The organism is Streptomyces sp. NPDC054813 (assembly GCF_053611365.1).
The window spans coordinates 199271-253376 of the sequence record NZ_JBSHAF010000011.1; the positions used below are offsets into that span (position 1 = coordinate 199271).

The following is a 54106-nucleotide window of genomic DNA, read 5'->3' on the forward strand; positions in this document are numbered from 1 at the left end:
ACCTCGACACCGGCGTCTTCGCCGACCAGGAGTGACCGGAGGCAGCGAAGGCGCGAGGTCAGCCGGCGCTGAGTACGGAGTCGTCCTGGGGACGGGCGCCGGGGAGCTGGTGGCGGGCGGCGACGAGGGCGATGTCGACGTCCCGGGTGCCGGTCGAGACGCACAGGGTGTAGGCGATGTCGTCCATCCGCCGCTGTGCGGCCGGGCTGCCGTTCTCGGCCTGCAGCACGCGCAGCGTCTCGTACTGCACGACCAGGTCCTTCAACACCGCGGGGTGAGCCATCAGCACCAGAGGTCTCCATTCACGTGAGCCTGCGACACGCGATGCGATTACCCCCGGCCCACCCGCCTATGCGACGGGCTGTGCGGCGACCTGAACGAGCACTGCGACCGGCACGGCTTCCACGGCGGCGACGCCCTCGTCCTGACCACGCTTCCAGGGCGGGAGTCCCGTGCGGTCCGCGGGTTCGTCGAGGAGCCGGCCCGGTCATGGCTCCGTGCGGCGGTCGCGGGGCGCGTCCGCCCTCGGTCACAGCGGTACGCCGTGCACCTCGCCACTCGCGGTCGCCGCGTACACGGCCTCCTGCGAGGGGGCACAGACCACGGCGAGCACCTGGCCACGCATGTCGAAACTCTGCAGCGAGGTGCCCTCGAGCCCGTCGACGACATGCAGGCGCCCCTGCCACCCGCCCCACACCACGACGGTTGCGGTGGCACACAGCGCGAAGACCTCGTCCCCTCCCGGGCCGGCGCTCCGCCACCTCTCCGCTCCCGTGGCGAGGTCACGGGCGTGCACCACTCCGGCCGTGTCGCCGACGACCACCGCGTCACCCACCCGCACCGGCGCGGCGACGACCGGCGCCCCCAGCCGTACCCGCCAGCGCAGCGCGCCGTCGGAAGCCGCCACGCAGTACAGCGCGCCCCGCGTGTCGGCGAGGTACACCGCGTCCTTCTCCGGCAGCGGCATCGCCCGCACCGGCGCCTGCAGGGCGACCGGCGCCGCCCAGGCCACCCTGCCGTCCTCGTCGTCGAGGGCGTGCAACTGCCGTCCGTGATCGATGAGCGCGTACACCCGCTGCCGGCCGGCGGCCAGCGCGGTGGCGCCCGGCAGCGGCTCGCCCTGCCACCACACGAGACGGGTGTCGGCGTCGAAGTGGTGAACCCTTCCCCCGGCGTCGCCGAGCAGAACATTGCGGCCGTGCAGCAGCGCCGGAGCCAGGACCCGGCCGCCCGGCTCCGGCACCGACCAGCGACGCGTCCGGGACACGGTGTCCCAGGCCTCCAGGCGTCCGGCGGCGTCCTGGACGAGGATCGCGCGCTCTCCCGCGCACAGCCGCAACGGCGGCCGGAATCCGACATCGGTGCGCTCCATCGCGCCCGTCCCCGGGTGCAGCCAGTGCAGCCGGCCCGCTCCGTCGGCGGTGGCCACGGTGTCGTCCCCGACGGCCGCGAGGGCGTGCGCCCACTCCCCCACCCGTCTGCTCCAGCTGCGGCGGCCCGGCCGGAACGGCACGGTGAGGTCGGCCTCGTTGTCCGCGCCACGCAGGAACTCCGTCAGCAGGGCGCGGTGCGTGTCCAGGGCCCGCCGGACACCGGCCGGCAGCGTGAAAGCGCCGGGCTCGCCGAGCGCCGAGCGCAGTTCGCCGAGCGAGGGCCGGTCGCCGGCGCGTTCGGCGAGACAGGCGCCGACCGTCTGCGCCGCCTGGTCCCGCGGAAGCCCGGACAGATCCGCCGGCCGCCCGGCGGCGGTGCGCGGTCCCGGGTAGGGCGCGTGTCCGGTCAGCACGTACAGCAGGACCGCCGCGATCCCGAAGACGTCGGTGGCCGCGTCCGTCTCGGCCAGGCCCTCCAGCTGCTCCGGCGCGCAGTAATGAGGATTACCGAAGGCCTGGTCGAGGGGCCGGGTCAGCTGCTGGCCGCGGATCCGGGTCAGGCCGAAGTCGATGATCCACGGCCCGTCCGCCGTCAGCAGGACGTTCCCGGGATGCAGATCGCGATGCCACACCCCCTGGTCGTGCGCCGCGAGCAAGGTGTCGACCAGGTCGGCTCCCACCGCGTAACCGGTCTCGGCCGGCAGCGCTCCGCCGTGCACCGCCATCACCCGGTACAGGGAGGGCCCGGGGATGAACCGTGTGGCGATGGCGGGCGGCCTGCCGGCGTCGAACTCGGAGGACAGCAGTTCGGGGATACGGGCGCCGGCCCCCCGCAGGAGCGCCTTGCTCTCCTGACGGAAGCGCTGCACGTGCAGGGCGTTGCCGGAGTACTCCTGCTTGAGCAGTTTCACGGCCGCCAGCGTGTACGGGTCGCCGCCCGGGTCCACGGCGTGGTCGACCGCCCGTCTGCCCAGGTAGATGTGGCCGAAGCCGCCGGTGGCCAGCCGGCCCAGCAGCCGGAACCCCGCGGCCTCGGCGGGGTCGGACCGCTCCAGGGCGACGATCGGGGCGGGGCCCGGATGCGGGACCGCGGGCGCGGAAGGGTTCACCTGCGCTCCCGTCACCGGTCGGACGTGTGGGAGAAGCCGATCCCGCACAGGACGGTCGACTTGCCGAGTTCGCACTGCCCGCTGTCGGCGAGGCGGGGGGCGTTGGCACGTACGGGTTCCCGCACACACTCCACGGCCAGCACCGTGCGCCCGGCCGGGCCCCGTCCGCGGACCCTGACCCGGGCGCGTACCTGTGCGACCTCGATGTCCTTCGCGAACAGCCGCCCGTCCAGCGGATGGTGGACCCGGTCGCCCGAGCGCAGGTCCGTGATGACGAGCGTCCCGGACAGCGGGTGGTTGCGCCGCCGGTACGCCGTCCACCCCGCCAGCACTCCGCCGAGCACCAGCACGAGCAGCACCGGGTACAGCCACACGGGCGGTTCGCCGGGCACCTGGCCGTGCAGCCGCACCCGCGCCGTGGCGGGGGCGGCGAGCCGGAACCCGGGGTAGCCCAGTGCCCCGTGGACCGTTGGCGTCCACGACGACGTCACCTCGGCGGAGACGGCCAGTCCCGTCTCGAAGGGCTTGGTGGAAGGGGCGAGGGCGGGCCGGGGGTCCTGACGCCAGAGCAGGGTGAGGTGGTAGGTCCGCCGCGCACCCGGTTCGAGGGTGACGGCCTCGTCCGGCAGTCCGACGGAGCTCACGGACGGGCCGCCCCCGTCGGTCCGGGCGCGCAGCCGGACCCTCAGCGGCACGTGGTGGGCGGTGGAGGTGACGGTGAGCCGTACCGTCTGCCGCCGTGCGCCTTCGCGGTCGCCGGTGCCGAGGTCGAGCGCGTCGGAGCCGGTGCCGGTGCCGGCGGTGTCGTCGGTCAGGGACAGCCGCACCCCCGCGCCGGCGTCGTCGCGCAGGGTGCGGACCGCCTTGTCGGTCCGGACCCGGTCCTTGGCGCTGTTCAGCTGTGTCCCCAGGGCGGCCGCCCCGACCGGGAGGATGCGCGGCGTCGCGACGACCGCGCCCAGGATGTCGGAGACGTGCGTATCGTCGGCGAGCGGCAGTCCGTAGCCGACCACCGTGCGGTCCTCGCCCAGCGTGCGGTAGCGCTCGCCGAGCCTGCGCCAGCTCGGCGAGCCCAGCTTGGCGTATGCGCTGTCGGGGGCGTTGATCGCGCCGTCGGTGAGCAGCAGCACCGCCGCCACCGGCGTACGGCTGTCGCGCAGCTGGTCGGCGGCGGTCTCCAGGGCGCTGCCGGGGTCGCTCGCGGTCTCCGTGGCCCGCGCGGGCAGGTCGTCGACCGCGTCCCGCGCGCCCGCAGCCGGGCCCAGCGGGTGGACGACGCCGACGGAGCGCCCGAAGGAGACCAGCGCCACCTGGTCCGAGGGCCCGAGTCCCGCGAGGAACGTCCGCAGCCGTTTCCTCACGGTGTCGTACTGGGTGGCGCCGTCGGGGCCGCGGTCCTCCATCGAGGAGGAGGTGTCGACGAGGACGACGTACGAGGCGGGCACGTCGTCGACGTGCAGGGAACGGCAGATGTCGTCGGGGGACGGCGCCGCGGGCCGGTCGTCGGCCCGGGGCGCCGAGGCGCCGAGGAACATCGCGGCGGTGAGGAACAGGGCCGTGGCACTCGCGCGTACGCGCGGCGCGGACGGAGCGGATGTGATCATGACGTGCCAACTCTTCCTGGGCATGGCCCGGTCGAGACTCGCGGGTGGTGAACACCCCCGGCGCGGAGGGTGGTTCGCGTACGGACGTGGTCGGTGGTCGGATCGCTCAGCGGCGGGTGAAGTGCAGCGTTCTGAGCACCTGCCGGCGACGCCGGGCCTCCTCGCGCAGCTGCTCGTTGCGGCGGATGGTGTCCGTGGCCCGCTCCTCCTCGTCCAGCAGGTGGGCCTCGGCTGCCTCGAAGTACGCGCTCCACAGCCGCTCGCCGAGCCGCTCCCACAACTCCTGCTCCAGCAAGGCCCGTTGCTCTGGTCCGGCCGGGTCGCCCTGTTCCCGGTAGGCCTCCCGGTAGGCGTCCAGCAGCTCCAGCACCGCCGTCCCGGGGCGCGCCCGGCGGTCCGCCCAGGCGGCCAGAGGGCCGCAGAGCTGGGCTCGGGTCGCACCGGCGCGCTGCGCCGAGCGCAGCCTCCTGCCGAACTCCTCGGCGCCCAGAGCCCCGTCCCGGGCCACTTCGCCCAGTGCGTACAGGCGCAGTGTGCCGCTGATCTGCGGTACGGACTGCGCCAGCCGCTCCAGCCAGGCGGTCTCCTCGCCCTGCGCACGCCAGCCGGGCGCCGCCATCAGGTCGGAGACGGACTCGGCGGTGATGCGGCGCAGTGCGGGGTCCGTCGGCTCCTGCACCAGGCGTTCGGTCACGGCCCGGGCCGCCGCTCCCGGGCGCCGTCCGGTGGCGGGGTCGAAGCGCAGCAGACAGCGCAGCAGGGTCTTCGCGGCGGTCTTGCGCCGATGCTGGGACAGCGCGTCCAGGTCGCGTTTCAGCGTGTCGGCATAGGGGTTCAACTCCCGTCTGGACAGCGCCTCGGCGTCCCGCGGCAGCGCGCTCGGAGCCTCACCGGCCAGCGTGCACAGCAGGTCCCAGCGGGCTCGGGAGGCCAGGCCGAGGGCGGCGCGCGGTCCGGCGGCCAGGGTGGCCCGCAGCAACCCCTCCTGTCCGGTGCGCGCACCGCGCAGGCGCAGGACGCGGCCCGGCCCGCTCGACCCCAGCGCGTCGCTCAGATCGTCGAAGAAGGACGAGGTCAGCAGGGTGTCGCCGCGTCCGCAGGCGACGGCCAGGCTCAGCAGCCGCGCGGCCTCGTCGGGATGCTTGGCGGCCCGCCATGCGGACTGCGGCTGCCAGACGACGGTCTCCGGCCGCAACAGGTCGTACAGCAGAGCCAGTTCGTCACGGGCGCCGCTGTCGAGCCACTCCAGCCAGCGGCGGACCGACCCGGCGGGCTCCGGGGTGCCGGCCGCGCCGTCCAGCAGGATCCAGGTCAGCTCGGGCCGGGCGGCCACCGCGCCACGCGCGAGGGGCATGGTGCCGGGAGTGAACGGCTCCAACGACGGCAGCAGGTTCAAGGTGGCCGTGATGTCGATGTCCTCGTCGGGTCCGTCGGCCGGGTCCACGAGGTAGGCGAGGGCCTGGTCGACGACTTCGAGGTTGGTGCCCGCCACGCGGGTGGCCCGCAGGAGGCTGCTGACCTTCTCCTGCACGGACGCAAGGCGCTGGGCGTGCAGGTCCTCGCGCAGCCGCTTCAGGAGCGAGGCCGCCACCTGGGGATCGTTCAGGTACGGAGGCAGCAACGACAGGTCGGTGGAGGTCCCGGAGAGCTTCGCCCGGGCCATCATGCTGGCGGTCCTGCGGTTGGTGCGCGGATCCCGCAGGAAGCCGTCGACCACGTCGTCGGCCACCGGCCCGCCGCGCAACACCTCCGCCTCGACCTGGAGTTCGTGGTCCATGGCGCACAGCAGCCGATGCGCCTGCTGTGCCGTCGGCAGGCCCGCGTGAGCACTGTCGGGCAGGGCCGTGCAGCGGGCCAGATGGTCCAGGACCGTGTGGCCGCCCCGGGACTCCCAGGCGTGGATCAGCAGGTCGTGGTAGTGGCGCGCCACGGAGGACAGCCGCTCGATGCCCACTGCGCCGCCCCAGGGCACACAGGGCCGTCCGGGGGCGGAGCGCCCCCACGACAGTCCGATGCGGTGGTTGGCGCCGGAGGAGGTGGCGGTGGCGGCCGACAGATACGCGCGCAGGCCGTACGGCAGCATGGCGGCGATGTTGTCCAGCAGTCGCAGCCGTTCCAGCGGGTCGTCCTCCGGTGCGCCGGTCACCACCACCGGCCCGTCCAGCAGCAGGGCGGCGACCGCCGCGTGCCAGTGCAGCAGGGAGTCGCTGGCCGAGACGAACTCCTCGTCGAAGCCGTTCATCAGGTGTTCGTCGGTGGACAGCGGCAGGCGTACGGGGCCGTGGAGCGCGCCGGACTCGCCACCCGCGGCGATCCTGGAGAGCCCGGTCCGGCCGGCCAGGGCGGCGCGGGCCAGAGAGCTCCAGCCGAGACCGTGGTCGGCCGCCTCCTCGTAGGGGACCCAGAAGTGGGTGACGTGGTTGATCGGCCGGCTGTGGACGTCGGCCGTCTCGGTCCGGTCGAGGACGAAGACCCCGAGGGACAGCCGGTTGTCCGGGTTCGTGCCCGGGCCGACCGTGACCCACGGCAGCCGGTCGGCGGGCGAGGGTGTGCCCGGAGACCAGTGCTGGATCGCCTTGGTGTAGTAGCTGCTCCACTGCGGCGGCCAGGCCGCCATCACATGGAAACCCTGCGGGCTGTGGGGGCGCTTGCCCCAGACCGCCCAGCCCGCGCTCAGCCCGGCACCGTCGGACGACATGGGCGCACCTCCCTCTCTCGCTCGGGACGTCATCGCTGCCGGGACAGGCCGCGCAGGAACAGGAAGGGCTCCATGACGTTGACCGGCCGGGGCGGGGCCACGAACCGGACCTTGTCGTCGACGGCGTTGACCAGCGAGGGGTTGTCGAAGTCGAAGCCCCGGTCCGGATCGACCCAGAAGCCGACGGCGCTGCACACGAAGTAGCCGACGCGCCCGGGCACGAAGTAGCGGCCGATCTGGTTCCTGATCTCGCCCAGGCTGCCGTGCGGGAAGCGGTCGCACAGGTCGTCGAAGAGCCGTTTGGCGTCGACGGCCTCGGGCTGGCCGGTGCGCGGGTTGAGCCGTACGTTGCCGTGCTCGCAGGCGAACCGGAACACGTCGTCGTCGTCGAACTTGGCCAGGCAGACGGCGATGCTGTGCGGCAGCCGGTGCCCGTCGCGGTGCCCGCGGATGGCGATCTCGGTCGCCACCCCGTCCAGGACCTCGGTGAAGAAGTCGGCGCTCTGCCGCTCGTCCTCGTCCACGGGCCCGTTCTCGCCGTTGACGCGCCACTCGCGGGCCGCGTCGAGGACGTACACCATGGCCCGTGAGTCGGCCAGGTCGGTGACCAGCCGCGGCCCCATGAGGGCACCCATCTCCGAGCGCAGGTCGAAGGCCTCACCGGGCATGTCCCGCAGGGAGACCCGGAATTCGAGCACGTCCGTCCCGGGCTGCCCGCCGCGGCGCCACCGCCGCCTGCCACCGGACCTGCCGGCGTAGGGAGTTCCGCCGACGTCCCCGACCAGCGTCAGCCGGACGGGCAGTTGCTCGTCCTGGGTGGCGCTGGGAAAGACGCGTTCGCGGTAGAAAGTGTGGGCGAGATCGCTGAGGTACTGCTTGGAGGCGTGGTCCTCGGGAAACACGTTCCACGAGCCGTACGCGGGGTCCATCAGCGCTCGGGTGAGCGCGGCCAGCAGGGTCGACTTGCCGCTGCCCATGCCGCCCCACAGGGTGATGGTGGACGCGACCGTGTCGGTCCCGTCGGCGGGCGGGGCCGGGACGGCGGACTCCTCGGACTCCTCGGTGGTCTCGGGCCACTTCGCCGGCGGCTCCTTGCCCGGCCCCGGCCGGGTGCGGGGCAGCGGTGGTGTCCGTTCTTCCACGCCCTCGGCCACCCGCGCGTCCTCCTGCACGGGGAACGTCATCGGCGGGGTGGGCGAGGGTGCGGGGCCGGGCAGGGCGAGATGCTGTTCGAAGGCGGCATAGGGGTTCTTGCGGCCGCTGTCGGCGCGGCTGCGCCCCGCCTGCTGCGGTTCGGATTCGGTGGTGTCGTCTCGGTCGTTCATGTTCCCCCTGGGTCGGCGGCCTCCGCACGGCGCGGAAGCCGGTGAGCGGCGCCCGACGTCGTGTCAGGGCGCCTGGGGCGGCACGTACGGCAGCCAGCGCTCCGGTCGGCCCGCCGCCAGCGCGAGCCCCGGAAGCCCGGCGTCGCCCGTCCCGGCGCGGGTGTCGAGCAACAGGCCCGTCACCACCCGCTCCGGGTCCTCGTGTGCGTCGAAACAGCCCTGGGCGCCGATGTGGGCCCAGGCCTGGCGGGCCCAGCGGGCCACCAGCGGTTCGCCGTCGTCGTCCATCCAGTCCGGCTCGTCCACCAGGGCCAGGCAACTGAGCTGCTGCTCGTGGCGCAGCCGGGCCAGCGCGGCTACCCAGTCCAGCCGGTCGGGGCAGACCCGCACGGGGGCCCGTCGGCGCACCGCCTGCGGTTGCCGGCTGTGCGGATGCGGCGGGCGCGACCCGACGACGATCAGGCCGCGCAGGCTGCCGGGACGCCACCGGCCCTGCCAGGAGTGCAGTTCGTGCGGGACGTGTTCGAGGCCGGTGGCGAAGTCGTGGTGCAGCGGGCTGGGCTCCCACTCCTCCAGGATCCGCAGCGCCGAGGTGACGGGGCAGAATCCGGTCCGGTAGTGGAGGGGGCTGGTGTCGCCGGGGCCGGCCAGCGGCATGTGGTCCCGGTAGCCGATGAGCGCGACCCGCAGCGACTCCGGGTGGCGGGTGCCGTCCCGCACGGCCTCGACGACGGCCTTCGCCCGGCGGACTCGGGCGGCCAGCTGGGCCGCGCCCTGCCGACGCCGGACCGCGGTCTCCACGGCCAGGACCAGGTCGAGGGGGATCGGGGGTGCGAGTCTGCGCGGCAGTCTGTCGACGAGCGTGGTCCAGGCGGTGGACTCGGGCCGGTGACCGCCCTCGTACAGGAGCCGGACCCGGCCGGGCCCGTCGAGCCGGTAGCGCAGCGTCGCCTGTCCCGTTGCCGGGAGCACCAGCCGGTCGGCCCGGACGGCATGCCAGTCGGCGGGGGCGTCCTCGACCGGTCCCGTGACGACGACGGCTCCGGCATGCGGCTGTTCCCCGCCGTCGGAGTGGGCCTGCACCTGTACCTCGGCGAGCTGCTCCGCGGGCCCCCGTCCCGGCACAGGCGCCGTGCTGCCCGCCCAGAACAGCGGCTGCCGCACCACCTGCACCGCTCCGGTGGACGGCTGGACGCGCGCGGCGGCGAACCACAGGGTCCGGCGCAGTGGGGTCGGGGCGAGCAGGTCGTCGGGGCCGTCCGGCCAGCCGGCCGGGAGACGCAGCCACAGCAGGGCCGTGGGCGGAGCGAGCCGTTCGACGGCCTGCTCCAGGCAGGTCCAGCCGGCCGCGCGCACGGCCACGACGAGCGGTATGTCCCCGGCCAGGGGTTCGGGCAGCCGTCGCCGGGCCCGTGCCAGCGTCTGGCCCAGGGTCCGGTCGAATTCCTCGGCCGTGGGCTTTCCGGACGCCAGCTCGAAAAGTCGTCGTATTCGGCCGGCGGAGCGATCTCCCGCGCCGGCCGGGAGGGTGTCCCATTCCGCTTCGAAAAGAACGTCGCTGCTCGGAAAGGCATCACCCGTGTCACCCGTTACCCGGCTGATCCGGATTCTCTCGCAGCCGCATTCCACGAAAGTCGCCTCAGCGATTTCCCCGCCGGCGAGTGCGGTGGCGAGCCACCCCCGTCCCGCCGGAAAGAGGTGCCACCGCTCCTGTTCGCGGATTTTCCGCAGCGCCGCCCGCCATCGCTCGGGCGAGTGGCGGGCGACCTCGGGCAGGTGACCCCTGACCGTCTGTTCGATCTGCTCAAACACCTGCTCGGAACCCGGTTCGACCGTGGCCACCTCGGGTGTGCCCAGTGCGTGCACCACACGGGCGGCGGCTGTCAGGATGTCGTCACGGTCAAACACCCCGTTGTCTTGCTGCGCTCTCACGTGCCCCCCAGGGAAGGACGGACCGCGGTACACGGATTGCCCTGCCCTCACATAAATCGAACGAATGACGCCCCACCGGATCGGGAAGAGCGCACAAATGCACGAATACGCGATGATGCGATTTGTGTGACGGTCGTGAAGATACACGAAATTCCGCCACCGATGGAGGTATCGGTGATTTTCCCGAACGGGTATCGCAGGGGTATCGGACGGAAAGCGGAGGGACATCGGACGGGAAACGATCGAGTCGCCGATCAGCGTCTCGGGTCTTCGACGGGAACCCCGGTGCAGCCGTGTCAGCCCTGGCAGCCGCATCCCGATGCGGCCTTGGCTTCGGCAACCGTGGCCGAGGGGTCGGCGGCCCGCTCGTCCGAGGTGCAGCACGCGGAGACACCGCAGCACGTACCTGCTGCCGGAGCGGGACCGCTCTCCTCGGCGACGCCGAAGGGCTTGACCGCGCGGACGATGGCGGAGTGCATGCCGTCGGCGACCGGGTGCGTCGGGGTGATCTCGATGTCCGTGAGGCCGGCGGCGGCCAGGCCCTCGCGGTACTCGGCGAAGGACAGGGCGCCGGCGATGCACCCGACATGGTCCCCGCGCTCGGCCCGCTGTCCGACGGTGAGGAGGTCGTCGGCGACGACGTCGGAGACGCCGATACGGCCGCCGGGCTTCAGGACGCGGAAGATCTCGGCGAAGACGGCGGGCTTGTCGACGGACAGGTTGATCACGCAGTTGGAGATGACGACGTCGATGGTGTTCGCGGGCAGCGGGACGGCCTCGATGGTGCCCTTGAGGAACTCGACGTTGGTCGCGCCCGATTTCCTCGCGTTGTCGAGCGCCAGGGCGAGCATCTCCTCGGTCATGTCCAGCCCGTACGCCTTGCCGGTGGGGCCGACGCGGCGGGCGGAGAGCAGGACGTCGATACCGCCGCCGGAACCGAGGTCCAGGACGCGTTCCCCTTCGCGGAGTTCGGCCACGACGGTGGGGTTGCCGCAGCCGAGGGACGCGGCGACCGCCGCGGCGGGCAAGGTCTCGCGCTCGTCGTCGGTGTAGAGAGTGGAGCCGAAGTTCTCGTCGACCTCGACCGGGTCGGGCCCGCAACAGGCGGCGCCGCCCTCGGTGACCTTCACGGCCGCGGCGGCATACCGCTGCCGGACTGTTTCGCGCAGGTCGGTGGACTGCTCGCTCATGGCGTCACTCCTGGGTGAGACGGGGCATCGCGATGCCCCGGAACGGCCTGTATTGACGTTCATTGATGCAACCTTGCGGCTTGGATCGAAAAACGTCAACATAGAGGCATGTCGAAACAAGAGCTTGAGGTGCTGGGCCAGGACACGGCCTGCTGCCCGGGGCTGACCGCCGCGCCGCTGGACGAGGAACAGGCGGCCGAGCTGGCGAAGGTGTTCAAGGCCCTCGGAGATCCGGTCCGGCTCCGCCTGCTGTCGATGATCGCCTCGCGCGGGGAGGGCGGCGAGGTGTGCGTGTGTGAGCTGACCCCGGCCTTCGACCTGTCCCAGCCGACGATCTCCCACCACCTCAAGCTGCTGCGGCAGGCCGGACTCATCGACTGCGAGCGCCGCGGCACCTGGGTCTACTACTGGGTGCTGCCACCGGCCCTCGACCGGCTCGCCACGTTCCTCACGACTCCGACAACCGCCAAGGCGCCGGCGTGAGCGCCTCTCTGGGGCGCCGCGCCCTGGCCGAGGCCGTCGGCGCCGCCGCGCTGGTCACGGTCGTGGTCGGTTCGGGCATCCAGGCCACCGAACTGTCACACGACGTCGGCGTCCAGCTGCTCGCCAACTCCCTGGCCACCGTCTTCGGCCTCGGCGTCCTCATCGCGTTGCTCGGCCCGGTCTCAGGCGCTCACTTCAACCCCGTGGTCACGCTCGCGGCCTGGTTCACCGGCCGGCGTGCGGGCGAGGGACTCGGCGGGCGGGACGTCGCCGCGTATGTACCCGCCCAGATCGCGGGAGCGATCGCGGGTGCGGTCCTGGCCGACGCCATGTTCGGCAGGCCGCTGGTGCACTGGTCGACGCACGACCGCTCGGCGGGCCATCTGCTGCTGGGCGAGATCGTGGCCACCGCAGGCCTCGTCCTCCTGGTCTTCGGCCTGGCCCGAGTCGGCCGCGACCGCTTCGCCCCGGTGGCGGTGGCGTCGTACATCGGCGCCGCGTACTGGTTCACGTCGTCGACGTCGTTCGCGAACCCGGCGGTGACGATCGGCCGGGCCTTCACCGACACCTTCGCCGGCATCGCACCCGGCTCGGTCGCCCCGTTCATGGCCGCGCAGGTCGGCGGCACGGCACTCGGACTGGCGCTCGTGACAGCGCTCTTCGGCCGCCCGGCCCCCACCCGGCCACAAACGCCCTCGGTTCATGGCGAGCCCGAACTCGCCGCTCCCACCCTCCCCTGACCCACCACCCGAAAGCCGCCACCACCATGACCAGCACTCCCGCCGGCGACCGGCCCTCCGTCCTCTTCGTCTGTGTCCACAACGCGGGCCGCTCCCAGATGGCCGCCGCCTTCCTCACGCACCTCGCCGCAGACGCCGTGGAGGTCCGCTCAGCCGGCTCGGCCCCGGCGGACACGGTCAACCCCGCCGTCGTCGAGGCGATGAACGAGGTGGGCATCGACGTCTCCGCCGAGACCCCCAAGATCCTGACCACGGAGGCCGTCCGGGCATCGGACGTGGTGATCACGATGGGGTGCGGCGACACATGCCCCGTCTTCCCCGGCAAGACCTACCTGGACTGGAAGTTGGACGACCCGGCCGGGCAGGGCGTCGAGGCCGTACGTCCCATCCGCGACGAGATCGAGAACCGCATCCGCGGCCTGCTCACCGACCTCGGCGTGGAGTCCGGTGCTTGACGGTGGCCACGCCGTACCGGTCGGACGTGAGCACTCACGCGGACCCTTCGGCCTCGTGAGGCGCGGGGCCGCGGCACCCGCCCCGACCCGGCGCGTCCTCGGCGCGGGCTCAGTCGAGGGCGGCGAGATGGTCGGCGTCGCCGCCTCGCCACTCGATGAGGAAGATGGTGGCGTCGTCGCTCGTGGTGCCGCCACGTTCCTGTTTCAGGGCGTGGGAGAGGCCTCGCACCACCGCCCGGACCTCGGTGCGTTCGCGGAGGATCCGGTCGGTCCACTCGACGAGCTGCTCCTCACCGAACTGTTCCCCGCCGGCCTTGTGCTCCTCGATCAGGCCGTCGGTGAAGCACAGCAGCCGGTCCCCGGGGCGCAGTATCCGCTCGGTGACCACCGGCTCCTCGCCACCGAAGCCGACCGGCAACGTGGTCGGGCTCTCCAGCCGGTCCACCACGGCGCGGTCCCGGATCAGGAACGGCGCCGGGTGACCGGCGTTGACCCAACGCAGCCGGCCTGTGCCGATGTTCAGAACCATCATCTGCGCGGTGACGAAGTGGTCGGGGCCGAACTGCTCGTTGATGGCCCGGTCCATGAACGCGTACACCTGGGACAGCTCCGTGTCGGACCGTCGGGTGTGGCGATAGGCGCCGATGGCCACCGTCGCCATCGTCGCGGCATCCAGCCCGTGGCCCATCGCGTCGATCATGGCCACGTGAAGGGTGTCGCCGTTGAGGGCGTAGTCGAAGCTGTCTCCGGCCACGTCGTAGGCGGGCTCCAGGATTCCGGCCACCTCGACCTGGGGAACGGTCATCGACAGCGGGGGCAGCAGCGACCACTGGATCTCCGCGGCCACGCTCATCGGGGCACTGCGGCGGGCCTGGAAGAACAGGTCGGTGTAGGCGTCCTTGGTGACGATCATGTCCGCGACCAGACCGGCGAGTCTGCGGAGCAGTCGCCGGTCGTCGTCATCGACCCTGTCCAGGGTGACGGCCATCGCCCCGATCTGGTCGCTGCCGTCCAGCAGCGGCAGATACATCCGCACACTGCCGTCCTTTGGCACCTCCACCGTTCTGCGGCTCAGGAACGCCTCGCCGGCGGGCGAGTCGTCGACCGACTCGGGGCCGCCGACCCTCAGCCTCCGGCCCGGCAACGGCACCAGCAGCACCTGTTCGTAGTCCTGCAGGAGGATGGAGACGTCCCGCCCCCCGACCCTGGCCACCTCCTCCGCGACGAGCGGTGCGATCAACTCCGGCGGCATCTCGTGGGCCCGGTCCAGCAGCACACCCAGCAGCCGTTCGCCGAACCCCTCCGACCGGTCCACCCCGATCCCGCCCGGCTTGTGCCCACCGTCCGTCATCGCTGCTTGCTTCCCTTCACCCCGGGGCGCGATCTGCCCGGGGAACTCATGGGGCGGCCGCGTCCATGCGGTCTTCGCCGGGCGGCCCGGTGCCCCCGCCGCGCGGTCTTCGCCGGGCGGCCCGGTGCCCCGGCCTCGTCGCACCGCGGCGGGTGCGGGGCGGTGACGGCCGGAACGGCGTCGGCGCCTTCGACACCCGACCACGTGTCCCGACTCACGCTCACGGCGCCCAGACGCAACGCACACCCCGCCCCTCTCGGATCCATCCGGCAGTCAGCGGCGATCGGCGTGGCACGACGCTGTCGACCGGCCCAGGCTTCCATCGCCGACCGGTCCGACGAGCCGATTACGCCATGAGCGGCATGTCGGCCCCCAACTGCCCGTCTCCGCAAGACGCCGGAGCGACGGGGACATGACCACGCCGACCGGTGTACGAGCCGACCGGTGAACGGGCCGACCCCGGGACACCGGTCTGGTCGAACCGGGCCGACGGTGGCTCTGGCCTGCTGGTCGGTGGTGACCACGTAGATCGCTCCCACCGAACCCGAAACCCGCGCCCCGCCTGCTTCCGATGGCGCGTCCGCCGCCCCCCAACGACCCCGGCGTCTACACACCGGGGTCGCCCTTCCAGGCCGGTCGCACGTGAGAGTGTGCCGACCCGCTTTCACCCTATGCCTGATGCGCATTTCGGGCATCAGGAGTTTCGTGCTCCGCTCGGGTCTCTGGGATTGGCACGTATGACCAGGCCCCTTCCCCGGCGATACACCGGCCGCCGGAGCGACGGTCCGTTCGGCTTGTCCGAGGAGTAGGCTCGAATTACCGAGGATATTTCGCGCACCGGCTACCACGCTCGTGTCGTTTTCGGCGATCGAATAGGCCGGGCCGATCACGGTCGGCCCGGGGCAGGGTTCGCGTCATGACTGCGGCCATTTCCTTCTCGCCGACACTCGAAGACCGGTTGTCGTCGTCCGCACCATCTCCGTCGTCAGCTTCCTCTCCGTCTTCCTCCTCGTCCCCGCTCCGCCTGTCGCTGGCTCCCGTCGGTCCCGCACCGGCTCTCCTGGACGGCGCCTGGTGGCCCCGCTCCCGTGACCTCGGGGCGGAACTCCCCACCCTGACCGCCGTGCTGGATCCGCTGTGGGGGCGGATCACCCGGGTCACGGTGAATCCCACCCACTGGCCGGTCGTTCCACGCAAGGTGCCCGTCGCCGGGCATGTGGTCAACGTGGGCTGGTTCCTGGCCGAGCAGGACCCGCACGAACTGCTGCTGCTCTCCTACGGCGTGGGCCGATGGAACCTGCTGGTGATACCGCCGGGGACGGACCAGGCGTCGGCCGCCTGGCTGATGGCCGCCGCGAGCGACCCACTGGGCACGTCGACCGCGAGCCGGTTGATGGAGGAGGCGGCGCGTCTGCGGACGGTGTCCGAGGCCGACCGGGCCGTGGAGGCGGTCTGGGACTCCGAGGGCGGACACAGGGCCCGTGGTCCGGCCGGTCACGCCACCTCGAAAGTCGACTGTCCGGACCGCTCGTCGCGCTGACCGCCCGGCCGGGGCCGCTCACCCGTGACCGACAACGCCATCCGGCCGGTCTGTGCACGGAGTCCTCCCGGGCGCGGCCCGGTGAGGAGTACCGGGACGCGGGAGACCTTTCCACGGCGGCCGACCGGCGCCATCAGACCTCCACGGCGGCCGACCGGCGCCATCAGACAGCCTGGGTTCGCCGAGTCGCTGGGTAGGGTCGGGGCGTGGACCTCAGCAGCAGGCAGCCGGGCGACGCGTCCGCCGGTGAAGCCGGGGGTGAGCCGTCGCCGCGTGCGGTGCGGGCGCTGTGGTGGGGGTCGGCCGGTCTGGTGCTCGCCGTGCTCGGTACCTCGGTGTTCGTCGCCGGCGGGGATCGCGGATGGCGACCGCTCGTGGCCGCGGCCCTGGTTCTTGCGCAGGTCTGTGCTCTGAGGTGGCAGGTGCGCGCCCCGGTCGCCGTACTGGCCGCGAACACGGCGACGGGGCTCGCGGTGTGGACGCTGCTGCCCGCGGTGTCCCTGACGGGTGCACTGCTCGCGGCCCAGGTCACGTTGTGCGTGCTGTCGGCCACCAGGCCGCGCCGGGCGTCGGTGTGGGCGCTCGCGGCGATGTGCCTGCCGGCGCCACTGGCGTTCCGGGCGGGCGGTGGCCCCACGGGCATGACGGTCTATCTGCTGGCGGTGGTCCTCGCGTGGACAGCGGGGCAGTGGCGCCGGGCGCAACAGGCACGGAGAACGGCGGAGATGCGCCGGGCCGTGGTCGAGGAACGGGCGCGGATGGCGCGCGAGGTGCACGACGTGGTGGCGCACACGCTGTCCGTGATGGTCGTACAGGCGGGCGCCGCGGACGACGTGTTCACGCAACGGCCCGACCAGGCCCGTCAGGCGCTGCGTGCCATCGAGACGGGCGCCCGCTCGGCACTCGGGGAACTGCGGCTCCTGCTGCGAGCGTTCGGGCCCGACACGCAGGACGACGAGGCTGGGGAGCAGCGGAGGCCGGGCCCCTCGCTCGCGCGCCTGGACGAGCTGGCCGACACCGTGCGCGCGACCGGGATGACCGTGAACGTGCACCGCGAGGGCGTCCTCGACGGGCTGCCGGCCACGGTGGACCTGGCGGCGTACCGGATCGTCCAGGAGGCCCTCACCAACACGCTGCGCCACGCGGTCGGTGCCGACGAGGTGAGCGTGGGCGTGACGGTCGACGGGGAGTGCGTGAAGGTCACAGTGGTCGACAACGGACGTGCTTCCCAGGGGAGTTCGGGCTCGGCGGGCGAGGGACGCGGTCTGGTGGGGATGAAGGAGCGGGCGCGGCTCGTGGGTGGCAGCCTGCGCGCCGGTCCGCAGCCCGGGGTCGGGTTCGAGGTGGCGGCGCGGCTGCCGGTGGAGGGCGTGTCATGACGTTGCGTGTGGTGGTGGCCGACGACCAGGCCCTGGTCCGTACCGGATTCCGCATGATCATCGATGCCCGGGACGACCTGGAGGTGGTCGGTGAGGCGTCCGACGGCCGGGAGGCGGTGCGGCTGACCCGGGAACTGGCACCTGACGTGGTGCTGATGGACGTACGCATGCCCGTGCTGGACGGCATCGAGGCGACCCGGCGGATCGTGGCGGACGGCAGTCGCGCCCGGGTGCTCGTGCTGACCACCTGGGACCTGGACGCGCACGTGGTCGCCGCCCTGCGGGCCGGGGCGAGCGGTTTCCTGCTGAAGGACATGCGCCCCGGCGAACTCGTCGACGCGATCCGCGTCACCGCGCGCGGTGACGCCCTGCTGGCGCCGACCGTGCTGGGCCGCGTCCTCGACCGGTTCCTGAGCACCGCGCCCGACCAGGCGCCACCGCCCTCGTTGCGGGACCTCTCCGGCCGCGAGCGCGAGGTGCTCACCCTGATCGGGCAGGCGTTGTCCAACGCGGAGATCGCCGAGCGGCTGCGCCTGTCGGAGGCCACCGTCAAGAACCATGTCACCGCGGTACTGCGCAAACTGGGCCTGCGCGACCGCGTCCAGGCCGTCGTCGCCGCCTACGACCACTGCCTCGTGCGGCCGCGCCGCCCCTGACGGCAGGCCTCCTCCTCAAGGAGGAGGCCGGGCCGCGGTCCTCCCGCGTTCCCAGTGCCGTTCCGTTCCCGCGGCCGATCCAGGGCCGGGGTGCCCGGCCCTAGCGTCGAAGGGTGAACGACGACCTGGCCTGCCTCATGTATCTGCTCGCCCACGACGACGCGGCCGAAGGCCCCTTCGACCGTTCCCGCACCCGGTTGCTGGTGCGTGCCGCCGCCCTCGTCGACCTCGCGTCGCGCGGCCGGCTGGGAGAGAACGGCGGCACGGTCACCGTGTCCGGCACGGAACCGACCGGTGACCCGGTCCTGGACGGCGTACTGCGCGATGCCATCGCCGGGCACGGCTGGAAGCGTCTGGTACGCCGCCACCGCAAGCAGACCCTGATCCGGGTGGAGGACCGGCTCGCCGCGGCGGGAGTTCTCACCGTGAAGGCGCCCCGCACCCGCTTCGGCAACCGGCGCCTGACCGTGAGCGACCCCGCCGTGCCCGCCGCACTCCGAGCCCGCGTATCCGCGGCGCTGCACGGTGACCGCCCCGTGCGGGAGCTCCCCGCCGCCGACGCCGCGCTGCTGGCACTGGCCGCCGCGGGCGGTATCCGCTCGGTGGTCTCACGACAGGACCACAAGACCTTCCGGGCCCGTATCGACAGCTGCACCGGGTTGCTGGCCGCGCTCGCGCCGGGCCTGGAGAAAACGGTACGCACACTGCCGATGACCATGATCGCCGCGCAGGGCGGCATGGGCGGCGGCTGACCGAACGGGGAAACGATGACCATGCACCGCGTCCTGACCACCCTGGGCTGCGCCCTCACCGCCGTCCTCGCGACGGCCTGGTCCGCAGCGCCACCGCCCCAGCCCGCCCGGCCCGCCGCCACGACGGTACGTATCCACGACGGCCTGGTACGGGGCACCGCCCACGACGGCTACCGCACCTTCGAGGGCATTCCCTACGCCGCGCCCCCGGTCGGCACACTGCGCTGGGCACCGCCCCGCCCCGCGGCCCCCTGGCCCGGGGTACGGGACGCGACCCGGCCCGCGAGTGCCTGCCCGCAGCCGGCCGGCGAGGTGCCCGGCGGCAGTACCTCCGAGGACTGCCTCCACCTGAACGTCACGACGGCCGACAGCGCGGGACCGGCAGGCCCCCGGCCGGTGATCGTGTGGCTGCACGGCGGCGGCTTCACCACCGGAGCGGGCAATTCCTACGACGCCCACCGCATGGCCGCGCGAGGCGACGTCGTGGTCGTCACCGTCGACTACCGGCTCGGCGCCCTCGGTTTCCTCGCCCACGGCGGGCTGCCCGGCTCCGGCACCTTCGGCCTGGCCGACCAGCAGGCGGCGCTGCGCTGGGTCCGCTCCGAGATCGGCGCCTTCGGGGGGAACGCGCACAACGTGACGCTGGCCGGTGAGTCGGCGGGCGGCTACAGCGTCTGCGCCCAGCTCGCCTCACCCGGCGCCGCGGACCTCTTCGACCGGGCGATCATCGAGAGCGGCCCGTGCACCGGCAGCCCTGACCGCCCGTTCGCGCCGTCCGCCGTCCCCCTGCCCACGGCGCGTGCCACGGGTGCGAGCCTCGCGGCGAAGGTCGGCTGCGGATCCGCCCGCGACGTGATGGCCTGCCTCCGGCGCGTGACCGTCCCCCGCCTGCTCGCGGCCCAGGACGCCGATCAGCAACCCGCCTACGCCACGCCGCTGTTGCCCAGCGACCCCGCGGCAACGATCACCGCCGGCCGCTTCCACCACGTCCCCGTACTCATCGGCGACAACCACGACGAGGGCAACGGCTGGGCCGCCGGGATCATCCAGGCCGGCAACCCCGTCACCCCCGGCACCTGGCCCGACGTCGTGTCCGCCTTCTTCCCCTCCCCGGGGCAGGCCAAGGCCGTCGTCCGCGAATACCCGGTGCACCGCACCGACGGAGGCCCGGTGTTCGGCGCGGTCATCGGCGACGCGAACTTCGCCTGCCCGACGGCGCGCACCGACGCCCTGCTCACCGCTCACGTACCCACCTGGCGCTACGAGTTCGCCGACGAGCACGCCCCGCCGCTCACCTCCGGCACGCCACCGTTCCCGCTCGGCGCACCGCACGCGAGCGAACTGCCGTACCTCTTCGACCTGGGCGGCCGCCCCCGTGACCTGACCGCGGCACAGCACCGGCTGGCCGACACCATGATCGACTACTGGACCCGCTTCGCCCGCACCGCCGACCCCAACGGCCCCTCGTCGCCGCACTGGCCCCGGCGGACCGTGCTCTCCCTCGCACCGGAGCAGATCGTCCCCACCCACACGGCGGAGGTCCGCCACCACTGCGCGTTCTGGAACGCCCACGGGTGACTGCCACGAGGGCACACCACCCCGGCCGACAACCAATCCCCAGGCCACTGACCTGGGGCTGCCCTCTCCCTGGAATGGTCGACGGGGCCTGATCGCGGCCCTGTCGACCGTGGTTGGCGCGGTCCCTGGGTGGGGCCTGATCACGAACAACCGCTATGCGGGATTGCACTGTTACCTGTGTGTAAATGCGGATAATGGTTCACACTGGTCTTCCGGCTGAAGGAAGGTGCGCCCTTGTCGGACGGCGTCAGTGAACTTGTGGACAAGTTTGTCAGGTACTTCTGCTGCGACCCGAAAACGGCAGTTCACGGCCCGTACGAGCCACCCAGGGGCGGGGAATTCGCCCTGAGTCGCGAGGAGCTGATCCCTGAGCAGCTCTTCCGCTACCGGCTTGTCGACACCGAGGGCCGACCGGTGGACGTCCAGATCTATGTGGGTATCACGGGCGTGGGCGGGCTGCTGTGGGAGCAGGAAGTGCGCGTCCTGCTGCGGGTCGGCGCGACGGGGCAGCCCGGCCTGCCGCGGATCCTGGACGGCGGCTTCCGCTCTCCGGAAGAGACGAGCGACGCGATCGGCGGCAGTACTCTGCGCGGCGTGGCGGTGGTTGTCACCCGCGGCAGCCGCAACACCCTGGCCGACCCCGAGGCGGTCGCCTACATGCACCGCAATCCCAAGCTGTCCTTACGTCAGTTCCTGCTGCTGGCCGAGGCATTGGCGACCCTGCACGGCCTCGGCGCCTACCACCGCAACCTGTGGCCCGGCACGATCGGCGCCACCGACCAGGACCCGCCGGACATGTGGCTGGCGCGCTTCGAGATGAGCGCGCTGATGGCGAATCTGGTCCAGAACTCGATGATCGACGCCCATGGTGAAGGACAGAAACTGCGCGGACTGTACCTGTCGCAGCCGCCCCGCGCGCTGGCCTTCGCCCCCAAGGAGCGACTGGACTTTCTCTTTCCGGACGACGGACACTCGCCCGTCGCGGAGGACGAACGCGTCGACGTCTACGCCCTGGCGGCCGTGGTCTGGGAATGGTTCTTTGGTCCGATGCCCCCCGAACTGCTGCCTCTGCAGGGCGAGTTGTCGCACAGCACACCACAGCGGCTGGCGGAGCTAAATGCCCATCTCATCGCCAGGCTCAGGACTGAGCGGGAGCTGCCACCCCAACTCACCGGCCTGCTTGAGCGGATGCTCTGCTGGGACCGCCCGCGTGAGCGTCCCACGGCATACGAGGTTGTCGAGGAACTGCACCGGGAGTACGAACGCATCGTCGTCACCTGGGACGAGCGAGTCAGCAGCCGGCCGTATCTGATCGGTTACATGCCGGAGGAGTCCAAGCTCACCATCTACGCGTGGGGCTGGCTGGGGCACAGCCCCGAGACCGAGACCGGCCGCCTGGAGCTCGCCGGGCTGATCCAACGGGATCTGAAAGGCGCCAGGCTGCTGCGCTCCCCGCACGGCGCGGTCCCCTTCGTGGTGGGCGGCGAACGTGACCAGCGCGCTCGCGCCGAGGCGAAACATGTGCTGGTCGGCAGTAGGGCGCTGTGGTTCTGCACCTACTACCGGCCGCGCCTCGGGTGGGGCGGACTGGGTCCGGAACTCGACGAGGTGCTGCTGATCAAATACGTGGTGCGCCGCGACCAGCACTCCGTCCGCACACGGCTGCAGCCCTTGCTGGACCAGCCGCTGCGCCGGGAACTACCCGAACTGGAAGCGGTTCCGACCGACATGGACACCGGCGAGTTCGACCGGGTGCGCGAGGACCGCCCCTCATGGCGGCCGCTCGTCGAGGCGGTGGGCTCGGCGCGCCAGGCCCCTGACCACGAGCGGCAGTACGAGGCGGCGATCGACTGGCTGCTGGAGTACCAGGGCGCGGAACTGCTCGCACGTACCTACGCCTGCGAAGGCCCGGAGGACTCGCCGCGCACGGTCACCGTCAGCCTGGACGAGGATCGCGACCAGGGGTGGGTCAACGAGTCGGCGCTGCTGACCAAGTACGCGGACATGGGGTTCCGCCCCTCGTTGGGTGACTTCTTCGGTTCTCTGGAGGGCGACCACGGCATGCCGGCCGCCGTGGAGATCGTCCCCGACGAGCGGGGGCGGCCCGGACCGTCCCGGTACGCCGCCCGCGCGCTGGTCAAGGACAGGGGCGGCCCGGACCGGGTGGTCCTGGAACTCACGGAGGACTCGCCCCCGGTGCCCGAAACGGGGTGGATCAGGCCGCTGGACGACCGGGGCAGCCGTATCGCCCTGGAACGCCAGGTGGACGGCCGTCTGGAGATGATGAACAACCCGGCGCTCCTCGATCAGCTGCGTTCGCCGAGGTCGCTCCGGCTGCTGCCCTACCGCTGGCGGCGGGCGGGCGAGCGGCTGAGCGGGGACGACGGCAAGAAGGCGGTGCAGCAGCTTCTCACCCAAGAGCCCTTCTTCGCTCTCCAGGGCCCGCCCGGTACCGGCAAGACGACGGTCGCGGCTGAGGCCATCGCGCACTATCTGCGGGTCTATCCCGGGCACCGGGTGTTGGTGTCGGCCCAGTCCAACTTCGCACTGGACAACCTGGCCGAGCGGGTTCTGCGCCGGCTGGACGCCCTCGACGATCTCGGCGAGTCCACGCACCGCTGGGAGGGGGTGGCGCTCCGGGTGGCCTCTCCCAAGGCGCCCGTGGACCCGGTGCTGGAGCCGTGGCGGGAGAACCGGCTGGCAGAGGAGCGCGCCGACTGGATTCGGCGCAACCTGCCGCGCCGCTTGAAAGGGGTGGGCGACGACGCGCGGGGCGTACTGGAGGAGTGGCGGCGGATGCTGGAGGAGAACGCCACCGACAGCGTGCTGCCGGAGCTGGGCGACCGGCTGCGCCGGACGGCCAACCTCGTCTTCGCCACCTGCGCGATGGCCACCGCGGAGAACGTCACACCCGTCGGAGTGCGCAGCACCATGGACTGGGTGGTCGTCGAGGAGGCGGCCAAGGCGTGGCCGACCGAGCTCGCCATGCCGCTGTGCCGCGGACGGCGCTGGACCCTGATCGGCGACCACAAACAGCTTCCGGCGCACCGCCGCGAGGACGTCCTGCGCTTCCTGGAGAGCTGCGTCGACGACCCGGACGAGGAGTTCCAACGGATCGGCGCCAACCACGACGCCTACGTCCGGGCCTTCGACCTGTTCCGCTCGTTGTTCGAGCCGCCCGGTGAGCTGCCCGGGCAGGGAGCGGACAGCGCGAATGATGCGAACAGGACGAGGAGTACGAGCAACAAGGACAAGCGCGGGAGACCGCTGCTGACGCTGCACACGCAGTACCGGATGCGGGACGAGATCAGCCAGGTCGTCAGTCGTGTCTTCTACCCGGCGCCCGGCGGCAGACGGCTGCCGGACGGCCTGCCGCCGGGACTGCTGACCACCGGGCAGGAGGTCGCCCCGGTGAACCTGACCGCGCCCGAGGCCCTGGCCGGGCGCTCGCTGGTGTGGCTGGACACCCACGGCGAACCGGACTGCCAGGGCGTGCCCCGCTGGTTCAACCACGGTGAGGCACGGGTCGTGCAGGAACTCGTCGAGGCCATGCGCCCGGCTCCCGTACCGCTGGGCGCCGGCGAGCCCGGGACTACGCTGGCGGTTCTCAGCCCCTACCGGCAGCAGAACCGACAGCTGGCCAAGCGTGGACTGGAGCGCTACCTGTCCACCGTGCACGCCTTCCAAGGCCGGGAGGCCGACATCGTCGTGGTGTCCCTCGTACGCGACAGGCGACCGCCCGGCACCGAAACCCAGCCGTGGCTGGGACTGGGGCATCTGACCGGGGCCGACCTGATCAATGTGATGCTCTCCCGGGCCCGTCAACTCCTCGTCCTGGTCGGGGATTTTGAGCATTTCGCGGCGTTCCGTCCGCGGTCGACGGAGGACGAACCGGAGGTGGTGCCCCGGCCCGTCCCGGAGACGCCGCCCCGGCCCGTCCCGGCCGCCCGGCCTGCCCCTGCACCGGTGCCCAAGCCGGGCCCGATGCCTGCCCGCGGGGGTGCCGGAGAGCACGACCACGACGAGGCCCAGGTCCAGGAGGGGCGCCGCAGGGCCCAGCGGCCGATGACCGACGTCGGTTTCTGGCACCAGGTCTGCCGGGCGGTGGAACTGTACGGTTCCCGGATTCCGGTCGCCGACCTCACCGGCCTCAGGCGCTCCGGCGTGGCGGTCGGCCCGCCGGTCGACCCGGCAGCCGCCTCAGCAGTCCGCCCGGTGGAGCCGTGATGAGGACAAGCCCCGGCAGCAGAGCTGTCATCTACGTCCCCTGCGACACCTTTCTGGTCCACGTCAGCGCCGGCCTCGGGGACGTCCTCTCGCCGATCGAGATGACAGCCCTGCGGCTCATCGACGCGCTGGAGCGGGACCGGGCCGGCATGCCCGGCATCACCTCGGTGGAGCAGCTCGTGGAACTCCTCGGCCTCGGACACCGGGTCACCCTGGAGCTTCTCCACGACGTGTGGCGCAAGGGCTATGTGCGGCTGGACTTCACCAGCGGCGGAGTCCTGGTCAGCGAGGAGGTCCGCACCAGGATCGTGGCGAACACCCTGCACGAGCTGCCCGGCGCCGAGACGCTCGACTACGACTGCGAGGTGATGATCGACCGGCTGACCGGTCTGGTCCAGCCGCGCCGGGGGAACCTCGCCCCGGGCTCGGGCCGGCTGGCCGTGGAACCGCCGATCGACGACACCACGCCGGCCCAGGTGCCCCGGGCCGAGTTGATCCCGGCACTGGAGCGTGACCTGCACCGGCGCTTCACCGAGCGGGACGCGGACGGCCCCGACGCGGGTGCCGGGGCCGTCCACGCACGGCAGGGCAACGGCCGTCCGCCCCGGGTGCTCTCCTACCGGACCCCCACGAACGACGCCCAGATCACCGAACGGCGCTGGATCGCGCTGGACGTCCTCGTCCACGAGGACCCCGACACGGGCCGGCTCCAGGTCGTCGTCGCCGACCGGGCCTACCCCGCCTCCCGGCACCAGCTCGCCGGGGAGCGGCTCACCCAGCTCGCCGCCGACAACGCGTCCACCCCGTTCGTCCGCGCGCTGCGCTCCGTGGCCGGACAGGACCTCATCGACCCGCCTCCGCTGGAGCGGCTGCTCATCCGCTTGCACGAACGCGCCGACCGGGCCTTCTCCGTCCCCGCCGCCACCCGGTCCGCCCGTCACCTCGAACTCGGCGACGAGGCCCGGACCGTGTGCGCGGCGCTCGACAACCGGACCGCCAGCGAGGTACGCGCCGTCACCGTCGCCGACGAGGAGCATGAGGCCCGGATCGCCGAGCTGATAGGGCAGAGCCGGACCCAACTGGTGATCGCCGCGCCGAAGATCACGGTCACCGGCTGGCGGCGCTGGGAGCCGGCACTGCGCCGGGCGCTCGACGCCCGGGTCACGGTGGCGTTGCTGTGGGGCGAGCAGCCCACCGCCAAGCTGCCGAGCCCGGTCCACAACGCCCTGGTCAGCCTGGTACGCCGGTACGGCCCAGGTCGGCTGCTGTATCCGCAGGTGGCCCCCTGTCCCGAGACGAACGTGGTGATCCAGGACGACCGGGCCGCGCTGATCAGTGACCGCGACATCATGGGGCATCCCGCCTCCCACACCCTCGGGCTCCTGCTGACCGCCCCGGACGAGGACAGCCACACCGTCGTCTTCGGCCGGCTGCTCTCCTGGGCGGCCGGCATCGTCCCCACGGCGAGGATGAGCCGGCTGCTCAGGACGACGAGTGACGCCTTCGGTACCGGACAGCCGGTGCTCCCGGAGGCGCTCGGCTTCCCGGAGGCACCCCCGGAGGAGGCCGACGCCTCCGAAAGGGCCGTACGGGCATGGTCCGACGGCTGGATCGCGTACGCCCGGGCACTGGCAGAGACGGCGGCGAGCCGCGAACTCCCGGCCGCCCGCGTCGTGGACACCGACGCGCACGTCGATCTGCTGTGGCGGGCACTGCGTTCGGCCCGGCGCCGGCTCGTCATCAGCAGTGACCGGCCACCGTCCGTCGACGACCGGTTCGTGACGCTGCTGGCAGGCAGACTCCAGGAGGGGGTGTGGGTGACCCTCGGGCTGGCGGTGCCGCCCGGCCAGGAGCCCGCCGAACTGGTGCGGCTGGCGGCCGAGTACCCGGGCCGGCTGCGACTGGTGCCCGCGCGCGGCCGGATCCTGGTCCACGACGACGAGGTCCTGGTGGGCGGCAAGGACCTGCTGGGCGAGGGCGGACGCGGCGCCTGGCGCGGCCGCCCCCGGCCCGCGCCGGGGATCGTGCTCACCGGTGCCCGGGCCGCCGCCGGACTGGCCGCCGCGGTCGGCGAACCACCCGAGGTCGCCGCACTCGTCCGCCGGCAGGAGACGGCCCCTGCCGCGTCCGGTGGCGCGGATCCTCGCGTCGTCTACGCCCGGCAGCGCATCGTCACGAACTGGCGGCCGGACGCGGAAGGCGCGGCGCTGCTGCGGACCGAGCTCGGCCAGTCGCAGGATCCCTGGGCCGTACTGGAGGACCTCGACCGGACTACCGAACCGGACCTGGTCACCGCCGCCGCGGCCTGCTGCCTGCTGCACCACACGGCCGCCGCACCTTCCGCAACCAGCGCACACTGGCGGCTGAGGCTGGTCCGGCTGTGCTGGGGCCGGGGCGACTACACGCGCGCCGCGCTCCTGAGGCGGTCCGTCGCCGACCCGGACGCCCGGCCGCGGCTGCCCCTGGCCGCCATCGCCGCCGCTCGCGGAGGACGGCGGCTGGGCATGCATCTGCTGGAGGTCGCGGTTGGCACCGACCTCGACTCCGACGAGCAGGCGGCGCTTCTGCTGGTCGCCGTGGAAGAGGTGCTGCGCACCGGCGACGACCTCGCACGGGACGTCGTGGTGGACCTGGCCGCCGGGCTCGGGGCACCCTGGGAGGAACTCGGCACCGCGGTACACCGCTGTCACCAGGAGCTCTACGGCCTTCCCGCGGGCCCGCAGATCCGCCGGGCACTCAGTGACGAACGGCACCAGGAGGCAAGGGACGCGCAGTGGCTGGCGTTGGAACAGGCGCTGCTGGTGGCCGACCGACCGCCGGTGAACATCAAGCCGGCCATCCGGACCCACCATGTGCTCTTCCGTGACGACCGGCTCTTCGGCCGGATACGGGCCCTGGTGTCCGGCCGTGACACGGACGGCCTGGGCGCCCTGCTGGCGAAGGAGACCGGCGCCGGCCGCCGCCACGGTGACGGGCGGGCCGTGGCGGCGGACCTGGTGGACGATGTCTGGCGAGGGGTGAGCCACGTACGTGACGAGCCGCTGACCGGCCCGCCCAGGGAGAACTACCTGTCCAAACTCGGCGAGGTACTGGACCTCGCATGGCTGGCCGCCGCCGCCGACACCGGCCCGGAACCCGGTGAGCAGCGGGCTCACGGCCCCCACGACCCCCTGGACGCCGTACGGGAGTTGGGGCGCGTCATGGTGGATCTGCACGGCCGGACCCAGGCGGCCGTAGCGGAACTGACCCAGCCGGAGCGCGAGTTGTGCGGCACCGTCCTGGACGGCCTGGACGACCTGTACCGGCTGGGAGCGGCACAGAGGGCGGCGGCGGACGAGGTGGGGCAGCACTGATGGAACCGACCGACGCGATCCTGCTGGACGTTCTCGAGGACTGGTCCGACCGATGGAGCCACACCGCGCTCGTCTCGGCGCTCGCGGGGGACCGCCCGCTGTCCTCGGCCCTCGGTACGGACGCCCTCGACGAGTTGGCCGAGGAGCTGCTCGACGGCCTGCTGGTCCCGCGCGGCGCGGCGACGGCGGCACGGCAACTGCTGGCCGAGGGCCGCTTCGCCCTGGTGGATCTGATGCTCGACGGAGGCCGACTATCCCTGGATGACGCCCGGCAGCTCAAGAGCGACCTCGCCGACGCCCGCCGCGGGGCCGCAGGCCGTGCCACGCGCGCCCTGCACCTGCTGACCCGCCGAGCCGAACAACTGGACCTGGCCCGCGGCTGGCACGAGGACGACGGCATGGGGCACGACTATCTGGTGGAGCTTGCCACCGCCGACGAGCCCACCTTCACCGAACTGCTCGCAGGCTGGGAGACGCAGGCCGGCCAGGCGGAGCGCATACGGGGCGACGAGCTACGCGCCGAGCTGGGGCGGCCGCGCGACGGCGAGTCACCGGACCGGGCGGCCCGGAACCTTCTGGAGGAGTGTCTGGCCGCGGGGGAGTTCCGGCTGGCCCGCGCACTGGTGCGCAGCGACCGGGCGCAGTTCCCCGCCGACGCCGGACCCTCGGGGCTCGCCCGGTTGCCCAGACCGGTACAGCTGCGCCGGTACGCGCTTCAGGACGTACTGGAGTGGTACCGGAACGGCGAACTGGGCTCTGCCGAACTGCACGGCTGGCTGCCGGCCTTCGATGACACGGCGGGGCGGCGGCTGACGGACGCTCTCGCCGCGCTGGTCCTGGCCGGAGCCGCTCGGCCGCCCGAGCCATCGCCGGTGCGCGAGCTGGTGGAGGCGCTGCACGAGTGCGTGGGGACCGCCGAGCCGGTGGTGGAGTGCGAGGCCCTGGCCGGCGGGGTGGTGAGCCGGCTGTACTGCACCAGTGATCACCGGCTGCCCCCGCTGGGCCTCTTCGGCAGGGCGGGGATCGCCTTGTGGGTGGCGCCGAGCACGGCGGAACCGCCCGAGCAGCTGGCCTCGGCACCCTTCATCTGGCTGGTGCCCGAGTGGGAGGGGGAGACCCCGTCGGCCGAGGGGTGCGGCCCGCTGTACGCGGACGACCTGCTGCGACTGGCCGCTCCGACGCCTCAGGGGTTGGTGCCGCCCCCGGCCGAACGGCAGTTGGCGCTGCTGCGGGCGGTGGCACCGGGTCTCGGGGTGAGCGGGCTGCTGGACGCGGGCCGCCCCGGGGCCGGACGGGGCCTTGAGCTGGCGGGCCGGGGCAAGGCCGCGCTCCAGCTCTCGTGGTTCTTCGACCTGCTCGGCCTGCAGCCTGACAGCGTCACAGTGGAGACCGTGCTCTACGAGACGGGCGGGCACCCGTCGGCCCTCCGGGAACTGCTACAGACCCTCTGTGGCCATCCGGAGTCCCGCCTCTCCGGCCGGGATCTGAGTGCCCGGCTGGAGGCGGTGCGGGAGGGCAGCGACTGGCGGCGGCGGGCCGCACGTCAGGTGCAGGAGCAACTGCCGGACATCAACGCCGGCTTGGCACTCCACACCGCCCTGTGGCTGCACAGCGGGGGCGGTCGCGGCGAGTTCGAGGTCGGCGAGCTGACCGAGGTTCTCGCCGAACTCGCGGGCAGTGGCGGCGTCCCTCCTCTGGTGGAACTGGCAGCCGGGGTGGGACCCCTGGTGTCCCTGGGGATCATGGAGCGCCGGAACGAGCGGCTGACCCTGGCTCCGAACGGACTGCCTGAACTCCTGGCCCGGGGGGATGGACGACAGTCCGAGGAGATGGTTGCGGACCTTCTGCGGCAGGCCCGTGAGCAGGCGGACGCCGTGCTCGCCCAGGTGGTCGTCTCGCTGAACCAACTCACGGTGGACACGGTCGACCACTACAACACCAACCTCCAGCGCAAGCTCTCGGAGATCATCACCAAGACGGCGGAGGAGGAGGACCGCGAGCGCCGGATGACGCTCAAGGAGGAGTACCTGCGGGTCTCCGAACAACTGCGCCAGGTGGGCTCCCTGATGAGCACGGCCAAGGAGGCGCCCCGGCCGCTGCCGCTGGCCGAGGTCATCGCGGAACAGACCTGCGGGGCCCATCTGAGCTCGAAGGGCCGCGACAGGTACGACGTCACCGGCGCCGAGCACCTGTGGGTCAAGGCCAACCCCTGGTTGCTCGGCCAGGTCTTCTGGAATCTCTTCGACAACTCGCGCAAGGCGATCGACGCGACGGCCACCAAGCACGGCTTCGTCGAGGTGACGGTGACCGAATGGAGAGCCGTCGACGGCACGTCCTGGTGCGCGATCCTCGTCGCCGACTCCGGGGACGGCATGGCGCAAGGCGTGGCCTCCCTGCTCAACCAGGGCGAATGTCTGAGCACCCGGAACGGATCAGGCCAGGGCATCCGTCTCGCGCGCGCCCTGACACAGTTGTACGAGGGCAGGCTGCGGGTACTGCCTGAGCCCTCCCCGGAACTGTGCGGCGCTCAGGTCCGGATCGAACTTCCGCTGATCTCCCCCTCCGCCGGCGACTGAGCGGGCCAGGGGCCACCGGCCATCGCGCCATCGGCCGCCGCGGCCCCGTGGGCCCGCTCAGCTCCAGTCTCTGTTACGGAACTCGCCCACCAGACGCGACGCGTTCTGGACGTGACCGAGTGCGATCGCCTCTTCGGCGCGGCGTTGCTTGTGCTTCCAGGGGATGGCCGACGCACGGGCGGTCCGGTTGCGCGGGTGGGCCCGCTCCTCCTCCAGCAGGAAGACGCAGTGGGCGAGTTCCGCTTTCAGCCGCAACAGCCGGTAACGAGGGGCGTCGTCGAGCAGTTCCTTCGCCACCTCGTCGAGAAGGTCGTAGAGCTCACGCCCGTTCTTGCCCTTCGGTACGACGCGCAGCAGCCGGTGCCGCTGGAGAAAGGTGCCGTTCAACTCGCCGATCTCGGCAGGCGGGTAGGCGGAGACGAGGGCGGTGGGAATCCGTGTGTACGCGCAGAGGTACTCGATGATCTCTATGCCGTTCGACGTGGCACGGTCGTCCAGGTGCAGGTCGATCAGTGCTCCGTCCACCTCGTGCAACCGGGGGCTGGCGCGGAAGCCCCGCCATTCCGACATGCCTTTCAGCGGGATGACCTCATAACGGCCCATCAGCCGGTCGCCCAGTTCGTCGGCGTCCGTGTCGTCCACGATGAGCAGGTTCTTCCGGGGCGGGGTGGGGGCCAGTGCACGCAGGGGGCGGTCCGTGTCGAAGATACGCGGCAGAGCCTGGGCGGAGGCGGGGCGCTCCACCTCAGGGAGCGCGCACAGCACCTCGGCCAGCCGGTGCAGCCCGCGCCGGGCGGGCTGCCAGGTCTCCTCGGGCAGTGAGTCGTGTTCACGGGCCGGGTCACCGGTCCACATCTGGGCCAGCCGGTCCAGCTCGCTCACCGGGGTGTCCGGGGACAGCGCCTCGATCCCGGCCATGAACTCGTGCAGGTCGACGCTGTATCGCCCGGGGACGAGGCGGTAGCTCCCGGACACGTGCTCCACTTCGTAGCCGTCACTGCCGAGTCGACTCTTGAGCGCGTGCAAGGCACCCCTGTCCCGCTCAAGTACCCTGCAGAGCTGTTCGACGGGCACCGCGTCGGAGGCGACCGCGAGTCTCAGCAGCAACTTCCGTCTGTCCTGCGGGGGTAACTTCCGCGGGGCTCCGTCCTCGCCGGTCACCTGGAGCGCGCCGAGGAGCCGGATGTGCAGTCTGCCGGCGGGTGAGCCGGACGCGGGATGTGATGCTGGCACATAGTCAAATTTACAGCCCTTAAGAGCAGTTGGCACAGGTTGCGGCGAATACTCCCCCTGGCCCGCTGACATTTCGCTGACACAGGGGCTGACAGTGCGCTCGGAGTGGCGCCAAGTGTCAGCGAAGCGGCGGATGACCGTGTCAGGACCTCAGGCGCACGCTCAGGTCGTGGTCGAACCGACCCCCCCTCCGCCGACCGCGGAGGGTCCAGCGCACCACCCGACAGGAGCAGCATCATGGTCAGCCACCGACTCACCCGCGACGAGCGTCCCATCCCCGGCAACGTCTTCGTCGCCACACCCTTCGGCGTCAAGACGGCGCCCGACGGAGAGCTCTTCGACTACGACAGCTTCTTCAAGTCGGAGCTCATGCCGCTCATCTCCAGCCTGGGGATGACGGCGGTCCGCGCCGACTCCCTGTACGGCGGCGACTCCGTCCTCACGCCGGTGTGGAAGGGCATCCAGCAGGCCGAGATCGTTCTGGTCGTCTTCTCGGACGAGTCCGTGAACGTGTCGATCGAGTTCGCCTGGGCCTATCTCCTCGGCAAGAAGATGATCTACCTGACGCAGGACCTCAAGGAGATTCCTGCGGACGTGAAGGACCTGCGGACGATCACCTACTCCTCGCATTACGCCCACATGAACCGGATGCGTGAGGAACTGCGCCTGGCACTGGAGGCCGTACGCGAGGAGACCGTGGTCGAGATGACGCTTCTGCCGATGATCGGCGGCGGTACGGTGTCGGTGCCGGCCCGTGTCGTCTCCGCGTCCCGGGAGTTCGTGGTGGTCGAGACGGACGACGGTCGGCACGGTGTGCTGTCCCACGCGGACGTGGACTACACCCGGCTGGTGACCGACATGACCGCCAAGTACGAGGTCGGTACCCGGCTCCAGGGCGCCTTCGACGTGGACGCCCGCGGGGACATGCGGTACACGCTGCTGGCCGGCAGCCTGAACCCCTGGCCGGCGTTGAGCGCCGACTACCCGGTGGGCAAGGTGTTCACCGGCACCGTCCACAACGTCCACCCCACGCTCGGCGTCTTCGTCCACATCTCACACGGCGTCAACGGGCTGCTCGCCAAGTCGGACGTGGTGTCCGCGGCCCGACTCGAACCCGGGGACGACGTGGAGGTCGCGGTGGTCCGCATGGACACCGAGCGGCGGCGGATCTCACTGCGGCTCATCAAGCCGCTGAGCCAGAGTCGGCCCCTCGCCACGGTTCCGCGGATCTCCCCGGCCGCACGGGAGGAGGCTCGGCTCTCGGCCGGCGACCGGTTCGACGGCGAGGTCGTCAGGGCCAAGCCGGAGGGCCAGGGCGGCTACGCGCTGCTCAAGCTGCCCGGACGCAGCCGGCCGGTCATCCTTCACTGCACCGCCATGTCGGAGGAACTGCGCCAAGACCTCAACGCCGGCGAGATCGAGCCCGGCGAGATGATCTGGGTCGAGATCCTGTCGGTCGACCCGCAGCGGGACCGGGTCCTGGTCAAGGAGATCCTGGAGCCTGTCGACGATCAAGAGGTCGCCGCCTGACCGGAGTCCTCCCGGTGCCCTGCCGCCGTAGCAGTCGGCAGGGCACCGCCTTCAAAGGGAGGCCGGCGAACCCGACGATCAGCCTTCTGGCACGAATCTGGCCCGCGACAACTGAACACGATGGACAGCAAAAAGGCCCGGGTCTCTGACCTGGGCCTTCTCCATGGAGCGGGTGACAAGAACCGAACTCGAGGCGTGGCCAGGAGAGGTTCCCGCAGGTTTTCGAGACTCGGCAGGCCCTGCGACCGCTCCGCACGCGTGACAGCATCGGGCGGTCTCATCGCCTCGGCGTGGCCGGCGCGCGGGCGATCGCCTCCGCCACAAGACGCCGCATGAGATCGTCGCCGTACTCACCGCGGCCTTCCTCGGCGAGCTTCAGCGGGGCGCGGAGGAGTTCCGCGTCGACGCCCCCTACCGCGGCGCGGTCTACGACTTGGTGGACTGGCTCACGGGGGCGCTGACCGGGCAGTGCGCGGCGTGGGTAATGGGAGGCCCAAAAATCTGCAGTGCGACGCTCTTCGATTGATCAAGATTTGCCTCAAGAGGCTCGCTGACGGCAGGGGAGCCCCATTCCGATGATCTGTCCGCGCCCGATGTGCCATATCGTTCCGCCAACTCCAGCAGACAGGTGCCTGGATCTCAGTAGCCGGCCGTGCGCACCGACGTCCGTCGTCCAACGGCCCGGGGGGAACACGTCCATGAGCCGCAGGCGACTGCTCTCGGCATCCGCTGCCGTCCTCTCCGTGCTGATCGGCGGTCCCGGTATCGGCGTCGCCCACGCCGACACCGGCACGGCCCTGTACGTAGATGATGCCGCCGCCGACTGCAGCGACACCGGACCCGGCTCGCAGGCGGAACCCTTCTGCCAGATCCAGCCGGCCGCAGCTGCGGCGGCACCCGGGGACACCGTCTACGTGGCGCGGAACGCGATCCCGTACGCCCCGGTGACCATCGCGTCAGCCGGCACTGCGGACGGGCCCATCACCTTCGCCATGGCTTCCGGCAACAGCTCGTCCACCACCGGCAACGTCGTCGTGAGCAGGACCTCGACGCCGGCGATGGCCTTCTCCGGCGCCCAATACGTCGACATGACCGGGTTCAATCTCGGGTCGCTCGGGGCAAGCACCCTCGTGTTCTCCCAGTCCCAGCACATCTCCTACGACACCGGCTCGGTCGCCACGTCTCCGATCGCCCCCGGTACCGCCGAGACGATCGCTGTCGACGGCTCGTCCTCTGGCATCTCGCTCACCCGGCTGCGCATCAGCCCCCAATCCGACGGCCTGGCCTTCGCGAGCGCAGCCGGAGCACAGGACATCACGCTGGCCGACGATCTCGTTCAGACCGGTGGAGGCATCTCGGCAGCCGGCACCACGGGCCTCCACCTGGCGGGTGACACCATCAGGACGCTCTGCGGCAACGCCGTCAGCCTGACCGACAACAGCTCCGGGTCCGTGGAGAACACGGTCGCGCTCGCCGACTCGTCGACCACCTGCTCCGGTACCGGCACACCCGCCGAGATCACCGCAGACGCCTCCTCCGCGCCGCAGGTCACCGCGGACTACAACGCGGTCAACCCCCGGTCCACGGGGACCGACTACGACTGGGCCGGCACCGCGTACGCCACCAGCCAGGCGTTCCGGACCGGCACGGGTCAGGGATCTCACGACCTGGACCAGACGGACGTGACGCTCTCCACCTCGCCCTCGGAGCACTCACCGCTGATCGATTCGGCCGACGCCGACGCGCCCGGTGAGCTCTCCACCGACCTCCGCACGGTGCGGCGGACCGACGACCCGCTGGTCACCGACACCGGGACGGGTGCCGGTGACTACGACCGCGGCGCGCTCGAGTTCCTGGACCCGCTGAGCCTGGGCACATTCGCCCACTCGCCCACGCACGTGTACGTCGGCATCCCGGTCACCTTCACGGAGAGCATCTACAACCCGTGGTCGGACTCCCTCGATGGCTACGGCTACGCCTTCGGCTTCGGGGACGGCGCCACGGTCACGTCCACGACGGGTTCGGTCACCCACACATACACGCAGCCCACCACGGGCACCGACGTCAACGCCACGGTCACGGTGTACCGGGCGAGCGGCAGCAAGCTGGGCTCCGAGTCCAGCTCCTACCCGGTCGATCCCCTGCCGCCGCTGGCCGGGAGCATCGGCTGCGACACCACCACACCGAGCCTGCCGGACACCGGAATCTGCAACTTCACCGCCTCCGATTACACCGGCTACTCGATCACCAGCGACCGGATCACCTTCGGCGACGGCTCGGCGGCGGTCTCGGTGACGGACGCCGATGGTTACGTCCAGCATTCCTACGCCCGTGCCGGCACCTACACCGTCACCCAGCGGCTCACCGACTCCGACGGACGGACGGCCACCGACACCACCCGGGCGACTGTCGGCCCGGCCTACGTCGCCGTCAGTCCGAAGCGCGTCCTGGACACCCGCAGCGGCACCGGCGCACCCAAGCGGAAGGTGGGTCCCGGAGGCGTGGTCCGCCTCAAGGTCCTCGGCGTGGGCGGCATCCCGGCTTCCGGGGTGACCGCGGTGACCATGAACGTCACCGACGCCGACGCCACCGCGAGCAGCTACGTCACGGCGTACCCGCACGGCACGAGCCGCCCGACCGCGTCCAACCTCGACTTCACCGCCGGGCGGACCAACCCGAACCTGGTCACGGTCCGGGTGGGCACGGACGGTTACGTCGACCTGTACAACGCCCGCGGTCACGTCGACCTCATCGCCGACGTGCAGGGCTACTTCGCGACCAAGTCCAGCACGACCGACTCCCGCATGAGCTACCTCTACCCCGTCGCCCCGACTCGGGTCCTGGACACCCGCGAAGGCACCGGCGCACCCAAGGCCAAGGTCGCGCCTGGCAGCACGACGACCCTCACCCTGCCGAAGGCGGCACAACTGCGGGGCACCGTCGGTGCCGTCCTCGACATCACCGCGACGGGAGGCACCAGCAGCGGCGTGGTCACCGTCTACTGCGGCAGCCGCCCGATCACGTCGAACCTCAACTACCGCACCGGGCAGACCGTCTCCAACCTGGTCGTGACAAAGGTGTGCAGCGGCGGCAAGATCGAGATCTACAACGGCGGCGGACACGTCAACCTGATCGCCGACCTCCAGGGGACCTACATCAACCTGGATGGGGGCTGGGGCAGCCCCTTCGTCCCGGCCACCCCCACCCGCTTCCTCGACACCCGCAACGGCACCGGCGCCCCGGCCAGACCGCTCGGCGCGAACAGCACCCTCACCGTGAAGGTCGCCGGAGTCCACGGCGTCCCGGCCGGCGCGGCCGCCGTGCTGGTCAACCTCACCGGCGTCGCGCCGACCAGCGGTACCCACCTGACCGCGTACGGCGCCGGCAGCCTGCCCAACGTCTACAACGACAGCCTGAGCACCGGCGAAACCCGCCCGGTCCTGGCTGTGATCCCGGTCGACACCAACGGCAACATCCACATCCACAACGCGAACGGATCCCTCGACGTCGTCGCCGACCTCGAGGGCTACATCGGCTGACGGCGAACCCCGCGCCCGCTCCGGCCGCTGGACGGCCTCATGTCCCGGCCCCGACGGTGAACGCATCCGCAGGTCCTCCATCCGGCGCCGGGTGGACGCCGGGCTGGTACATGCCTGACAACCGTGGCGGTGGCGAGGCCATCTGGTTCACCATGGGGTGTGCGTTTCGACTCCGTTCCCATGCCGGCGACCGTCGAGGCCAGACCTCGTGACAGCCGTGGCTATCCCGTGCCCGCCATCACACCGTGGGAGGGGGACCAGCCCCAGTTCGCGCTCACCGACTACGGGCGCAGCGCCGAGTGCGCGCGACAGCGGCTGTGTTCGGTCTGCAACACCCTGATCCCCAAGGGTCCGGTGTGGCGGGTGGTCGGCGCCGCGGAGAGTTCCGCGATCCGCGAGGCGCTTGCTGCCGGGCGGCCGTACCGCAACATGGCGGCGACCCTGGAGGCTCCGGGGCACCGCGCGTGCATGCTCTACGCCTCGATGGTCTGCCCGTATCTGGCGCGCCCCAACGCGCGGCGGGGGCTGACGGCACAAAGCCCGGACGACATGACCGCGCATGTCGTCCGGGGCGCTGTGCGTGGGGACATGGGTGCCGTGGTGGGGTACGGCGACTACGAGTTCGCCGTCACCAAGACCCAGGTCCTGTTCCGTTTTCTCGATGTGGTCGAGTACCTGCCGCATGACACGGCCGACCAGCACCTGCCGGAGCTCCAGGCCGAACTCGCCCGCTCCGGAGGCCGGTTGGGTGGCGGTCAGCCGCGGTAGGCGGGCAGGCCGGTGTGCTTGGAGACCTTGACGGGCTTGCCGAAGCCGTGGGCGGTCTTCGTGATGGTGTACGTACCGGTCGGGGCACGGAAGGCGATGGTCTTGCCGTTGGGCGACCAGGTGGGCTCGGTGTAGTCGGTGGTGGCGTTGGGGGTGACGTCCTTGACGACGTTGGTGGAGCCGCCGAAGTCCTCGACGAAGAGGTGGTCGTGCCCGTGGACGGAGCGGACGAAGACGACCTCCTCGTTGTCGGGGGAGAGCGCGGGCTCGGAACCCTTGGTCAGCGCGCCGCCCTGCTGCCGCAGGTAGTCGTCGCGGATGTAGACCTCGCCGGTGTGGGTGTTCTCGTAGACGGCCGAGCCGTAGCTGCCGCCGACATTCGGCCAGGTGTTGTCGGTCTGGGGGACGTTGCCGTCTCCCGGGTCACCGTTCAGGCTGATCCTGGCCGGCTTGCCGTGGTTGCTGGTGGCCTTGACGCCCTCCAGGACGGTGCTGCCGTGGATCTTGGCCGAGAAGATGAGGTTGTTCTTCGCGGGGATCCGGTTCGCCCGGTCGGCGGCGGTCACCTGCCAGGTGGGATGGGACCAGGTCTGCCCGCCCGGGTTGGCGGCGACGGTGACGCGGTGGCTGCCGTCGGGGTCGGAGACGACGAGGTCGCCGTGTCCGTCGACGAAGGCGGCCTTGCTGCCGCTGGGGTTCCAGGCCAGGTCGCGGACAATGGTGCCGAAGTCGATGGACTTGCCGTTCACCATGACGTGGCGGGTGCCGTCGCTGATGGTGAGTCCCCTGGGCACGGTGAGTGTGTGGGCGGACGCGGCTGCGGCGACCATCGCGGCGCTGCCCTTGGCATCACCGCCGGAGGACGGAGCAGCCATCGCGGTGGCGGCCGCGCCGCACAGGGTGAGCAGTGCGGCGGCACCCGCGGTGATGACGGCCGCGGTACTCCGACGGTTACGAGCGGACATCGAGGTTCCCCCAGGGATGTGAATGACGCTGCGACGAGAGTCTCGCGGGAATCGCCCGCCGTCCCCGGAACCAGAACCGGTCCGCTCGGCTCGCTGCCCCTCGCGATGAGAGGAGTCTTCCCACAGAGGATGACGGAGCTGTGCGCTCGCCGTCACAACTGTGCAATAGCGGGTCGCACCGGGCGCCCGGAACCAGGGCCTGCGCGCCGGTGCCGACTACGACGACGGGGCGGCCGGGGGCTACTTGTTCTTGCCGTTGCCCTGGCCGCCGTTCGCCTGGCTGTTGCCGGAAGCGCCGGAGTTGCCCGCCGTGCCGTTTGCGGAGTTCGCGGCGCCCTCGCCGGACTTGCCCGCGCCGGCCGACCGGCTCGGCTTGGCCGGCGCCTGTGCCAGCTGATCAGAGCAGTAGGCGGCGACCTTGTCCGTACCGCCGGCGGCCGCGACCAGTCGCTGCCAGGCTGTCGCGCCGAGAGCCTTGCCATGGCCCTGGACCTGCTCGTAGGCACGACAGTGGGCTTCGGTGTCCTGGGCCGTGGCGGGTCGGTCCGTCGGCGCGGGGCTGCCGGAGGACGGTGGCGAGGCCGCGTCGCTCGGCCGGTTCGAGGCGGCCGCCGCCGACGGGTTCGCCGTTCCCCGGCCGTCGCCGGCACCCTCGGCGGAGGACCCGACGGAACCGATGGCCGCGACCGCCACACCCCCCAGGGCGAGGCTGGCGAAGACCACGCCGAACGTCAGTTTCGCCGGGTGCCCGGCCCGCCGCTCCGCCACCGGCCGCCAGTCGTCCCGGCGCCGGGTACGTGCGCGATGCGCGCCCGCGTCGCGGGCGGCCCGGAACTCGGCCACGGCCCGCTGCTCGCTCTGGGGCACCGGATCGCCTGCGCGGACGGCGGCGGCCAGTGCCGTTTCCAGCGCGGCGTCGTCACCCGCGTCCCGGTGGTCGGACAGGGCGCCGGGCTGCCCACGTCGACGGCCCCGTACTCCGTCGCCGCTCAGCCGGTCACCCATGTCCGCCTCCATTCCTGTCCGACCGCTTCGATTCGTCCGCTGTCCCGGTTCCGGCGCCTGCCTGTCGGTCCTGTCGTCGTTGTCGTTCATGTCGACTCCCCCAGCGTGCGGGAAGCCACATCCGTCACACCCTCCGCCGCCTCGCCACCGACGCCCAGCTGACGTGCAAGGCGTTTCAGACCTCGGTGGGCGGCCGTGCGCACCGCCCCCGGGCGCTTGCCCAGGACCCGTGCGGCGGCGGGACCGTCCAGACCGACCACCACGCGCAGGAGCACGGCCTCGGCCTGGTCCGGCGGCAGTCCGCGGAGCAACTCCAGGGCCCGCTCGGTGGAGAGGGACTCCAGGGCCTGCTCATGAGTGTTGTACGGGCCGGCCAGATCCAGTACGTCCTGGTCGGTACCGCCCGCCTGGGGCCGCACCCGCCGGCGACGCAGGTGGTCCAGCGCCCGGTGCCGGGCGATGGTCGCGGTCCAGCCGCGGAAGCCGGCCCCGTCGCCCTTGAACCGTCCGAGGTCGCGGGCTATCTCCAGCCAGGCGTCGGACGCCACGTCCTCCGCCTCGTCGCCGACGACGCCGCGAAGGTAGCCGAGCAGGCCCGGCTGCACGATCCGGTAGGCGACCGCGAAGGCGGTCTCGTCGCCGTCCTGGGCCCGCGCGACCGCCGCGCCCAGTTCCCCGTCGTACTCGTGCACACGCCGGGGTTGCCGTACCTGGCCCAAAATTGCCCTCGTTCGCACCGATCACAGCCGAATTCACGCCGTCCGCCGTGCTCCGGTCGCATCGACGGCCCCAAGGTGACCAGCGTGCGCCCTCACAGAAATGTCACAACGCGGCAGGAGTCCTCCGCGGCAACACCGGGCCCGCCGCTCATCCGCCTGCTTCGGCAGGTGCGACCGCGACGGGGCGGGATCGGCGCCGTCCGGGCCGCGTGATGCTTTGGCGCCCTCGTGCGCTCACTCTGTCATGAGTGCGTATCTCCGTCTGCGAGCAGTGCCGGCCCCCGCACTGCGCAACAGTCCGACATGGCTGGAACGGCTTTTCGCGAACGATTCCGAGGCCGACCGGCACCGGATCGACCGCTACCGGGAGGAGGTGCTGGACGAGTGCTGTCTGGATCAGGAGCGCATCTACACCGGCGCTGAGCCGGACGGTCCCGGGGACCGCCCCCAGGCCCAGGTGGTGCTCGGTGGCCGCCCCGTGTTCCGCACCGACCGGCGGAAGCCACCGTTGCTGGTGCTCACGGCGGCCCAGGCCCGTCGGGTGGCCGGATTCCTGGAGCAGGCCGACTTCGACGCGCTGTGGGACTTCGCCCGGGACGGACTGCTCCCCCGCTACGGCGGCGTGACCGCGGAGCCGGCGGCATGGGGTGCGTTCGCCGCGGCGCACCGGGAGCTGCGGGTGTTCTACGCGCACACGGCCGAGTGCGGGGACGCGGTGGTGAAGTGGCGATCCGCGGCGTGAGGGGTGGCGATCCCCGGCATGAGGGGTGGCGATCCGCGGCGGGACGTGTGGGTGTCCGGAGTGGGAGATGTGGCTGTCCGAGGTGGGAGGTGTAACAGTTTCGGCCCTCTGCGCTCTTTCCATGCGGACGACCATGCCGGTCGGCCTGGAGAGGAGGCAGGACTCGTGCAGTGGACGGGCGACAGCGGCGGAGCGTACGGCGAGGATCCGTACGGCGGTGTCGGGTACGGGTACGCCCTCGGCCACGAGGGGACCGGCGGCACCACCACCGACACGGCCATGCCGGAGCCCCGGGCCGCCGGCGCGCCCCTGCACGTTGCCGGGCCGGACCACCTCGCCACGACGGAGTGGGACTCTCCGCACGGTGACGTCATCACCGTGCTGCCGACGGACCACGACGACTTCGACAGTCCCGCATCGGAGCCGGACACAGCGGTGAAGGATCCGGCACGGCCCGTCTTCGTGGACGCCTCCGGGCGCCGCCAGCGCCGCGTGCGGCGCGCCGCACGACTGCTGGTGCTCCCCGCCGGCGTCTATGTCGCCCTGCTGGTCAGCACGTTGCTGGGCGGCCCCACCATCAGCGCTCCGTTCGTCCCGCTCCCGGACACCACGCACCCGGCCACGCCCCGCGCGACCACCCCCGGCTCCCCCGCCGGCGCCGGCCAGGCGGCGGAGAGCGCGAGTTCCGGCGCGGCGTACGAGAACTCCGGTCCCACGGCGCCGCGGACGACCTCCGGCAAGACCGGCCGGCCGACAGCCGCGACCGCCCCCGTGGCCGTATCCGCCACCACCGCGACGCCCACCGGAACCACCTCCCCGACCGCCGGTCCCACCGCGACCGCCGGTCCCACCACCGGCGCCAGTGCCACCGGCACCGACGCGCCCTCCGCCAAGGGGCGCGCCAACGCCGCGTCCCACAAGCCCAAGAAGTGACCCAAGGCCCTGACGTGACCGATCCGACCGATCGCCGACGCCGCTCCGCCGTGCCCCGCCGCCGCGGCCGTACCCGCCGGGTCACACCCCGCACCCACTGGCTGCTGCTGTGCGTGCTCGTGGTGACCCTGTCGGCGGCCCTCCTGCTGCAGGGCTACACCCACCACATGTTCGCGATCACCTCGGACGACGTGACCGGCCCCCGCGGCCGTGCCGACACGGTGCCCGGCCAGGTGGTCCACGGCGGCCCCGTGATCGCGAACGCCGCCGGCTCCCCGCACACCGCCCGCCCGAAGGCCCGCACCATCGCCCTCACCTTCGACGACGGCCCGGACCCCGTCTGGACGCCACGCATCCTCGACGTGCTGCGCCGCAACCATGTGCACGCGACCTTCTTCGTCGTCGGCACCCAGGTCGTGGCCCACCCGGAACTGGTCCGGCGGATCGTCGCCGAGGGCCACCAGATCGGCATCCACACCTTCACCCACCCCGACCTCTCCCGCCTCGCCCCGTGGCAGCGTTCGCTGGAGCTGCGCGAGACCCAGCTGGCGGTGGCCGGCGCGGCCGACGTCACCACCGCGCTGCTGCGGCCGCCGTACTCCTCGGAGAACGACGCGCTGGACGACGCCGACTGGTCCGTCCTGAAGCAGGCCGACACGGCCGGGTACGTCACGGTGCTCTCCACCCTGGACGCCGAGGACTGGCAGCGTCCTGGTACGGCCCGCGTCGTCGCGAACGCGACACCGCACGGCAAGGCCGGGCAGATCGTGCTGATGCACGACGCCGGCGGTGACCGCTCCCAGACGGTCGCCGCCCTGAACACCCTGATCCCCCGGCTCGAGGCACAGGGCTTCCGGTTCTCGACGGTCGGCGCCGCGGTCGGCATGGCCGACCCCGTCCAGCCCGCCGGACCGGGCGACCACCTCCAGGGAATCGCCCTCATCAAGATGCTGCAGCTCGGCGACTGGGCCGTCCGGCTGCTCGACGTGCTGATGTACGCGGCCGGAGTGATCAGCGTGCTGCGCGCGGCGGTCGTACTGGTGGCGGCCCGCAGGCACCGCCGGCTGCGGACGGGGCGCCGGGCCAGGCCCTGGGGGCCGCCGGTGACCGAACCGGTCAGCGTCATCGTCCCGGCGTACAACGAGAGCGCCGGAATCGAGGCGGCCGTACGCTCCCTGGTCGCCTCGGACCATCCGGTGGAGATCATCGTGGTGGATGACGGCTCCACCGACGGCACCGCCGATCTGGTGGAGTCCCTGGGTCTGGCGGGGGTGCGGGTGATCCGGCAGCGGAACGCGGGCAAACCCGCCGCGCTCAACACCGGTCTGGCCGCGGCCACCTGCGACCTGGTGGTCATGGTCGACGGCGACACCGTCTTCGAACCCGATGCCGTCCGCACGATCGTGCAGCCCTTCGCCGACCCCCGGGTGGGTGCCGTCTCGGGCAACACGAAGGTCGTCAACCGCGGTGGTCTGCTGGGTCGTTGGCAGCACATCGAGTACGTGGTCGGTTTCAACCTCGACCGTCGCCTGTTCGACCTCGCCGAGTGCATGCCGACCGTGCCCGGAGCGGTCGGGGCGTTCCGGCGCCGGGCCGTGCTCGCCGTCGGCGGGGTCAGCGACGTCACCCTCGCCGAGGACACCGACCTCACCATGGCACTGTGCCGCGCCGGCTGGCGCGTGGTGTACGAGGAGGGCGCGGTGGCCTGGACCGAGGCGCCCGCGTCCCTGGGCGCCCTGTGGCGGCAGCGGTACCGCTGGTGCTACGGCACTCTGCAGGCGATGTGGAAGCACCGCGGCGCGCTGGTGCAGGGCGGCGCCGCCGGCCGGCTCGGCCGCCGGGGCCTGCTCTACCTCCTCCTCTTCCAGGTCCTGCTGCCCCTGCTGGCCCCCGTGGTCGACGTCTTCGCCCTCTACGGCCTGGTCTTCCTCGACCCGCTCAGAATCACCGCCCTCTGGCTGACCTTCCTGCTCCTGCAACTGCTGATGGGCCTGTACGCGTTCCGCCTGGACGGAGAACGCCCGGGCCCGCTGTGGAGCCTGCCGCTGCAGCAGTTCGTCTACCGCCAGTTGATGTACCTGGTGGTCATCCAGTCCGTCTTCACCGCGGTGTCGGGCTCGCGGCTGCGGTGGCAGCGCATGGAGCGCTACGGCAGCCTGCGGGCACCGGCGGGCGCGGAACCCCCCGCCGAGGACCGCCCTCCGCGGGTCCCCGCCTGAACCCGGGTTCGCCCCGGGACCCGCGACGACAACGCCGGTCCGCACCGGATTCCGCTGCCGGGCGTGGCTGCCGCTCGGCGCGGTCGTCCTGGGCGGCGGGGCGTCGGGACCCGCGCCGGGGCGGCAGGCACGGCTCCTCTAAGGCCGTCGCAGGAGCCCCCTTTCCATGGCCACCACCACCGCCCTCGTCCGGTCGTTCACATCGAGTTTGGCGAACAGCCGCAGCAGATGCGTCTTCACCGTGGCCTCGGCGATCACGAGGCGTCTGCCGATCTCGGCATTGGTGAGGCCGTCGGCCACCGCGCCGAGGACGTCGGTCTCGCGGTCGGTCAGCGGATCCTGGACGGGGCGCCGCATCCGCGCCACGAGCTTCTCGGCGACCCGGGGAGCCAGCACCGTCTCGCCGCGTGCCGCCGCGTGGATGGCGTCGACGAGCTGTTCGCGGGTGGTGTCCTTGAGCAGATAGCCGATGGCACCGGCCTCCACACCGCGCTCGATATCCGTGTCCGTGTCGTACGTCGTCAGGATCAGCACCCGGGTACGCGGATACCGGGCGACGATCTCGGTCGTCGTCGCCACCCCGTCCAGGACGGGCATCCGCAGATCGACCAGGGCGACGTCGGGGTCGTACCGCTCCACGAGTCCGAGCGCCGCGCGCCCGTCGCCCGCCTCACCGACGATCTCGATGCTGTTCTCGGCGGCGAGCAGGGCGACCACGCCGGCCCGCATGACGGTGTGATCGTCCACCACGACGATACGCAGAGCCCCCTCGCTCATGCTCCGGCCTCGTCCGCCGTGGGGATCATCGCCAGGATCCGCGTCCCGTCTCCCACCGAACTCGTCACCGTGAACCTCCCGCCCAGCTCCGCCAGTCGTTTGCGCATGCCGTAGAGCCCGAAGCCCGTCGACTCCTCCACCACGAATCCGGTCCCGTCGTCGGTGATCTCCAGTTCCACTCCGTACGGACGCCGGACCAGCACCACGCCGACCGTGGACGCGCGCGCGTGTTTGCGCACGTTGGCCAGGGACTCCTGGGTGCAGCGCAGCAGCGCGATCCGGGTCTGCTGGTCGCACTCCAGGTCTGCCAGGTCGGCGTCCACGGCGAGCCCGGTGTCCTCCGCGAAGCGGTCCAGCGTACGGCGCAGAGTCTGCGTCACCGAGCCTCCCGTTGTCCCGCCCGTACCCGGCTGCTGCACCCCACCGACCAGCTCCCGGGCCTCGGCCAGGTTTTCCCGAGCAGTGGACTCGATCGACCGCAGCTGCTGGGCACTGCGCGACGGATCGTCGGGCATGGCCGCCCGTGCCGCCTCCGCGAGCACGATGATCGATGCGAAGCCCTGCGCGAGCGTGTCATGGATGTCCCGGGCGATGCGTTCCCGTTCGTCCGCCGCGCCCTGTCGCTGGTGAGCCTCGGACAGCTGCGCCTGCGTCCGCTCCAACTCCTCGATCAACCGTGCCCGTTCGTTGCTCTGCGCGACGACCGAGTGCGCCCACAGGCCGATCAGTACGCCCACCGCGACCACGATCAGGGTGGACACCAGCGTCTCGCCGAAGAACTCCGCCGACCAGCCCTGCCGGACCAGGCTCCCGGCCAGCGTGGCACCGGTGGCCACTGCGAGGAACCCCATCGAAGCCCTCGGAGTGCGCCCGAACATCCAGTAGTGCGGCAGCGTCACCATGAACAGCGCCGCATAACTGCTGCCCAGATACGCCAGTCCGCCTAGTGCGAGCACGAGCACCGAGAGGTAGACCCGCGGACGTACGACAGGATTCCCCGGGAAGCGGTCGAGAACCGCGTAGCACAGCACCACCCAGCCGAGCAGCGCGAGCGCCTTGTACTTGCTCCCGCCGGACGGTGCGGTCGTCACCAGCCCGACGGCCATCGCACCGAACAGCGCCCAGCACACCGCGTTCCACCGGCGCAGCGAGGTGGCCCAGAAGGCGTCGGCCGAGGGGTCGGCGAGAGCAGTCATGCCGATCAACGTACGTCGACCACCGGTTGCCCGTCGGCGATTTGAGCCGCCGCCTTTCGCTCCGCTGCCCGCGAGGGCCACCAGCTCGCCTCACCGAGCAGCAGCATCGCCGACGGCAGGACCATGATCCGGACGACGAAGGCATCGAGCAGCACGGCCCCCGCGAGGACGAAGCCGATCTGCTTCATCTCGATGATGTGCAGGAAGACGAAACTCACGAACACGGTCGTCATCACCACCGCGGCGCTTGTCACCACGCTCGCCGACCGGTGGATTCCGTCGAGCACGGCCTGCCTCGTGGACGCGCCCGCGAGCACGGCCTCCCTGATCCGGCTCACCACGAACACCTGGTAGTCCATCGAGAGCCCGAAGAGGATCACGAAGAGGAACAGCGGTACGCGCGAGCCGATCGAACCCGTGGAGTGGAAGTCCAACAGCCCTTCGGCCCAGGTGCCCTGGAAGACCAGGACGAGCAGTCCGAGCGCCGCCGCCGCGGACAGCAGGTTCAGTACGACACCGATCAGGCCCAGCACCACCGAGCGGAACGCGTATGTGGTCATCGCGAAGGTCACGAGCAACAACGCCCCGAGAACCAGGGGGAGTTTGCTGTTCTGGTGAGCGGGATAGTCGGCGTACCGGGCGACGTCCCCGCTCACTCCGGACTCGGCCCCGTCGATCCGGCCGACGGTCGCAGGCAGATAGTCGTCCCGCAGGTGGTCGAGGGACTCGTACGCCTGCTCGGAGTTGCCCAGGTAGGGCACCTTCAGTTCGAGCACGCTGATCCGGTGGTCGGCGGAGGTCCGGATGCCCGAGGCGCCGGCGAACAGCGGGTCGGCGTCGGCGCGTCGGACCAGTTCGCCCAGCGCCCGGGTGACCTCGCCGGAGCGCGCGGCGTCGGCACGTACGACGACCTGGTGCGTGACCCGCTGCTCGGGGAACGCGTCGTTGAGCCGGTCGTACACCCTCATGGCGGGGATGTCCCGGGAGTGCGTGTCCCGGCTCATCTCCGTGATCTTCAGCCCGGCCAGCGGGGTGACGAGGGCGAGCAGGGCGAGAACGGAGACGCACAGGGTGGCCAGGGGGTGCCTGCTCGCCGGCCGCAGCAGCGCGGCCCACACGCGGCCGCCGCCGTCGCCCCGCGTCCGGCGCGCCGGCTTTCCGCGCAGGGCCCTGCGGCGGGCCCGGCGCTCGGCCCGCTGCCCGAGCTTGACCAGCAGCGCCGGCAGCGCCGTCAGGGAACTGGCCACCGCGACCAGCACGACCACGATGGTGCCGGTGGCCAGCGAGGAGAAGATGACGTCCGAGGCGAGATACAGCGTCGCGGTGGAGGCCACGACCGCGAGTCCGGAGATCACGACCGCCCGGCCCGAGGTTGCCGCGGCCAGCTCCACCAGCGCCTCGGAGCTCAGCCGGCCGCCCGAGCGGGCGCGCTCCTCACGCTCCCGCTTGAGGTAGAAGAGCGTGTAGTCGACGCCGACGGCGAGGCCGATCATCAGGATGACGTTGGTGCCGACCCCGGCGTCGGGGGAAAGGTGCGAGGCCACCATCGACAGCCCGACGGCCGCCGCGATCGACGACAGAGCGAGCAGCAGCGGCACCCCTGCCATGGTCACCGACCCGAAGACGACCAACAGGGTGATCAGGGTGATGGGCAGCGTGATCTCCTCCGACAGCGCCAGATCGTCGCCGCGCTGCCGGTCGACTCCCTTGCTGATGGAGGGGCTCCCGGTCTCCTCCAGCAGCAGCGCCGGACGCGCCTTCCCCACGGCCTCGGTCTGCGCGAGCAGCGCGTCGACCTTGTCCTTCGCGTCCCGTTCCTCGCCCTTCAGGGCCACCTCGACCATGAGGATCCGGTGATCCCCGGACAGCAGCGGGTCGGCCACGCCCGCCACCTCGGGCAGCCGCTCCATCCGGGCGGTCAGGTCCTTCGCGGCGGCTTCGGCCGCGGCCCGGTCGAGGGGGCCCGACCGGGAGGAGATCAGCACCTGCTCGGTGGACCTGCGTTCCAGATGTCCCTCGGCGGCCATCGCCTCCGCCCGGCCGGCCTCGCCGACCCGGTAGTCGGCCGTCGTCGCGCTGTGCGTGCCGACGGCACTGCCGATCCCCAGGCACAGCACCACGAACACGAGCCAGCCGACGACGGCCCGCCAGGGGTGCCGAGCGCTCCAACGCGCCATACGGACAGTTAATGAGTTCATACCCAAGAGCCTTGCTGGCCAGCCCAGTTGACGGACAGAGGTGTCTGGTTGAACTTCGCGTCCACCGATCGGTGGACCTCGACCGGAAGAGACCTCCGCGCGTTCCCTGGATCGCCTTGCGATCCGTTTCGCGAGCCGGACGCCGCTCGACGGGCGACCAGCCGTCAGCCCTTCGCGGCAGGTGTGGGGGATTCGGCGGCGTCGTCAGGGCATGCTGGTGGTCCTACGCGCGGGCCGGGAGGTGCTGGGATGCGGTGGTGGGCCGGGGGATGGATGGTCGCCGTGGTGGTTGCCCTGGCGGGGTGCCACGCGTCGGAAGGTGGCGCATCGGTGGGAGGACCGTCGGAGAGCAGCGGCTCGGCGGGGCCGTCGGCCAGTGCGTCGACGCACACACCGGCAGCGCCGACCGGGAGCCCGGCCGGGGAAGGCCCGTCGGTGTCGGCCACCAGTCCCTCCGCTTCGCCGGGGAGGTGTGCCGCTGGGCACGCGGAGGTCACCGTCAGTCCTGGTGACGCGGTCGAACAGCGACTCTGTGTGCGGCCCGGGACTGTGGTGTCGCTCGTCCTGCGGCCTCGCACGGATGACAAGCGGTGGACGGCCGTGCGGAGTTCCGCGCCGGTTCTCGTCCTGGCGTCCGGATGGCGGGTGGACGCGGACGGTACGTCCTACGCCTCGCTGCGGTGTGCGGGGACCCGGGCCGGTGCGGCCGAGGTCACCGCGTCGGCGAAGGCGCCGGACGTGGCGGGTGCGGCGAGGGTCGCCTTCACTCTGCACGTGAGTGTGGTGCCGTACACGACGCAGGGGTGACCCCGGCAACCCGGGATCACCCCTGTGACGTCGCTGCGTCAGTGGCAGTCGCGCACGTCGATCGTGTAGATGCCGCGGCCGTGGGTGGCCGCGTACAGCGTCCTGCCGTCCGGGCCCAGCTTGAGCTGGAGCACGGCGACGGCCGGGAGGTTCCCGATGCGCTGCCAGGTCGTACGGCCCGGCGCGCGGTAGACGACGCCGAGGTCGGTGGCGACGGCGAGGCCGCCGTTCGGTGTGACGACCGCGGAGTTGGTCGGCACGTCGGGGAGGTTCTTCGAGATGTCCTTCCAGGTGGTGCCGCCGTCGGTGGACTCGAAGACATGACCGACGCCGGCGCCGGGGCCCTCGGTCCAGTGCCGGGAGAAACCGTTGACCGCGAGGTAGACGTGGTCGGCGTTCTTGGGGTCGACGGCGAAGCCGGCGAGGTAGCGGTTGGGTACGGTGCCGTCCGCGCCGGTGGCCGGGAGGGCGATGTCGTGCCAGCCGGTGCCGTCCGCGTTGCCCACGGAGATGCCGCGGGCGAAGCCCTGGTTGTTGCAGGGGCCGCACCAGGCCGCGTACACCTTGCCGCCCGCGGCCGCGACGGCGGTCGCGGTGCGGCCGGCGCCGAGGTCGTACACGCTGGTCCACTCGTCGCCGCTGCGGATGGCGTAGCCGTGGGTCTGGACCCAGATGTGGCGGCCGCCGGCGATCCAGGTCGCCGGGTTCTTCGCGTCGGCCGCGAGCGGGGCGATGAAGCGGGCCTCGCCGGTGGCGTTGTCGGCGGGAGCGACGTTGTACGACGTGACCTTGCTGGGGTCGGTGACCCAACCGCCGTCGTTCACGGCGCAGTTCTGGGTCACCTGGATGGCGAGGTAGACGTACTCCTCGGCGAGGTTGCAGCCGTTGGCCGGGTCGGTCAGCGTGTCGCCGCCGTCGCCGCCGAAGTCGGAGCCCATGACCTTGTCGTTGCTGCGCAGGATCGACTGGCCGTTGTCCTGCAGGCCGCCGGTGACGGAGACGCCGCCGTTGGTCAGGTCCTTGCCGACGCCCACCGAGTAGTACTGGAGGGTGTCGATGGTGCCGTCGTTGAGCGAGGTCCAGTCGGTGGCGTGCCCGGAGGCGTCCTGGGTGCCGTTGACCGGGCGCTTGTAGGCGCCGCCGTCGTTGCCGACGTAGACGAAGCTCTTACCGTGGTAGCTGCCGATCGCCACGCCGTGCTGGTCGGAGTGGGTGGTCTGACTGCAATCGCCCGTCTGCTTGGTCGGGTCGATGGACCAGCAGGGGAAGCCGAAGTTCCAGTACGGGCCGACGGTCGACCAGCTGGTGCCGCCGTCCTTGGTCTCGTAGACCTCTTCGAGGCCGGCGTACACGTGCTCCGCGTTGGCCGGGTCGACGGCCAGGAACTGGTTGTACCAGGCCTGCACGCCCGGCATGTAGCCGCTGGAGGTGAGCGCCGAGCCGTCGGCGGCCAGGCCCCGGTAGTCGGCGATCTTCGTCCAGGGGCCCGTGGGCGAGCCGGACTTGGAGACGTAGATGCCCTCAAGACCGCTGTCCGGGTTGGTGTTCAGCTGCTCCGGGGACTGGTCGATGGCGTAGTAGCGGGAACCGTCGGCGGAGCGGGCGAAGGTGACGTTGCCGACGTCGTCCGGGTCGGCGGGCAGGTCGCCCAGGCCGCCGGTGATCCGGGTCCAGGTGCCGTCGGAGCCCTTGGTGTAGAAGCCGTTGTAGTCGTCACCGCTGCGCCAGCCGACCGCGAGGACCACCTTGGACGGGTCCTTCGGGTCGATCGCGATGTCGTTGGCGATGTTCTTGTACGCGGCCGAGTCGTCGTTCGCGAGGGAACCGCCCGGCAGATAGTCGGGGTTGGGCGCGAACTCCAGCTTCCAGGCGCCGCTGAGCTTCTTCGTGGAGTGGCTCCACACGCCCTCGCTGGTCGCGGCCCACACCTTGCCGCCGCCGAAGCGCAGCTCGTGGATGGTGGTGGACTCCAGTTCGTCGCCGCCGACCCGGCTGCGGGCGGAGAACGTGCCGTGGTGCGGGTCGGACAGGACGTAGACGCCGCTGCCGAGGTAGGCGTCCGCGTTGGTCGTCGCCTCGCCGGTGCCCAGCCACAGCCGTCCGGCGCCGTCCAGCGCGAGCGCGCCGGTGGACTGCGAGGGCAGCTTGTCGCTGATGGGCTGCCAGCGCCCTCCTCCGGTGTGCGAGCGCCACACTCCGCCGCCCGCGCTGCCCGCGTACACGTACCCGTCGTCGTCGGCGGCCATCGCGGCCATCCGGCCGGTCACGTTGCCCGAGCCGCCGCTGGAGTTGGAGTCGTAGTCGCGATAGCGCGGGTCGTCGGAGTTGTACGGCAGATCGGTGATGTTGCGCCAACTTCCGCCGGTGCTCGGCAGGTTGGTCAGGCTCGTCCAGGCGGCTCCGTACGCACCCGGTGCGACGACGCCGGGTGAGGTGCGGGCCTCCGCGTACTGGTCCGCGCCCTCGGCTATCTCGTCGGCCTCGTTGCCGTCGTCACCGCCGCCGTCGTCCTGGGCCTTCGCCCTGGGGCTGACGGCGCCTACCGACTGCCCTCGTTCGGCGGCGAGTTGAGCGAGGGCGCGGGCCCCGAAGGGGCCGCTGTCCGGGCCGGGCGCGGCGCCGGCGGGTATCGCCACGAGTGCGGCGGATGCGGTGATGGCGCAGATCGTGAGCCATCGTCTCTTGCGGGTTGGTGCTGACACCAGGTCCTCCCCAACGGGAACGGGTACAGCCGTCGGGGACGACCCGACCACCGGCGGCGGGAGGCGTCCGGCACTTGGACAGTCCTTGACCAGAACCTGTCACTACAGATGGCCGGAAGCCGACCGGCTCAGCGCGCCTTCATCGGGGACTCCGGGTCAGAAAGCCGCGGTCCGGGCGCGGGCAACGGCCGGCAGCACACCGGCGAGCACGAGCGCGATGCCGCCGGAGATCAGCAGCGGGAGGTGGCCGTCGGCGCCCCAGGCGAGCCCGGCCCACACGCCCGCGAGCAGGACGGCGGCGCCGGTGGCGCCCTGGTAGAGGCCCTGCGCGGTGCCCTGCTGGTGGTCGGGGACGAGCGTGGAGATCCAGGCTTTGCCGACGCCGTCGGTGCAGGCCGCGAAACCGCCGTAGAGCGGCAGCACCACGAACACCGACCAGGGGCTGTGGATCAGGCCGAGGCCCAGGTAGCCGATCGCGAAGAAGACCAGACCGGCGGCGAAGACCAGCGGGCGTGGCAGCCGGTCGGACAGCGCCCCCGCGGGGTAGGACAGGGCGGCGTAGACGAGGTTGTAGACGGCGTACGCGCCCACCACCCCGGCCGTCGAGAGGCCCAGGTCGTGGGCGCGCAACAGCAGCAGCGCGTCGGGGAAGTTGACGAGGTTGAAGGCGAGCAGCACCCCGAGAACCCGCCAGTAGGGGCGGGGCAGGGACCGCCAGGGTGTGCGGGCGGCCCGCGTCGGGGAGCCTGCCGCCTCTTCGGTTCGGGGGTCGCGGACGGCGGCGACCAGCGCGACCGATGCGACGGCGGGGATCACGGCGATCCAGAACAGCGGGCGCAACCGGTGGTCGAGCGCCTCGTACAGGACCAGCCCGACGAGCGGGCCGACCACCGCGCCGGCGGTGTCGGCAGCACGGTGCAGCCCGAACACCTTGCCGCGCTGTCCGTTCGGAACGCCCTCGACGAGCAGCGCGTCGCGAGGCGCCCCGCGCATGCCCTTGCCGAGCCGGTCGGTGACCCTGGCGACGAGGACCAGCGGCCAGGCGGTCGCGAGCGCGATGAGCAGCTTGCCGACCGCGGCCAGGCCGTACCCGGCACCGATCAGCGGCCGGCGGGCGAACCGGTCGGCCAGGCGCCCGGCGGCCACCTTGGTGATCGAGGCGGCCCCCTCGGCCGCTCCCTCGATGGCGCCGACCGCGACGGGCGGGGCGCCGAGCACCACGGTCAGGAAGATGGGCAGGATCGGATAGAGGAGTTCACTGGCCGCGTCCTGGAGAAAGGACACCCCGCACAGCACCTTCACGTTGCGGGTCAGCCAGGCGGGGCGGCGTCCGGTCGGTCGCGATGCGCTGCTGGGTTCTGTCACGGGTACAGGATCTCCGGGAAGCGGTCGAGCGCCATGGTGACGTCGGCCGGGGTGAGGGCTGCCGCGGCGACCGGGACCACCTCGCGAACGGACACCGGTGTGATCTCCTCCCCCTCGCCCGACGGGACTTCCGGGCCGTACGTCGCTCGGGCCGCCACAGGACGTTCCGGATCCTGCCTGACGACCTCCCGCTTTGACAGAGGTCCCGCCGCCAAGCGTCCACTCCCGCACACGGCTTGGCCGTCTCCTGCCGAGATGTGGTGGCGGGTGAGTGTCCGCGAATGCACAGCCTGTCGGGTGAGGCGGGGTGCTCAGGACGCGGCCACTCCGCCCGGAGTCCTCGACCGCATCGCCGGGTCCAGGAGGACCGCCGGCCCGTCCGATCGCAAGTCTCTAACCAGCCGTAGGGATATCCCCACGGTTCACGGCAACCGGGCGACGAACGGTTAACTCTCAAGTACCTTCGCCGGGCATCCGCTTCACCGGCCTCCCCACCCCCACCTCAACGGAGACCACATCCCCATGTCCGCAGCGACAGACGCAAGGGGCTCCGGTCCGCCGGACGCCCGATGTAGCACCCCCGCTCCCACCGTCCTGATGGACGACCAGGCGCTCGTGGGCTTTCTCGGCGCGGCCGTCGGCGAGTACCAACTCATCACCGCCGAGGCCCCGTTACCCTGCTTCGCGCTCCTGCTCGGCAGTGCGGAGGCGACGACGTACCACGTACAGCGCATCGCCTTCGGCCGTAACGCCCGTACCAGTGACCCAGCGGCCCGACAGGAGTTCAGCGAGACGATCGTGCCGAAGTTCGGGCCGGCCTACGAGAACGAACACCGCGGCTGGTGGATGGACTCCCACGACCTCCTCCAGGCATCCCACGAGGCCGACGCGCTGGGGATGGACCTGCTCGGCTCCATCCACATGCACCCGGACTGGCACCGTCTGGGGCCACCGGCAGAACGGGGTGGGGGGGGGGCGGCGAGGTGGGCGGGGGGGGGGGGGGGCAGCGGGCCGCGCAGCTCCCGGGGGCGCGGAGCGGTGAGCGCAGAGGCGGAGCGATCGAGGGCGGCGAGCGCGAGCGCCGCGG

36 protein-coding genes and 1 pseudogene (1 of these 37 only partly in view) are annotated in these 54106 nt (G+C 71.9%); 20 read left to right on the forward strand and 17 right to left on the reverse strand.

All coding sequences use genetic code 11. The features are described from left to right. Positions 1–35, forward strand: partial view of an HAD family hydrolase gene (locus tag ACWGJB_RS23700; protein WP_453382239.1) — the end only. 151 nt of this gene lie to the left of the window's left edge; the window shows 35 of its 186 coding nt (coding positions 152–186); the start codon falls outside the window, past its left edge; it ends in the stop codon at positions 33–35. A 23-nt stretch (positions 36–58) separates the two neighbouring features. Here ACWGJB_RS23700 and ACWGJB_RS23705 read toward each other — a convergent pair whose 3' ends face one another. The 7 genes from ACWGJB_RS23705 to arsM form a co-directional block, all read right to left on the reverse strand. Next, a complete protein-coding gene (locus ACWGJB_RS23705; RefSeq protein ID WP_453382115.1) occupies positions 59–289 on the reverse strand; it encodes a DUF5133 domain-containing protein in 231 nt (76 codons plus the stop codon). A gap of 240 nt (positions 290–529) precedes the next feature. Continuing rightward, positions 530–2482, reverse strand: coding sequence for an outer membrane protein assembly factor BamB family protein (locus ACWGJB_RS23710; protein ID WP_453382116.1), 1953 nt, complete (start codon positions 2480–2482; stop codon positions 530–532). 11 nt (positions 2483–2493) lie between these two features. Beyond that, the gene (locus tag ACWGJB_RS23715; protein WP_453382117.1) at positions 2494–4086 is read right to left on the reverse strand and encodes a VWA domain-containing protein; all 1593 of its coding nucleotides are present in this window, start codon (positions 4084–4086) and stop codon (positions 2494–2496) included. Positions 4087–4192: 106 nt separating this feature from the next. Then, positions 4193–6784 carry a hypothetical protein gene (locus ACWGJB_RS23720; RefSeq protein WP_453382118.1) on the reverse strand — a complete coding sequence of 864 codons (2592 nt, stop codon included), beginning with the start codon at positions 6782–6784 and terminating at the stop codon, positions 4193–4195. A 29-nt stretch (positions 6785–6813) separates the two neighbouring features. Next, on the reverse strand, positions 6814–8109 hold the full coding sequence (locus ACWGJB_RS23725; protein WP_453382119.1) for a hypothetical protein: 1296 nt from the start codon (positions 8107–8109) through the stop codon (positions 6814–6816). A 63-nt stretch (positions 8110–8172) separates the two neighbouring features. Continuing rightward, a complete protein-coding gene (locus ACWGJB_RS23730; protein ID WP_453382120.1) occupies positions 8173–10041 on the reverse strand; it encodes a hypothetical protein in 1869 nt (622 codons plus the stop codon). A 296-nt stretch (positions 10042–10337) separates the two neighbouring features. Further along, on the reverse strand, positions 10338–11231 hold the full coding sequence (gene arsM / locus ACWGJB_RS23735) for an arsenite methyltransferase (protein ID WP_453382121.1): 894 nt from the start codon (positions 11229–11231) through the stop codon (positions 10338–10340). A 108-nt stretch (positions 11232–11339) separates the two neighbouring features. Between arsM and ACWGJB_RS23740 the strand changes: the two genes are divergently transcribed. From ACWGJB_RS23740 to ACWGJB_RS23750, 3 genes are read left to right on the forward strand one after another with little or no spacing between them, the layout of a single operon-like run. Next, positions 11340–11714, forward strand: coding sequence for an ArsR/SmtB family transcription factor (locus ACWGJB_RS23740; protein WP_453382122.1), 375 nt, complete (start codon positions 11340–11342; stop codon positions 11712–11714). Then, positions 11711–12454: an aquaporin gene (locus ACWGJB_RS23745; RefSeq protein WP_453382123.1), complete on the forward strand. Its 744-nt coding sequence runs from the start codon at positions 11711–11713 to the stop codon at positions 12452–12454. Before ACWGJB_RS23740 ends, ACWGJB_RS23745 begins: the two co-directional genes overlap by 4 nt. Positions 12455–12480: 26 nt before the next feature. Beyond that, the gene (locus ACWGJB_RS23750) at positions 12481–12909 is read left to right on the forward strand and encodes an arsenate reductase ArsC (protein WP_453382124.1); all 429 of its coding nucleotides are present in this window, start codon (positions 12481–12483) and stop codon (positions 12907–12909) included. A gap of 109 nt (positions 12910–13018) precedes the next feature. On the opposite strand, the gene ACWGJB_RS23755 is transcribed toward ACWGJB_RS23750, so the two are convergent. Next, positions 13019–14260 carry a PP2C family protein-serine/threonine phosphatase gene (locus ACWGJB_RS23755; protein ID WP_453382125.1) on the reverse strand — a complete coding sequence of 414 codons (1242 nt, stop codon included), beginning with the start codon at positions 14258–14260 and terminating at the stop codon, positions 13019–13021. Between the two features lie 916 nt (positions 14261–15176). Between ACWGJB_RS23755 and ACWGJB_RS23760 the strand changes: the two genes are divergently transcribed. The 8 genes from ACWGJB_RS23760 to ACWGJB_RS23795 all read left to right on the forward strand — a co-directional run bounded on the left by ACWGJB_RS23760 (position 15177) and on the right by ACWGJB_RS23795 (position 30321). After that, positions 15177–15800 carry a DUF5994 family protein gene (locus ACWGJB_RS23760; RefSeq protein WP_453382126.1) on the forward strand — a complete coding sequence of 208 codons (624 nt, stop codon included), beginning with the start codon at positions 15177–15179 and terminating at the stop codon, positions 15798–15800. 206 nt (positions 15801–16006) lie between these two features. Continuing rightward, a complete protein-coding gene (locus ACWGJB_RS23765) occupies positions 16007–17179 on the forward strand; it encodes a sensor histidine kinase (protein WP_453382127.1) in 1173 nt (390 codons plus the stop codon). Beyond that, complete coding sequence (locus ACWGJB_RS23770; protein WP_453382128.1) at positions 17176–17835, forward strand: response regulator; 660 nt, start codon at positions 17176–17178, stop codon at positions 17833–17835. Before ACWGJB_RS23765 ends, ACWGJB_RS23770 begins: the two co-directional genes overlap by 4 nt. Positions 17836–17948: 113 nt before the next feature. Beyond that, entirely contained in the window at positions 17949–18587 is a 639-nt protein-coding gene (locus tag ACWGJB_RS23775) for a GOLPH3/VPS74 family protein (RefSeq protein WP_453382129.1), read from the forward strand. 15 nt (positions 18588–18602) lie between these two features. After that, positions 18603–20165, forward strand: coding sequence for a carboxylesterase/lipase family protein (locus ACWGJB_RS23780; protein WP_453382130.1), 1563 nt, complete (start codon positions 18603–18605; stop codon positions 20163–20165). Between the two features lie 258 nt (positions 20166–20423). Then, positions 20424–24392 (forward strand): AAA domain-containing protein, encoded by a 3969-nt coding sequence (locus tag ACWGJB_RS23785; RefSeq protein ID WP_453382131.1) that lies wholly within the window; start codon positions 20424–20426, stop codon positions 24390–24392. Continuing rightward, positions 24392–27745 (forward strand): hypothetical protein, encoded by a 3354-nt coding sequence (locus ACWGJB_RS23790; protein ID WP_453382132.1) that lies wholly within the window; start codon positions 24392–24394, stop codon positions 27743–27745. The genes ACWGJB_RS23785 and ACWGJB_RS23790 overlap by 1 nt, the downstream gene beginning before the upstream one ends. Next, positions 27745–30321 carry an ATP-binding protein gene (locus ACWGJB_RS23795; RefSeq protein WP_453382133.1) on the forward strand — a complete coding sequence of 859 codons (2577 nt, stop codon included), beginning with the start codon at positions 27745–27747 and terminating at the stop codon, positions 30319–30321. The genes ACWGJB_RS23790 and ACWGJB_RS23795 overlap by 1 nt, the downstream gene beginning before the upstream one ends. Positions 30322–30378: 57 nt before the next feature. Here the strand turns inward: ACWGJB_RS23795 and ACWGJB_RS23800 are convergent, their stop codons facing one another. Beyond that, a complete protein-coding gene (locus ACWGJB_RS23800; RefSeq protein WP_453382134.1) occupies positions 30379–31554 on the reverse strand; it encodes an AfsR/SARP family transcriptional regulator in 1176 nt (391 codons plus the stop codon). 237 nt (positions 31555–31791) lie between these two features. On the opposite strand from ACWGJB_RS23800, the gene ACWGJB_RS23805 reads away from it, so the two are divergent. The 3 genes from ACWGJB_RS23805 (at position 31792) to ACWGJB_RS23815 (ending at position 37391) form a co-directional block, all read left to right on the forward strand. Beyond that, positions 31792–33084 (forward strand): S1 RNA-binding domain-containing protein, encoded by a 1293-nt coding sequence (locus ACWGJB_RS23805; protein ID WP_453382135.1) that lies wholly within the window; start codon positions 31792–31794, stop codon positions 33082–33084. 698 nt (positions 33085–33782) lie between these two features. Beyond that, positions 33783–36623 (forward strand): PKD domain-containing protein, encoded by a 2841-nt coding sequence (locus tag ACWGJB_RS23810; protein WP_453382136.1) that lies wholly within the window; start codon positions 33783–33785, stop codon positions 36621–36623. Positions 36624–36803: 180 nt separating this feature from the next. Beyond that, entirely contained in the window at positions 36804–37391 is a 588-nt protein-coding gene (locus tag ACWGJB_RS23815) for a hypothetical protein (RefSeq protein WP_453382137.1), read from the forward strand. On the opposite strand, the gene ACWGJB_RS23820 is transcribed toward ACWGJB_RS23815, so the two are convergent. From ACWGJB_RS23820 to ACWGJB_RS23830, 3 genes are all read right to left on the reverse strand, one after another. Further along, positions 37379–38356, reverse strand: a complete 978-nt coding sequence (locus ACWGJB_RS23820) for a TolB family protein (protein WP_453382138.1) — start codon at positions 38354–38356, stop codon at positions 37379–37381. The two genes, ACWGJB_RS23815 and ACWGJB_RS23820, sit on opposite strands and share 13 nt — an antisense overlap. 240 nt (positions 38357–38596) lie before the next feature. Further along, entirely contained in the window at positions 38597–39361 is a 765-nt protein-coding gene (locus ACWGJB_RS23825) for a hypothetical protein (protein WP_453382139.1), read from the reverse strand. A gap of 86 nt (positions 39362–39447) precedes the next feature. After that, positions 39448–40080 carry an RNA polymerase sigma factor gene (locus ACWGJB_RS23830; RefSeq protein WP_453382240.1) on the reverse strand — a complete coding sequence of 211 codons (633 nt, stop codon included), beginning with the start codon at positions 40078–40080 and terminating at the stop codon, positions 39448–39450. Between the two features lie 244 nt (positions 40081–40324). Here ACWGJB_RS23830 and ACWGJB_RS23835 point away from each other — a divergent pair, with 244 nt between their 5' ends. From ACWGJB_RS23835 to ACWGJB_RS23845, 3 genes are all read left to right on the forward strand, one after another. Continuing rightward, a complete protein-coding gene (locus ACWGJB_RS23835; protein WP_453382140.1) occupies positions 40325–40822 on the forward strand; it encodes a DUF1877 family protein in 498 nt (165 codons plus the stop codon). A 165-nt stretch (positions 40823–40987) separates the two neighbouring features. After that, positions 40988–41755: a hypothetical protein gene (locus ACWGJB_RS23840; protein WP_453382141.1), complete on the forward strand. Its 768-nt coding sequence runs from the start codon at positions 40988–40990 to the stop codon at positions 41753–41755. Between the two features lie 14 nt (positions 41756–41769). Further along, positions 41770–43974, forward strand: a complete 2205-nt coding sequence (locus ACWGJB_RS23845) for a bifunctional polysaccharide deacetylase/glycosyltransferase family 2 protein (protein ID WP_453382142.1) — start codon at positions 41770–41772, stop codon at positions 43972–43974. A 138-nt stretch (positions 43975–44112) separates the two neighbouring features. On the opposite strand, the gene ACWGJB_RS23850 is transcribed toward ACWGJB_RS23845, so the two are convergent. From ACWGJB_RS23850 to ACWGJB_RS23860, 3 genes are read right to left on the reverse strand one after another with little or no spacing between them, the layout of a single operon-like run. Then, positions 44113–44751: a response regulator gene (locus tag ACWGJB_RS23850; RefSeq protein ID WP_453382143.1), complete on the reverse strand. Its 639-nt coding sequence runs from the start codon at positions 44749–44751 to the stop codon at positions 44113–44115. Further along, on the reverse strand, positions 44748–45947 hold the full coding sequence (locus ACWGJB_RS23855; RefSeq protein WP_453382144.1) for a sensor histidine kinase: 1200 nt from the start codon (positions 45945–45947) through the stop codon (positions 44748–44750). The genes ACWGJB_RS23850 and ACWGJB_RS23855 overlap by 4 nt, the downstream gene beginning before the upstream one ends. 5 nt (positions 45948–45952) lie before the next feature. Further along, positions 45953–48145: an MMPL family transporter gene (locus ACWGJB_RS23860; RefSeq protein ID WP_453382145.1), complete on the reverse strand. Its 2193-nt coding sequence runs from the start codon at positions 48143–48145 to the stop codon at positions 45953–45955. A gap of 600 nt (positions 48146–48745) precedes the next feature. Here ACWGJB_RS23860 and ACWGJB_RS23865 point away from each other — a divergent pair. Next, entirely contained in the window at positions 48746–48952 is a 207-nt protein-coding gene (locus tag ACWGJB_RS23865) for an acetyl-CoA synthetase (RefSeq protein ID WP_453382146.1), read from the forward strand. Positions 48953–48990: 38 nt separating this feature from the next. Here the strand turns inward: ACWGJB_RS23865 and ACWGJB_RS23870 are convergent, their stop codons facing one another. Together ACWGJB_RS23870 and ACWGJB_RS23875 are read right to left on the reverse strand one after the other, a co-directional pair. Next, the gene (locus ACWGJB_RS23870) at positions 48991–51654 is read right to left on the reverse strand and encodes a glycosyl hydrolase (protein ID WP_453382147.1); all 2664 of its coding nucleotides are present in this window, start codon (positions 51652–51654) and stop codon (positions 48991–48993) included. A 156-nt stretch (positions 51655–51810) separates the two neighbouring features. Next, complete coding sequence (locus ACWGJB_RS23875; RefSeq protein WP_453382148.1) at positions 51811–53019, reverse strand: MFS transporter; 1209 nt, start codon at positions 53017–53019, stop codon at positions 51811–51813. A 597-nt stretch (positions 53020–53616) separates the two neighbouring features. Here ACWGJB_RS23875 and ACWGJB_RS23880 point away from each other — a divergent pair. Then, positions 53617–54106, forward strand: a pseudogene (locus ACWGJB_RS23880) (hypothetical protein); the annotation flags it as partial.

Excerpts from the sequence above, each read along its gene's own strand:
- ACWGJB_RS23815 (WP_453382137.1), top strand. The coding sequence starts at position 36,804 with ATGCCGGCGACCGTCGAGGCCAGACCTCGTGACAGCCGTGGCTATCCC.
- ACWGJB_RS23855 (WP_453382144.1), bottom strand. The coding sequence starts at position 45,947 with ATGACTGCTCTCGCCGACCCCTCGGCCGACGCCTTCTGGGCCACCTCG.
- ACWGJB_RS23835 (WP_453382140.1), top strand. The coding sequence starts at position 40,325 with ATGAGTGCGTATCTCCGTCTGCGAGCAGTGCCGGCCCCCGCACTGCGC.
- ACWGJB_RS23755 (WP_453382125.1), bottom strand. The coding sequence starts at position 14,260 with ATGACGGACGGTGGGCACAAGCCGGGCGGGATCGGGGTGGACCGGTCG.
- ACWGJB_RS23725 (WP_453382119.1), bottom strand. The coding sequence starts at position 8,109 with ATGAACGACCGAGACGACACCACCGAATCCGAACCGCAGCAGGCGGGG.
- ACWGJB_RS23810 (WP_453382136.1), top strand. The coding sequence starts at position 33,783 with ATGAGCCGCAGGCGACTGCTCTCGGCATCCGCTGCCGTCCTCTCCGTG.
- ACWGJB_RS23805 (WP_453382135.1), top strand. The coding sequence starts at position 31,792 with ATGGTCAGCCACCGACTCACCCGCGACGAGCGTCCCATCCCCGGCAAC.
- ACWGJB_RS23720 (WP_453382118.1), bottom strand. The coding sequence starts at position 6,784 with ATGTCGTCCGACGGTGCCGGGCTGAGCGCGGGCTGGGCGGTCTGGGGC.
- arsM (WP_453382121.1), bottom strand. The coding sequence starts at position 11,231 with ATGAGCGAGCAGTCCACCGACCTGCGCGAAACAGTCCGGCAGCGGTAT.
- ACWGJB_RS23750 (WP_453382124.1), top strand. The coding sequence starts at position 12,481 with ATGACCAGCACTCCCGCCGGCGACCGGCCCTCCGTCCTCTTCGTCTGT.
- ACWGJB_RS23795 (WP_453382133.1), top strand. The coding sequence starts at position 27,745 with ATGGAACCGACCGACGCGATCCTGCTGGACGTTCTCGAGGACTGGTCC.
- ACWGJB_RS23715 (WP_453382117.1), bottom strand. The coding sequence starts at position 4,086 with ATGATCACATCCGCTCCGTCCGCGCCGCGCGTACGCGCGAGTGCCACG.
- ACWGJB_RS23860 (WP_453382145.1), bottom strand. The coding sequence starts at position 48,145 with ATGAACTCATTAACTGTCCGTATGGCGCGTTGGAGCGCTCGGCACCCC.
- ACWGJB_RS23820 (WP_453382138.1), bottom strand. The coding sequence starts at position 38,356 with ATGTCCGCTCGTAACCGTCGGAGTACCGCGGCCGTCATCACCGCGGGT.
- ACWGJB_RS23760 (WP_453382126.1), top strand. The coding sequence starts at position 15,177 with ATGACTGCGGCCATTTCCTTCTCGCCGACACTCGAAGACCGGTTGTCG.
- ACWGJB_RS23825 (WP_453382139.1), bottom strand. The coding sequence starts at position 39,361 with ATGGGTGACCGGCTGAGCGGCGACGGAGTACGGGGCCGTCGACGTGGG.
- ACWGJB_RS23850 (WP_453382143.1), bottom strand. The coding sequence starts at position 44,751 with ATGAGCGAGGGGGCTCTGCGTATCGTCGTGGTGGACGATCACACCGTC.
- ACWGJB_RS23780 (WP_453382130.1), top strand. The coding sequence starts at position 18,603 with ATGACCATGCACCGCGTCCTGACCACCCTGGGCTGCGCCCTCACCGCC.
- ACWGJB_RS23770 (WP_453382128.1), top strand. The coding sequence starts at position 17,176 with ATGACGTTGCGTGTGGTGGTGGCCGACGACCAGGCCCTGGTCCGTACC.
- ACWGJB_RS23790 (WP_453382132.1), top strand. The coding sequence starts at position 24,392 with ATGAGGACAAGCCCCGGCAGCAGAGCTGTCATCTACGTCCCCTGCGAC.
- ACWGJB_RS23740 (WP_453382122.1), top strand. The coding sequence starts at position 11,340 with ATGTCGAAACAAGAGCTTGAGGTGCTGGGCCAGGACACGGCCTGCTGC.